This is a genomic window from Vibrio sp. ABG19, from assembly GCF_029962385.1.
In the GTDB taxonomy this organism is placed as follows: Bacteria; Pseudomonadota; Gammaproteobacteria; order Enterobacterales; family Vibrionaceae; genus Vibrio; species Vibrio ostreae.
In genome coordinates, this window is record NZ_CP071707.1 from 1093935 (window position 1) to 1151605 (window position 57671).

53 protein-coding genes and 2 pseudogenes (1 of these 55 only partly in view) are annotated in these 57671 nt (G+C 48.3%); 21 read left to right on the forward strand and 34 right to left on the reverse strand.

Features of this window, described 5'->3' with window-relative positions; genetic code table 11:
• Positions 1-526: 526 nt before the first annotated feature.
• From J0X00_RS04950 to J0X00_RS04995, 10 genes are all read right to left on the reverse strand, one after another.
• A complete protein-coding gene (locus tag J0X00_RS04950; RefSeq protein ID WP_282476502.1) occupies positions 527-1540 on the reverse strand; it encodes a DUF968 domain-containing protein in 1014 nt (337 codons plus the stop codon).
• Entirely contained in the window at positions 1534-1818 is a 285-nt protein-coding gene (locus J0X00_RS04955) for a DUF4406 domain-containing protein (protein WP_282476503.1), read from the reverse strand. Before J0X00_RS04955 ends, J0X00_RS04950 begins: the two co-directional genes overlap by 7 nt.
• A complete protein-coding gene (locus tag J0X00_RS04960) occupies positions 1815-2123 on the reverse strand; it encodes a hypothetical protein (protein ID WP_136484689.1) in 309 nt (102 codons plus the stop codon). Before J0X00_RS04960 ends, J0X00_RS04955 begins: the two co-directional genes overlap by 4 nt.
• A complete protein-coding gene (locus J0X00_RS04965; protein ID WP_282476504.1) occupies positions 2120-2815 on the reverse strand; it encodes a phage antirepressor KilAC domain-containing protein in 696 nt (231 codons plus the stop codon). The genes J0X00_RS04960 and J0X00_RS04965 overlap by 4 nt, the downstream gene beginning before the upstream one ends.
• A gap of 192 nt (positions 2816-3007) precedes the next feature.
• A complete protein-coding gene (locus J0X00_RS04970) occupies positions 3008-3976 on the reverse strand; it encodes a helix-turn-helix domain-containing protein (protein WP_282476505.1) in 969 nt (322 codons plus the stop codon).
• Positions 3967-4251 carry a hypothetical protein gene (locus J0X00_RS04975; RefSeq protein WP_282476506.1) on the reverse strand — a complete coding sequence of 95 codons (285 nt, stop codon included), beginning with the start codon at positions 4249-4251 and terminating at the stop codon, positions 3967-3969. The genes J0X00_RS04970 and J0X00_RS04975 overlap by 10 nt, the downstream gene beginning before the upstream one ends.
• On the reverse strand, positions 4251-4772 hold the full coding sequence (locus J0X00_RS04980; protein WP_282476507.1) for a DNA methyltransferase: 522 nt from the start codon (positions 4770-4772) through the stop codon (positions 4251-4253). Before J0X00_RS04980 ends, J0X00_RS04975 begins: the two co-directional genes overlap by 1 nt.
• Before the next feature lie 78 nt (positions 4773-4850).
• Positions 4851-5099 carry a hypothetical protein gene (locus tag J0X00_RS04985; RefSeq protein ID WP_282476508.1) on the reverse strand — a complete coding sequence of 83 codons (249 nt, stop codon included), beginning with the start codon at positions 5097-5099 and terminating at the stop codon, positions 4851-4853.
• Positions 5096-5548 (reverse strand): YmfL family putative regulatory protein, encoded by a 453-nt coding sequence (locus J0X00_RS04990; RefSeq protein ID WP_282476509.1) that lies wholly within the window; start codon positions 5546-5548, stop codon positions 5096-5098. The genes J0X00_RS04985 and J0X00_RS04990 overlap by 4 nt, the downstream gene beginning before the upstream one ends.
• Positions 5549-5567: 19 nt before the next feature.
• Positions 5568-5804, reverse strand: a complete 237-nt coding sequence (locus tag J0X00_RS04995) for a helix-turn-helix transcriptional regulator (RefSeq protein WP_282476510.1) — start codon at positions 5802-5804, stop codon at positions 5568-5570.
• 118 nt (positions 5805-5922) lie between these two features.
• Between J0X00_RS04995 and J0X00_RS05000 the strand changes: the two genes are divergently transcribed.
• From J0X00_RS05000 to J0X00_RS05050, 11 genes and pseudogenes are all read left to right on the forward strand, one after another.
• A complete protein-coding gene (locus J0X00_RS05000) occupies positions 5923-6645 on the forward strand; it encodes a helix-turn-helix transcriptional regulator (RefSeq protein WP_282476511.1) in 723 nt (240 codons plus the stop codon).
• 107 nt (positions 6646-6752) lie between these two features.
• Positions 6753-7418 (forward strand): hypothetical protein, encoded by a 666-nt coding sequence (locus J0X00_RS05005; protein WP_282476512.1) that lies wholly within the window; start codon positions 6753-6755, stop codon positions 7416-7418.
• Between the two features lie 769 nt (positions 7419-8187).
• Positions 8188-8331: a hypothetical protein gene (locus J0X00_RS05010; protein ID WP_282476513.1), complete on the forward strand. Its 144-nt coding sequence runs from the start codon at positions 8188-8190 to the stop codon at positions 8329-8331.
• A gap of 14 nt (positions 8332-8345) precedes the next feature.
• Positions 8346-8741 (forward strand): hypothetical protein, encoded by a 396-nt coding sequence (locus tag J0X00_RS05015; protein WP_282476514.1) that lies wholly within the window; start codon positions 8346-8348, stop codon positions 8739-8741.
• Between the two features lie 41 nt (positions 8742-8782).
• Positions 8783-9601 (forward strand): DUF2303 family protein, encoded by an 819-nt coding sequence (locus J0X00_RS05020; protein ID WP_282476515.1) that lies wholly within the window; start codon positions 8783-8785, stop codon positions 9599-9601.
• Between the two features lie 48 nt (positions 9602-9649).
• Positions 9650-9862, forward strand: a complete 213-nt coding sequence (locus J0X00_RS05025; RefSeq protein ID WP_282476516.1) for a hypothetical protein — start codon at positions 9650-9652, stop codon at positions 9860-9862.
• A 12-nt stretch (positions 9863-9874) separates the two neighbouring features.
• Positions 9875-10144 carry a hypothetical protein gene (locus J0X00_RS05030; RefSeq protein ID WP_282476517.1) on the forward strand — a complete coding sequence of 90 codons (270 nt, stop codon included), beginning with the start codon at positions 9875-9877 and terminating at the stop codon, positions 10142-10144.
• Positions 10145-10213: 69 nt separating this feature from the next.
• The gene (locus J0X00_RS05035; RefSeq protein ID WP_282476518.1) at positions 10214-11848 is read left to right on the forward strand and encodes a DNA cytosine methyltransferase; all 1635 of its coding nucleotides are present in this window, start codon (positions 10214-10216) and stop codon (positions 11846-11848) included.
• Positions 11849-11870: 22 nt separating this feature from the next.
• Positions 11871-12200: a hypothetical protein gene (locus J0X00_RS05040; protein WP_282476519.1), complete on the forward strand. Its 330-nt coding sequence runs from the start codon at positions 11871-11873 to the stop codon at positions 12198-12200.
• A 243-nt stretch (positions 12201-12443) separates the two neighbouring features.
• A complete protein-coding gene (locus J0X00_RS05045) occupies positions 12444-13670 on the forward strand; it encodes a site-specific integrase (protein WP_282476520.1) in 1227 nt (408 codons plus the stop codon).
• Positions 13671-13800: 130 nt separating this feature from the next.
• Positions 13801-13920, forward strand: a pseudogene (locus J0X00_RS05050) (IS256 family transposase); the annotation flags it as partial.
• A gap of 128 nt (positions 13921-14048) precedes the next feature.
• Here the strand turns inward: J0X00_RS05050 and J0X00_RS05055 are convergent.
• Together J0X00_RS05055 and J0X00_RS05060 are read right to left on the reverse strand one after the other, a co-directional pair.
• Positions 14049-15650, reverse strand: coding sequence for a TIR domain-containing anti-phage reverse transcriptase (locus J0X00_RS05055; RefSeq protein ID WP_282476521.1), 1602 nt, complete (start codon positions 15648-15650; stop codon positions 14049-14051).
• Between the two features lie 911 nt (positions 15651-16561).
• On the reverse strand, positions 16562-17218 hold the full coding sequence (locus tag J0X00_RS05060) for a hypothetical protein (RefSeq protein WP_282476522.1): 657 nt from the start codon (positions 17216-17218) through the stop codon (positions 16562-16564).
• Between the two features lie 416 nt (positions 17219-17634).
• Between J0X00_RS05060 and J0X00_RS05065 the strand changes: the two are divergent.
• Positions 17635-17916: pseudogene (locus tag J0X00_RS05065) on the forward strand (alkylphosphonate utilization protein); the annotation flags it as partial.
• 219 nt (positions 17917-18135) lie between these two features.
• Here J0X00_RS05065 and J0X00_RS05070 read toward each other — a convergent pair.
• Positions 18136-19872: a bifunctional UDP-sugar hydrolase/5'-nucleotidase gene (locus J0X00_RS05070; RefSeq protein WP_282476523.1), complete on the reverse strand. Its 1737-nt coding sequence runs from the start codon at positions 19870-19872 to the stop codon at positions 18136-18138.
• Between the two features lie 334 nt (positions 19873-20206).
• On the opposite strand from J0X00_RS05070, the gene J0X00_RS05075 reads away from it, so the two are divergent.
• Positions 20207-21838 carry an ATP-dependent endonuclease gene (locus J0X00_RS05075; RefSeq protein WP_136485736.1) on the forward strand — a complete coding sequence of 544 codons (1632 nt, stop codon included), beginning with the start codon at positions 20207-20209 and terminating at the stop codon, positions 21836-21838.
• 17 nt (positions 21839-21855) lie between these two features.
• On the opposite strand, the gene J0X00_RS05080 is transcribed toward J0X00_RS05075, so the two are convergent.
• On the reverse strand, positions 21856-22338 hold the full coding sequence (locus J0X00_RS05080) for a DUF1097 domain-containing protein (protein ID WP_282476524.1): 483 nt from the start codon (positions 22336-22338) through the stop codon (positions 21856-21858).
• Between the two features lie 204 nt (positions 22339-22542).
• On the reverse strand, positions 22543-23448 hold the full coding sequence (locus J0X00_RS05085; RefSeq protein ID WP_136485732.1) for a LysR substrate-binding domain-containing protein: 906 nt from the start codon (positions 23446-23448) through the stop codon (positions 22543-22545).
• 222 nt (positions 23449-23670) lie between these two features.
• Between J0X00_RS05085 and focA the strand changes: the two genes are divergently transcribed.
• Positions 23671-25158 (forward strand): formate transporter FocA, encoded by a 1488-nt coding sequence (focA, locus tag J0X00_RS05090; RefSeq protein ID WP_282476525.1) that lies wholly within the window; start codon positions 23671-23673, stop codon positions 25156-25158.
• A gap of 204 nt (positions 25159-25362) precedes the next feature.
• Here the strand turns inward: focA and J0X00_RS05095 are convergent, their stop codons facing one another.
• The gene (locus J0X00_RS05095) at positions 25363-25932 is read right to left on the reverse strand and encodes a YceI family protein (RefSeq protein WP_136485727.1); all 570 of its coding nucleotides are present in this window, start codon (positions 25930-25932) and stop codon (positions 25363-25365) included.
• Positions 25929-26468 carry a cytochrome b gene (locus J0X00_RS05100; protein WP_136485725.1) on the reverse strand — a complete coding sequence of 180 codons (540 nt, stop codon included), beginning with the start codon at positions 26466-26468 and terminating at the stop codon, positions 25929-25931. The genes J0X00_RS05095 and J0X00_RS05100 overlap by 4 nt, the downstream gene beginning before the upstream one ends.
• Before the next feature lie 583 nt (positions 26469-27051).
• Here J0X00_RS05100 and J0X00_RS05105 point away from each other — a divergent pair.
• The 3 genes from J0X00_RS05105 (at position 27052) to J0X00_RS05115 (ending at position 29702) form a co-directional block, all read left to right on the forward strand.
• Positions 27052-27687, forward strand: a complete 636-nt coding sequence (locus tag J0X00_RS05105; protein WP_136485723.1) for a hypothetical protein — start codon at positions 27052-27054, stop codon at positions 27685-27687.
• Positions 27688-27859: 172 nt separating this feature from the next.
• Complete coding sequence (locus tag J0X00_RS05110; RefSeq protein ID WP_282476526.1) at positions 27860-28648, forward strand: lipase; 789 nt, start codon at positions 27860-27862, stop codon at positions 28646-28648.
• Positions 28649-28907: 259 nt separating this feature from the next.
• Positions 28908-29702 (forward strand): EAL domain-containing protein, encoded by a 795-nt coding sequence (locus J0X00_RS05115; protein ID WP_282476527.1) that lies wholly within the window; start codon positions 28908-28910, stop codon positions 29700-29702.
• An 81-nt stretch (positions 29703-29783) separates the two neighbouring features.
• Here J0X00_RS05115 and J0X00_RS05120 read toward each other — a convergent pair whose 3' ends face one another.
• From J0X00_RS05120 to J0X00_RS05140, 5 genes are all read right to left on the reverse strand, one after another.
• The gene (locus J0X00_RS05120; RefSeq protein ID WP_282476528.1) at positions 29784-31613 is read right to left on the reverse strand and encodes a GGDEF domain-containing protein; all 1830 of its coding nucleotides are present in this window, start codon (positions 31611-31613) and stop codon (positions 29784-29786) included.
• A 403-nt stretch (positions 31614-32016) separates the two neighbouring features.
• Positions 32017-32343, reverse strand: coding sequence for a cupin domain-containing protein (locus J0X00_RS05125; RefSeq protein WP_206208409.1), 327 nt, complete (start codon positions 32341-32343; stop codon positions 32017-32019).
• Positions 32344-32587: 244 nt separating this feature from the next.
• Positions 32588-34897, reverse strand: coding sequence for an FdhF/YdeP family oxidoreductase (locus J0X00_RS05130; protein ID WP_218561947.1), 2310 nt, complete (start codon positions 34895-34897; stop codon positions 32588-32590).
• 13 nt (positions 34898-34910) lie between these two features.
• Positions 34911-35795, reverse strand: a complete 885-nt coding sequence (locus J0X00_RS05135) for a formate dehydrogenase accessory sulfurtransferase FdhD (RefSeq protein WP_282476529.1) — start codon at positions 35793-35795, stop codon at positions 34911-34913.
• A gap of 439 nt (positions 35796-36234) precedes the next feature.
• Complete coding sequence (locus J0X00_RS05140) at positions 36235-37371, reverse strand: hybrid-cluster NAD(P)-dependent oxidoreductase (RefSeq protein WP_322972677.1); 1137 nt, start codon at positions 37369-37371, stop codon at positions 36235-36237.
• A gap of 309 nt (positions 37372-37680) precedes the next feature.
• Here J0X00_RS05140 and J0X00_RS05145 point away from each other — a divergent pair, with 309 nt between their 5' ends.
• Both J0X00_RS05145 and J0X00_RS05150 read left to right on the forward strand, forming a co-directional pair.
• The gene (locus J0X00_RS05145) at positions 37681-38949 is read left to right on the forward strand and encodes an aromatic ring-hydroxylating dioxygenase subunit alpha (RefSeq protein WP_136485708.1); all 1269 of its coding nucleotides are present in this window, start codon (positions 37681-37683) and stop codon (positions 38947-38949) included.
• Between the two features lie 162 nt (positions 38950-39111).
• Positions 39112-40305: an ISL3 family transposase gene (locus tag J0X00_RS05150; RefSeq protein ID WP_282476530.1), complete on the forward strand. Its 1194-nt coding sequence runs from the start codon at positions 39112-39114 to the stop codon at positions 40303-40305.
• Positions 40306-40654: 349 nt separating this feature from the next.
• Here the strand turns inward: J0X00_RS05150 and J0X00_RS05155 are convergent, their stop codons facing one another.
• The 10 genes from J0X00_RS05155 to J0X00_RS05200 form a co-directional block, all read right to left on the reverse strand.
• A complete protein-coding gene (locus tag J0X00_RS05155) occupies positions 40655-40903 on the reverse strand; it encodes a hypothetical protein (protein WP_136485706.1) in 249 nt (82 codons plus the stop codon).
• Between the two features lie 65 nt (positions 40904-40968).
• Positions 40969-42570, reverse strand: coding sequence for a BCCT family transporter (locus J0X00_RS05160; RefSeq protein WP_136485704.1), 1602 nt, complete (start codon positions 42568-42570; stop codon positions 40969-40971).
• Between the two features lie 85 nt (positions 42571-42655).
• Positions 42656-43453, reverse strand: a complete 798-nt coding sequence (locus J0X00_RS05165; protein ID WP_282476531.1) for an electron transfer flavoprotein subunit beta — start codon at positions 43451-43453, stop codon at positions 42656-42658.
• Entirely contained in the window at positions 43443-44681 is a 1239-nt protein-coding gene (locus J0X00_RS05170; protein WP_136485700.1) for an electron transfer flavoprotein subunit alpha/FixB family protein, read from the reverse strand. Before J0X00_RS05170 ends, J0X00_RS05165 begins: the two co-directional genes overlap by 11 nt.
• Positions 44682-44690: 9 nt before the next feature.
• On the reverse strand, positions 44691-46676 hold the full coding sequence (locus J0X00_RS05175) for a (Fe-S)-binding protein (protein WP_282476532.1): 1986 nt from the start codon (positions 46674-46676) through the stop codon (positions 44691-44693).
• Positions 46677-46691: 15 nt separating this feature from the next.
• Positions 46692-48755 carry a dimethylglycine demethylation protein DgcA gene (gene dgcA / locus J0X00_RS05180; protein ID WP_282476533.1) on the reverse strand — a complete coding sequence of 688 codons (2064 nt, stop codon included), beginning with the start codon at positions 48753-48755 and terminating at the stop codon, positions 46692-46694.
• An 88-nt stretch (positions 48756-48843) separates the two neighbouring features.
• The gene (locus J0X00_RS05185) at positions 48844-49377 is read right to left on the reverse strand and encodes a DUF5943 domain-containing protein (protein WP_136485693.1); all 534 of its coding nucleotides are present in this window, start codon (positions 49375-49377) and stop codon (positions 48844-48846) included.
• Between the two features lie 55 nt (positions 49378-49432).
• Positions 49433-50410, reverse strand: a complete 978-nt coding sequence (locus J0X00_RS05190; protein ID WP_136485691.1) for a dipeptidase — start codon at positions 50408-50410, stop codon at positions 49433-49435.
• Between the two features lie 175 nt (positions 50411-50585).
• Positions 50586-51725, reverse strand: coding sequence for a GlxA family transcriptional regulator (locus J0X00_RS05195; protein ID WP_136485689.1), 1140 nt, complete (start codon positions 51723-51725; stop codon positions 50586-50588).
• 637 nt (positions 51726-52362) lie between these two features.
• Complete coding sequence (locus J0X00_RS05200) at positions 52363-52512, reverse strand: hypothetical protein (protein ID WP_282476534.1); 150 nt, start codon at positions 52510-52512, stop codon at positions 52363-52365.
• A gap of 356 nt (positions 52513-52868) precedes the next feature.
• On the opposite strand from J0X00_RS05200, the gene J0X00_RS05205 reads away from it, so the two are divergent.
• Together J0X00_RS05205 and J0X00_RS05210 are read left to right on the forward strand one after the other, a co-directional pair.
• Complete coding sequence (locus J0X00_RS05205) at positions 52869-54785, forward strand: Cache 3/Cache 2 fusion domain-containing protein (protein ID WP_282476535.1); 1917 nt, start codon at positions 52869-52871, stop codon at positions 54783-54785.
• A gap of 191 nt (positions 54786-54976) precedes the next feature.
• On the forward strand, positions 54977-55696 hold the full coding sequence (locus tag J0X00_RS05210) for a GntR family transcriptional regulator (RefSeq protein WP_136485683.1): 720 nt from the start codon (positions 54977-54979) through the stop codon (positions 55694-55696).
• A gap of 63 nt (positions 55697-55759) precedes the next feature.
• On the opposite strand, the gene J0X00_RS05215 is transcribed toward J0X00_RS05210, so the two are convergent.
• Together J0X00_RS05215 and J0X00_RS05220 are read right to left on the reverse strand one after the other, a co-directional pair.
• Positions 55760-56893, reverse strand: coding sequence for an amidohydrolase family protein (locus J0X00_RS05215; RefSeq protein WP_282476536.1), 1134 nt, complete (start codon positions 56891-56893; stop codon positions 55760-55762).
• 113 nt (positions 56894-57006) lie between these two features.
• Positions 57007-57671: the end of a branched-chain amino acid ABC transporter ATP-binding protein/permease gene (locus J0X00_RS05220; protein ID WP_282476537.1), read on the reverse strand. It continues 1819 nt past the right edge of the window; the window shows 665 of its 2484 coding nt (coding positions 1820-2484); its start codon lies beyond the right edge, outside the window; the stop codon is at positions 57007-57009.

Sequence of the window (57671 nt, forward strand, 5' to 3'; positions counted from 1 at the left end):
TATAATCACTTGTGCAAAGTTACACAGCCCAAAAACTCACCACAATAGAAAAAACAACAACAAATATACTTATTATTGCCAGAGAAATAGAATTGATAAAAATGCAAACTATCCTCTAAATCCGCAATAGTTTTCTAAAATCGTTCCAAACTACTAGTGAAAACCGTCCTTGCTCTTTCGACTACTCTTTATATTCAATGACTTTCCTGTAATTAGAATAATCTCTCCATTCTACAACCGCTCCGGCCGCATTAGTAAAAGAAACTCTTGTATCTGCGGCCATCATCGATCGCTTTTTTTGCTTACGGTAGCTTGTAGTAGTCAAAAGTATATCCAATTTCACAACATGACTATATGATACTACGTGCATCTAAAAATAAATATACTTGACTTCACATAACAGTTGTTACTTGAAGGCTCCCATTAAACAACGTCAGCCCTGATGATTGAATAGCCACCACTTATAGCTCTTCCCTGATTGAATAGTATTCTTAGGTATGTGCTGGCTTTATCGAATTCATATCCTTTAAATTAACGCCCCCAACTCCAATGCCCTCTTCATCGTCTGCTTCACATAAAACAACTGGCTACCATGCCGCGCTTCCCAACCTTTCGGGTCATCATGAAACCGGCGGTGTTCATCGGCTGCCAGCGGTATGGTGAACAGATCATGCGTTTTACCGCCCATCTTTCCTTCACCATGGCCTATCAGGTGGTGGGCCTCTACGCCTTCGATTTTGCCAGTGATCACACATGGTAGTGAGCGAACAAACTGCAGATACTTTTCACTGTGCCAGGTCAGTTCTTTGGGTCTGGCCATAAACATCGCTGGTGGCTCAGGGTCGATCGTCAGGCTTATGGCTTTTACTCGGCTATCGATTACGGCTTTGCCGTTGTCCGCAAATCGTTCATCACTCTCGCGGCGTGGTGACAGTTTAGTACCTGGCGTATTTCGTTTGGTACCAAGCAATTCGGAAATAACCGAATCCGGCAGGTGATCGTAAACATCATTGAGAATGCCCCACCAGCCAAGCTCTTGTAATGACACTGCCCGGCCCTGCTCCAGGCGCAGCTGCTGGCGCACTCGCTCCAGCGAAAACAACATCACGTTTCTTTCCGCCAGTTCGATGCATCGCTCACTTGGCATATCGCGGTACTGGTTATCGTGATGCCAGCACAGCCGAACGATGCCGTGGCCGCACTCCAGCACCGTCAGGTTCTGATCGCAATATTCGCCATCAGATAGCTGGCAATGAGGAATGCGCTCAACCCAGTGACGAAAATCACCCAACCGGCGCCGCACGGTTGGATCAGTAAAGAACTCGATCAATCGCGCATCACCAGCCAGAGAGTTCGAACTATCCGGAGATACCGGACGGCTGAGTTTTCCGCTTGGTACATTCACCAGCTCATCAGGCAGAGGCATGACCACCAGCCGGTTACCCTGACTCATTTTGGCCAGCTCACTGAGCAGTGTTTTGCCAGGTTTGAACATCATCAAACCAAGATCTGATTGCAGAAAAGGCTGTAACACTAGCATTGGTAAGTCACCGACAGCCCGATATCCATAGCTAGGTCATGCTCCATCAGCGCACCTTTCGAACTTTCCCATCCGCTGAGCATGTAAATGGAATCCGATACTTGCACCATCGGCAGACAAATCTGCATGTATTCGTGATGCTCTAAGCCGTCCGGCAGAATGGCAGGGTTCAGCACTGTAAACCCCTCGTCACGTAACTCATCCGCTTTGGCGTGAAACGCCGGCTTATTGAATTCTGGTAACCCGGTCATCGGGCCGGCAATATAAACTGTCTTCAACGAAGTGCCCTCTCTAATGTTTCTATGGCCTGACCTGATTTGATCATGTCGCCGGTAAAGCGCAGTACCGACCAGCCTTTCAATACCGCCGCATTGTATTTCTCACAGTCAGCCTGATAACCCTTGGCGCGGTTATGACGCCCATTGGCCCAGGTACCGCCCTCCACCTCAATAGCTAACCGCCGATCAGGGTATGCAAAATCAAACCGCCACTTGCGGGTTTCATGAAAACGGTATTCCGCTACAGGCATCGCCAGCTTCACCGCCCGTATATGGGTTAACAGCAACGCTTCCAACTGACTCATGACGCCACCGCCTTGAGGTGCCCGGTATCAATCAGCTTTTTGCGTAACCACATTTCACCCTTACCGGTGATCATCGCCGTATGGCTGATGCGCGTCCGTGAGTTGGTTTCGTAAGTGCCTTGCTTCACCGTGAAATACCCACGTTCAACGTATTCTTGATACGGCAGGTTGTAAGACGTGCCCCGGCTGATGAAAATCTTCTGCTCGCGCAGGATTCGAAATATGGTGACCGGCCCCAGTCCCACCGCTTTGGCAAAGTGACTGAGTAACACGCCCTTATCTGCGCCAGCGACCGCATCAGCAAACTCCGCCTTTGGTGCGGCCAGTGCCAGTTGCTGCGTTTTACTCTCCAGCTCTTTGGCCTGATTCGCGGCCAGTTGCAGGGCTTCCGCAAATGACGATGGCAATGTCGGGTTACTTTTCTCAAGCTCTTGCCACCTGTCGACCACAGCTGCGGTAAATTCCGGAGAGAGCCGGGCCACTACCACCAGTGAATCGCGTTTACTTAGCTCGAAGTAATCAAACCATTGGCCGCGGTACTCAAATTTTAGTGGCTCAATTTGAGCGGCTAAAACCTGACCATCAATCAACGCCCGAATCACCCGCAGAACGTTCTTATGATCTTTTCCGGTCAGTGACGCTATTTCGCGGCTGCTCATGGTCATTTCAGTATGGGTACTTAATCCAAACATGCTCATCCCTCTAACCAAATCTTGTGTGAATACCCGGTAGGCTCGCAGCTCTGCACGACAAACTTGTCCGCCGCTCTTTTGGCTTTGCGGAGTAATACCGCCAGCTCACACACATCCACGCCCAATTCAGTACAAACCCGTTCCGTGGTCCAAACGCGCTTGTGGCTATCCACCAACTGCACCAAGTCCCGTTCACTCGCCATCCAGCCTCCCCAGCTCGTTGATCAAGCATTCACGCTCGGCCATCAGCGATTTGATTTTCTTCTCCGATGACTTGGCCGCTTCCTGCGAAGCCGGTGATTTGCGTTGCTGGAACGAAATCAGCGCCGCGTTCTCGTTGTTGATGTCGATTTCAAGCTGATGGATCTGACGTTTGATAACCTCTCGTTCGTCATCGTTGGATGCCTGCTGTGATGGCGGGACCTGAGCGGCGTAGCCCTTGTCCTGCTCCTTGCAAAGCCATGAATGCACAAACCGCTTGATTCCAGAGAGCGTTTTCTGCCGAGTCGGGTTCGCCTGGCACCAGCCGATCATGTTGCGCAGTTGCTGGGCGATATCCACCGCCGGATACAGCTCTCGTAGCTCGAACAACTCCGATTGGGTCACCGCATGCACCTGGTGTTTTCCCTTGAGCGGGATTTTGAACAAAACAGGATCTTCCGGCTGGCTGGTTTCGAGCTGGCTCGGAACAAGATCTTTTCCTGATGGTTCTATTGGTGGATCTATTGATGGTTTATAGCCGGATTCCGACCTACCCCCAGCCGGGATCTGACCTACCCCCTCGGGTTGTTTCGTCTGTTCGAATTTCGAATGTTCGACTTTTGAACGGACGAAATTCGACTGTTCAAAATCCGTCTGTTCATCTGCTGTCTTTCTCAGCAGTAAAACCGGCAATTGATACTGATTATTCGATCGCACTAAACGCCCAGTGTCTGCCTTCTTGAATTGGTTCTTCTTGGCAATCCAACCACCCGCTTCCAGCTTCTTCAACGTCGCTTTTACGGTTGTTGGCGATACACCGCTCTTTCTGGCAATGGTATCGATGGACGGCCAGCACAGGCCTCTATCATCAGAATGATCCGCCAGGCAAAGCATCACCAACTTATCCGAGCCTTTAAACAACGGGATATCCCATACATAGCTCATCACTTTTACCGACATGACGCCTCCTTAAAGCCCAGTGCCAGGCGCCATAACTTCGGCATGGCATAAGGTCTGCGTACCGCGATAAATTGTGTTGTCGAGCTTTCATCGGTGTGCTGGACATTTTTCGCCACCGAACACCGGTTGCGCTCATGCAGCGGAGCAAATATCGCCTCTTCCAATGTCATACCACGCTTGTTCACGCGGTGGCTCAGCGTTGATTCACTGATCCCATACGCCGCGCCGATACTCTTCAGCCCTTTTAAGCCGTTGTATTCGTGTACCACTGACATTATTCCACCTCTTCTTTTTTCAACGTCCAGAACGCCGGGCGTTGAATGCGGTTGCCCCGATCCCAACAAACCCAGGCGTATTCGGAGTTATCACTGCCGCCATGAACGAACGATGGACGTGGCGTGAGAATGAGCAAATTGGTCCAGGGAAACTTGCGCCAGAAATCAGCGCGGGTCTTACTGCCAAGCATCGAGAGCCGCAGCAGAAAGCACATCGTGCCGTCATGCGCCAGATCACGGGTCATTGCCGTTGCGATAAACTCCAGCGCTAGGCTGAAGGGCGGATTGGTGATAATCACATCAGCACTCATGTCTTTGCCCGGGTTCAGGTAGTCGATGCCTTCCGCCAGCTCGGCGTATTTGATGACATGTCCTTCAGGCAACTCGTTTGTCACCCGGCCGTCACCGCGACAAGGCTCAGCAATCACATCCCCTTCGCGAAACTCAATGCAGTCCAGCAGCGCTTTTACACACCAGGAAGGCGTAGGATAAAAGTCCCGTTCAATCCGTTCCTTAGCCATACGTCCTCCCCTCATTGACCACCATGCACAAACCTTGCTGGTGGTTCTCTAATCGTGTACTTAGTGTTATTCTCTTCATCACTGCTTCTCCGAAGTGGTATGTGAAAATTCCTCGCAAGGTTTTTCACCCGGCTTTAGACCGTTGCCGCGGTTTAAAGCCAACTTATCCAATTTCTTCAGCTCGTTTTCACAGAGCGTTTTCAAATTCCGCACCTGGTCGTACTCAAAGCGATCGGTTTCCTGCCCCATGCTGGTGGCCACGCGACAAGAGTTTGAGGTCAACGCCCCCATTTGCTCGACGGTTATCCAAAAGGCTTGTGTTTTCATCTTGCCTCCGAATACAGCGCGTCCAACTTCAACATGAACGCTTCAAACGTGGCCTGATACTCTTGTTTAAGGCACGATATGACTCGCCTCTCTTGCTCATCAAACACACCATCGGCTTTCGCTTCTTCAATGGTTTTGTCCAACAGCCCTTTCACCGCATTGAGGTGAAGGTGACAATCAAACATATCCACGCTGTCGAGTTCCGCGAGGTTTGGCCGCCCGACTACCATGCTGTTCACACGGTGTGCAAAGTACTCAGCCACAAACGGCGTGTGTGTCAGGTCAGCCATTTCCACCAGCTCATCCACATTGAAGAAGCGAGATCCTTTCTTTTCGTATAAGTGGTTATTGAAGCTATCAACCGACATCCCCAGCACCGCCGCGACCGTTTCTTTGCCACCGGTGACGCCAGCGATCGTTTTGTTCACCATTTCTTTTTTGTTCACCATCTGCTCCTTGGTTTGGTGGTTAACGAACTAAATCTTTGGAGCTATTCTCTGACTGAGGTTCTGGAAACACGTCACCAAACGTACATTCAGCTCCTAATTGATTGAGCGCCTTGACTATCTTCCAACACATCTCGACGTTTATATTGCGAATGCCAGCTTCGTAATTGCCGATTGAGGACGGTGTTACTCCGACAGTTTTTGCCAGAAGTGCTTGGCTGACTTTCGCTTTGTTGCGGTACTCTGAAATTCTGTTCATGTAGTTTCCTCCAAGTGCAAAAGTACACGAAACGTGTTTTTATGTAAACACAAAAAGTGTGCATACAACCAACACGGAGCGTGTTAGTTTTATTCAATAGCGTGTTAATTTTTATGCCATGATGAAAAAAATCGAAGTAGGACTGAGACTTAAGCAACTCAGAGAAGCCAAAGGCTTTAGCCAGAGAGCCCTAGCCACTAAATGTGGATGGGGACCTTCGCGCATCAGTAACTACGAGTCAGGGATCAGAAGCATTAACTTGGATGATGCTGAAACGATCGCCAAGGCTTTGAGTATTCCTCCACAAACCTTATTGTTTGGCAGTGTGGAAAACTCAGACAAACCACCAGAGGGAAATGCCGAGATTCTTGGAAATATGCAAGTTTGGGATAGCAAGACTCCGATCGGTGAAGACGAGGTGGCTGTACCATTCTTATCAGATATCAAACTATCCGCAGGCAACGGGTTTGTGAATGATTTAGAAAGTGACTATGGATTTCGCCTACGTTTCGCTAAATCAACCTTACGTCGCCACAATGTTGCTCCTGAAAATGCTGTATGCGTGGCCGTACATGGTGACAGCATGGAGCCTGTTCTCCCAAGTGGTTCAACTGTCGGCATCGATTGTGGAAACAAATCACTAGTGGATGGAAAAATCTTTGCTGTGAACCATAATGGTGAGCTTTTTATCAAGAAGTTATACCGATTACCCGGCGGTGGCCTCAGAGTATATAGCTTCAACGAGTTAGAATATCCAGCTCGCGAATACACTGAAGAACAAGTGCTGGAACAAAAAATCACTATCGTCGGACGAGTGTTCTGGTACTCGGTAATGTTGTAATTAGATAGTATCCAGTATTCTTAAAAGAGGCTTTGCCCATAAATATTGCCGATTGTGCACTCTTATTGTATTGAAATTAAAAGCTATATTCAGGGAATGAAAAAACGATGAAAACAAAAGCAGTATCCTTAGCTCTTGCCGTGTTAGCTACTGGTTGTACGTCAGTCAAATACAATGGTTCGCCCGATGTTAATGTAAGAAGAGTAGATTACCCGCCGGTTGGCCAAGAGATTACAGCGTATATCGGTGACCATTTGGTAAGCAAAGGTACAATCGCTGAAATGAATGTACTGAAGGTTAATCAAATGATGGAAAGTTTGCTTTATGATATTCCACCAAAGACATATGTACAGATTGGTTACGATAAGACTCAGGCGTTCTATTCTCCATCCGGTGTAATAAAAGCAGCATTAGCCGATCCGTATAAAGCCTTATCTGTCGATAACGGAAACGATCAAGAAGTTTGTGTTATCAGTGTGTTTGGTAATAAATCGTGTATAGAAGGCTACGGAAAATTTTCAGTTACAAAAGAGGCATCTTCATTTCAAGACAGTTTTCAACAGACTTTAATATACAGCGGTAAGGTTGGTAACAAAGTTAACATTAGCTACCGTGAATTTAGTAATAATTCAGCCCGGCCAGCGTTTAACAACGAAGCAGAGTATGACTTGTCTGAATCAAATGTAATTGGATACAAAGGTGCACTACTAGAAGTCATCCAGGCAAATAACACCAGTATCACCTACAAGTTGATCAAGAACTTTCGCGATTAACCCAACGTCCCATTCCCAAATACCTTGTAAGCCGCCGTTTGGCGGTTTTTTTACATCTCGAGCAAATGAGTTCACATTTCGTGTTGACACCAAAAACACGTTTCGTGTACATTTTAAATACACGAAACGTGAACATTAAGTATTTGCTCTTTAACAAACTGAACCATGAACGACTACCCGGTAATCCGGTTAGGTCACTCCGAGTATTCCAGTGACGGAGGACAGAAATTCACTGACACAAATTCGGCTTTGGTAACAGAGCCAATTTGAAACGCCTTTGGTGGTCGGACAGTGGACTAAGGAATATGCCGACAAAGCCTAATGAAACTGCATCAGAGGCGTTTCAAATTTGATGGACGGTACTTTAGTGAGTGGCCGGATCGTTTCTTTTAACTCGGTGTGTTTCTAGATAGCCAGCCACTCAACTTAAGCATCTGCCTTGAGGCAAGCTCAACAAAGACGGTGTCGATGATATGAACGTAAGCCGCGCCTTTACCGGAAGATGAAGCCCGGGGGTTCTATCCCAACCCCGGGACGTAGACGGTCGTCAATATTCTATCGGAATGAGCCGGTTATCCAGTCCGGTGATCATTATGACCAGCGGAAAGACGCGAATCGTGCAAAGGCTGAAAAGTCCGAACACTTCAGGTGGCAGGTTTAACCTGTCATTTTGAGAGTGGCTTGTGCCGAGGTGACAGGCCATTCCCAAAATATGTTTACCACTGCAACACTTCGCCCAGTTCTCTGGGCTTCTTTTTGGAGATCTAAAATGCCAAATCTTGATCGTCAAGAACAGCAGAAATGGATTCACGCCAACGATGCCTGGGAGTCCAAACGCGCAAAAGAGGCCCGGCGGATGTGCGTGGTTTCAGTCATTACTTTTCTGTCTATCGCGCTTATCGCGTTCCATTAACCAGGGAGAACCCCATGTCAAAGCAAGAAGCAGGCAACCTCAGCCTAGAGGATCGCACCACCAACTTTCCCAAACTAATGCAAGAGCTGGACGGTGGGGTTATCTCCAACGTTGTTGGCCTTGCCATGTCCAACGTCGCCCGGGCGGTGTCTTACGCCGACAAACAAGGCAACGTAAAGATGGACCTGAAACTCAAGCCAATGGGTACTAATAACGAAATGGTCGAAATCACCGTCAATATGTCGGTGAAAGAGCCCAAAACCGGCTTTGGTACCAAGTCCGAAGACTTCCAGTACACCTCAATCGCCTACGTAGGCAAAGGCGGCAAGCTGACCTACGACCGACCTAAAGAAGACATTCACGGCCAGACCGCGATTGAAGATGGCATGCTGCGCGAAGTGCGCGGTTAACTCGCTCCCCTACTCATTTATTGCAAGAGAGAAAATACCAAATGGATAAATCAGCCATTCAACAAATCCAAGAATCCGCCAATGCTCCAGAGTTCCTGAAGCAGCTCGCTACTGCCGGATTTCCGGTCGCCGCATTGCCTGAATCGTTTTCACTGCATGACCTGGAAAAGTTCATGCCCAATCGCAACCAGTTCCGCGGAGTGATGCAGACAGCCAATATCGATGAGTTCGTGCGCTATCACGAAGAATACCAGCTTGAGGGCAACCAGTGCTTTATCGACGCTGAAAAAATGGCTGCGCTCACTATCTTTGACTTAGGTACCCAGTCACGCCCGGGGCACTGCAAACACCAGGCGAAACTGCTGCTTCGTAAAACATCAGCGTTCAATGCTCTGCTTAGCGTCAATGAGCAGCGCCAAGGCCAAAAGAAACTGGCTGAATGGGTGGAAGATTACGGTGATTTCATTCAAGTCTTTTCCACGACGGGTGAGCTCATTGAAAACTCGGTTGCATCCGCTGCGATTCGCAACATGAAGTTTGAAGCCAAAAGCGGCCGTGAATCGAATGTGGACGACTTTAGCCACCACCAGTCTGAATACGAGTCGATCGCGGTCCGGACGAAAGAAGAGTTTCCGATGCCGGCCGTATTCAAGTTCACGTGTGAACCTTACCTGGGCCTCGCTGCTCGCGTGTTCGAAATGCGCATGAGCACCATCGGGAATGAAACCCTGGTACTGCGTATCAAGAAACTGGAGCAGCATGAAGAAGAAATGGGCGAAGAGTTCCAGGCTAAGCTGCAGGAGACATTCAAAACCGAAGACATCGAAATTGAGCTCTTCATTGGCTCGTTCATTTACTAAGTGATCATCGCGCCCTCAACCGAGGGCGCATCTTGCGAGGAATTATCCATGGCGGCAACCATCGATACCCAATTCGGGAAAGTTACCACTTCGGCCCCCTACTTCAGCCACCAGCTCGCGTGTCAGGTACATAACCTGACTCTCGTTAAGCCGGAAAATGTAAACAACGGCTGGGGCATCAGCCGGGAATGTCCGGCGAATATCTCACTCACCCCTGAATTTCTCACCATGTTCGCCCGGGACGCGGCGGCGGTAATGTAAGGAAGCAGAGACATGAATCAGGACGATATAAAAACAGCGGTTGAAGGCGTTATGTCTTTACGCCCCAAAGGAAAGCCATCCAGAACACTCGATAACGCGAAACGAGCGGCAACTCTGCAGCGTATGAGTGAACTCGAGTTTCAGAAGGAACTGGAGATGATCATGAACGGAGAAATCCCGGACTACGGCGCCTACTTCTTCAAGAAGTTTGACCCAACCAAAGGCGGTTCAAAAAACGTCCGCTTCAACCCATACAGCGGCGACCGTAAACCTTCAGCCTGATACTAGGCTGGCTACATTACCCATTTCTACAAGGCGCAACCAGCGCCTTTTTTCTTGCGAGGAATTCACGTGCTTTTACCCAATGAGATTATCGTTGATAACTTTGCCGGCGGTGGCGGCGCTTCAACAGGCATGGAGCTAGGGCTTAACCGTCACGTCGATATTGCCATTAACCATGATCCTGATGCTATCGATATGCACAAGGTCAATCACCCCGAAACTGAACACTACTGCGAATCAGTTTGGGACGTAGACCCGGTTGAAGCATGCGCTGGGCGTCCTGTCGGCCTAGCCTGGTTTTCACCGGACTGTAAGCACTTTTCAAAAGCCAAAGGCAACCGACCAGTAGATAAAAATATCCGCGGTCTCGCATGGGTGGCCGTTCGTTGGGCATCAATGGTACCGCTTCGGGTTTTCATGCTTGAGAACGTCGAAGAGTTCATGACTTGGGGGCCACTGCTTGAAGTCGAGCCAGGTAAGTGGAAACCCGACCCAAAACGCACAGGGGAAACCTTCAATGCGTTTGTCTCCGCACTGACAACAGGCCTGAAAAAGGATCATCCTGCATGGGTTGAAATTAAAGCCGCACTTGGCGACCAGTTTCCCTACGAAAAGCTTGAACAGGGACTTGGATACAAAATAGAACACCGCGTTCTGAGTGCTTGTGATTTCGGGGTCCCTACTATCCGGAAACGTTTCTTTCTGATCGCACGAAAAGATAATGCTGCTATACGTTGGCCAAGCCCTACCCATGGTCCGATTGGTTCCGGGCGACAACCATATCGAACCGCTGCAGATATCATAGACTGGTCCATTCCGGTTAAGTCTATCTTTGGCCGTAAAAAACCACTGGCCGAAAAAACAATGCAGCGTATTGCAAAAGGGTTGGAGCGATTCGTACTAAATGCCAAAAGCCCGTTCATTGTCAGTGAAGAAAACCAGACACCCTTCATCACCGAATGTGCTAATGCTTCCAGCCAAAGAAACATGCCTGCAGATGAGCCACTGCGTACCATTTGTGCGCAGGTGAAAGGTGGTCATTTTGCTTTAGTGACCGCTTTCATGACTAAGTTTCGTTCAGGAAGCCTTGGGTACGGTATTGATAGCCCCGTCCACACTATTACATCAGGTGGAGAGCAAAAACGACCAGGAACTGCCAATACACAAGCACTTGTTACAGCTTTTATGGCTAAGCACTACAGCGGCGTAACAGGTTCAGATCTAAAAGATCCGTTACATACAGTAACAACGACCGATCATAACGCTTTGGTTACCAGTCATATGCTCAAAATGCGCGGTAGTAATATCGGCCATGGTACAGACGAACCGGTGCACACAATATCAGCCGGCGGGTTCCATATCGGTGAGGTTCGGGCGTTTCTGCTCAAGTACTACGGTACCAACTACGGGCATTCTCTCGATCAGCCAGTGCAAACCATTACGACAAAGCACCGTTTTGGCCTGGTTACCGTTCGGGGTGAGCAATACCAAGTGATCGATATAGGTATGCGGATGCTTGAACCCCACGAATTATTCGCGGCACACGACTTCCCTGAGCACTACCAAATTTCTCATACAAGCAACGGCCAAAAGCGTTCGAAAGCCAATCAGGTTGCGAGAGTGGGTAATTCTGTCCCACCAACCATGGCGCAGGTGCTTTGTGAAGCTAACTTCGGCAAGCAGCCAGCGGCTATGGTCGCTTAAACATACAACTGAAGGCACATTGATGAAAACAAGAAATGACCATTCTACCTCCACACCAGAACCTGCCGCTCAAGTGGTACCACTGGCGAACATGGAAGGATGTAAAACGTTGCACGCTTACGCCATCAAACTTGAACGTGAGCGCGATGAGTTGGCCAGCCAGCTAACCACCATTATCGACAGCAAAGAAGCCAACCAGGTAAAAGACTGGGCTATCTGTGGTATCTGCACCAATTCCCTAGAAGGGTCTGAAGGCCGCAGAACCAGAATGGCCGTATTCGAGACGCACTATTACCAACGCATCAACGGGGCGCGCAGTTACCTGGCATCAATACAGTTCGAAGCTCCATAAGCCTATCTCGTCAACCACCATTTTGCTTGCGATTTGGTGGTTAACCCATCCCTGACTACACGCTATATAGGTCGAAGAAATGAATAGATCTCAAATTGCTATTGTCACGCTCAAAAAGGCAGCTGAAGAAATTGGCCTGAGCACGAAGACATTGAGAGAAAAAGCTCTTGACGGTCAGTACCCATCCACCGTTATGAGAAAGGTTCACGGTACCTGGATGGTTGATATTGAGGAATGGAACAGATGGCATCGAACGCAGATGTGAAGCTACCGCCCGGCGTTGAAATCCACGGTAAATCACTACGAATCACATTTTCTCATGAAGGAAGGCGCAGGCGCGAATCACTCGGTCTGCCCCCGACGAAACAAAATATAAAATTCGCTCAGACAAAACGCGAAGCCATCAAATACGAAATGGCCTTAGGTACATTCTCTTACGCAAAACATTTCCCAGATTCACCTCATGCCACTGGTAAGCCAAATGCCCAAACAATGGCTGAGCTGTTAGACCGCTATCTGGCGACGAAAAAAACCGACCTAAGAACATCTACATACAAAAAGTATGTTTCGATGCTAAACATAATCGTTGATCTATACGGAAAAAACCGCAGTTGCAAAACATTGGCGCCACACAGTGTTTCAGAGCTCAGAAGCCTGATCATCCAAGGCCGAACATCTCAAACCGTGAACACTTACATCCGTTCAATGAACAGTTTTTTGAAATGGCTAAACGCAATGGACTATGTAGACCGTGACTTTTCAAAGTACATGCCATATATGAAGGTGCCCGAACGAGATATAAATCCATTCACTATGGAAGAGATCGCTTTGGCGCTTAAGCATTGCTTTCAGCCGCAGCACAAAAACATAATAACTCTGCTTGTTTACTCGGGCCTACGTAGTGGGGAACTGTGTGGCTTAGCATGGGAAGATATTGACTTTGAAAGCCGCACAATGCGAATACGCCGTTCGACCTATGAGGCACGAGGTCTCAAAACCACTAAGACAGACAAGGAACGGACGGTTGACCTTCTGCCACCAGCATATGAGGCATTGCAAGAGCAAAAGAAACTCACCTGGTTCAACAGCCCTAAAGAGTATCCTGTGGAGCTATCAGATAAATCCACTCGTTTAGATAGGATCCGATTTGTATTTAGCCCCCATGTAATTACAGGACTGAATTCGATACGACCCTACGATTACCTCGGTAAAACGAGTACTAATAAAATGTGGAAGAATATCTGTATTCGAGCCGGCATCCCCTATCGTAATGTCTATCAGCTACGACACACCTATGCTTCCTGGATGCTCTCACATGCAAACGTAAACATCGCATACCTTGCGGAACAAATGGGCCATGCTAATTTCACCATGATTGCAACTATCTACGGCAAATGGATGGATAACCCTAACAAACGTGAATCAGACAAGGCTTGGGAAGCAATGAGTAAAGTGGTGTCCGCTTTGTAACGTAATCTATGTGTACACTGTCCAAAGGTCAGTTCAAACATCTTTGGACAGATATTTGCTAGATCTGATGCTATACAGCGTTTATAACAGATCGTGTATAAATCAGTACATCTAATTACATAAGGCCCACTATGCTGGGATATTGAATGCTTCTAAGAAATGGACTATGCCAATACAGAATTGGAATATGACATTGTCTCAACTGGCGATTCATTTTGAAGGTCGCTTGGATGACGTCTTAGATATTTAGCCAAAATTAGCTGACACAGAATTCTGAACGCCCTCCAATAAAGTACCCCACGTAAAACCAGCAAAGCACGCCGAACTTCGTACCAAAAGCGCCAAGTGTTACGGGTTACCTCGATTACCTTGTTAGCACTATGAACGCTGAAGTAACTTTTCTACTTTATCAGCAATTTCCTCAATGTTATCTTCAAAATTCACAAATAACTTATCATTTAACAGTGGAATTTCTTTCAACAGTACCTCACCTTCTCCAACCATTAAAGGTAATAATTTTGTTTCTTTTGAGTTAATTTCTGCTGCAAGAACTGTATTCAGTTCTTTCATCGGCCATGATTTCTTAACAGACTCGTCCGATACGATAGCGATAACATACTTAGACTTTTTCAATGCTGTGTTGATTTTTGCAACTAAAGAGTCGCCCCAATCGATAGCAAAGCAATCAATAAATCCATTGATTCCTCTCTTGGCTAAGGCCTCGTACAGTGGTAAAGCCACCTCGGCTTTGTCCTCACTAGCATGACAAATAAATACATCATACATATCAAATACACCTTTTAGTTTTCTTATGAATTCTGGCGGCTTACTATCTAAATCAAGGACTTGCTCACATAATCTTAAATAAGGGGAGTGTTCTTCGCCTTTAACCATACGTATAAAACTTAAATGCCCATACACTGCTCTCTTGAAAATAGAACCATCGAGCCCATCAAGCTTTATTTTAGCATCTGACAAATGATAACGTTGCTTTATAAAACGAATCTCAGCTTGAACTAGTCCCTTTCTCCAATCATTTATCATTGCTCTAGTTTTTCGAATAAACTTCCTATTTACATTGACCCCTTCATTTACCACTAAACCTGTAACTTCTTGCCTTTGAGATTTATGTTGTAAACGAGTTTTGTTATGACTGATTTCGAAGCCACTATCTTTTATCGTTTGTTCAAGCAAACGACCAACTTTATGTATTTCTCTCGCGTTTTCATCAAGTTCCCGCTCAACCAAAACACTTGGAAAAGGCTTGTTGCTAGAAAACGTTAAATCATCGGCATAACGTGTATATGTTAAATGGAACTTTTTAGCTATTTGAACCAATTTTTTGTCTAATGAGGTTGCAGCTAGGTTAGACAAAACTGGAGAGGTGCTAGCTCCTTGGGGTAATCGACCATTATGAGTGCAAAGTTGGGCTAAAACTGTAGCAGCAGGGATGCCCATATTAAATGGGGTATTTCGAAAGATACCTTGTACTCGGCCAAAATTTACAGAGTGGAAAAAGTCTTGAAGATCGACATTAAGTACGTAATTTTTCTTTTTATGCTGGGCAGCATTAGTAATTATGCCTTTACCATCACCAACAAAACCATGAACAGGTTTCTTCACACGGTAGTGTGCTTCAATCAACGGCTTAACTTTATCCTGTAAAATTTTAATCGATGATTTGGGACTATCAATAAGACGAGGCTTCCCTGACTTTTTCTTTATCGTAAACGAGTTATAGTTTTGCTTTTGATAATACAGAATGTGTAATAGTTGACCAACAGGAACTTCCAATATATTAGCGACATCATTATCTGTTTGTAGACCAACAAAATGAGTTTTTACTACTTCTAAGTCTCTTGTAAGAGTTGGTGATAGTCTGGGGTTTTTCCAACTATGTGACTTTTTACTTGAAATTTTTTCAGGTTCGAAAGACTTTAGCTTAAAGAGTAAACTGCTTAATGGCTTAGGCTTGATCATTTTAACTCTCAAGTTTGAATTAATGGTTCCAACCCAATCACTTTGCGCCTGCTGACAAATCGAGCGAATCGATATCGTCAGATAAAGTAGAGTTCAGGGAGCATATGTCACCCTGAGTTCCAAGTCCGAAGCAGTAACAACTTCAGACATTTTGGGTTGAAACCTTCGATATACTACACGATGCACTTAAACTTTGGTAGTAAATTTGAGATAGTGCTAAAACTAATAACACTGACGCAGTTTACCGTGTCCATGTGCTTTTCTTGTAAAAACTCTCAGGATAAGGATGGGTTATGATCCCTCATTCTCATAGGACGACTCATATCATACTCACAATTTTCACGTGCATTGTGTGCACAATCTATCAGCAATCGAAGCCTTTCAGGATTCTCCACAACTGCACTCCAATTAGATACTGAGACTTTGCTATTAGCTTTTAACAAATTGTCTATAATTCGAGAAGGCAGATGAGGGTACCGCCTTTCGTACTCTTCCCTACTACTAATTGATGTCCAACTTGAGATATTTGGGTACATCGTTTCCTTGATTTCAGCAAATGGGGATGTAACGAAATTTGACTCGCATTCAGGAGCATGCAATACAACAACGCCAGATCGCCCAAAATTTTTACCGTTGTACATGCTTGAATATACTTCCCAGTCCACATGCTTTCGATACTTCGTCTCTCTACCCACCAGCAGCAAAACGACTGTTGAGCCGCTCAAGTAATTTCGTCTTATAGATTGACGTATAACTTGGGGATCCAAATTTTCATCAATGTCGCCGGTGTTGACTGAACAATCGATAAAAATATTGTTTTGCTCGTTAATACGTAGCAGCTCCTCCTTAAGATAACCTTCGTTTCTGTGGTGGTAGCTAATAAACACCCGTCGCATAATTTCCCCTGACAATCAATCTAAACCCGAAACCAACTGATACATTTTTTCCCGGTATCCAATTAGTCGCTTATTTACTTCAAGCATATCCTTACCAAGCTCATCTAAGTGCGGATAACTTTTCTGTATGTCTTGTGGAGAAAGGTCGCTGTTGTCAGTTTTCTCTAATTGCCTTTCGTACCATCTTCGATATCTAGCTTGCCACTTCGTAAGATGAGGACGCAGACCGATATTCAATACATCAATGGATATTCTAATTATCTTCTCCGTGTCCTTTCTTTGAAATTTTGAAACAGGTACATCTTTAATCAGATCTCTAGTCACTGAAAAGAAGCTGTACCATGAGTTGTATATTTCAAAAATCACGTCGTCTTCTAAATCTATTGGAATACCTATTTTTCGGGTGCTTAACTCAACCCAGATCTGATATGCAATTTGTTTATCAGTAAGGTTTGGCTTCAGTTTGATTTTTTGGTTGCCTATGCCAAATTCAGCTTCATCTATCTCGAATGAGCGAAAAAAACCAAATCGTGTTACTAATTTAGTAATAAGGAATGCCAGAATAAGGAAAACGAAAAAATAGGTCACGTAAGGTGCTATTTCAAACGTGATTCCTAGATCAGAATCCAAGACCAGCTTAACAAGATCTTTGCTTACATCGTTTTCCTGCATTGGTCAGTGATTCTCCTCACGTCAGTGTAAATTTCAACAGTGTCTTTTCATCAGACATTGTTTATAAAATATTTTCTTAAATACAGAAATTACAGAAGGAACATACTGCGCTAACAGTCTTTATAATCCCAGTATTCACAAATTGCAGAAGGCAGAACATAGCTGCCTAGTCGCAAATGCTCAACTAATCTCATAGTCCGCTATTACGGAAAGTTGGTCAAGAACAGCCTAGAGAAAAGTGGTCAAGGATCTCGGACTAAACGGTTTTGGAGCTAAAAATGAGTCACATTACTTCATAGGCAGAGGTGACGTTAGCCATTTCGTCAAGTTAACACTATTCGCCCCAATCTAGCCCCAAATATTCTACGTATAACACTAACCATCTGTTTATAGGGTGGAAATAGACTCAGATACATAACTTGCTGGAAATGATGTACCTGGACGAGGAAACTCAGAAGTGGGCAGAAATCGGCCTGGACGACGACGCTGAAAAACCGCGTGACGTGAACGGCGTTGAACTGAAAAAAGGTGACGACGTAACGGTAATCAAAGACCTGCCGGTGAAAGGCTCTTCTATGGTGATCAAACAAGGCACTGTTGTTCGTGGCATTAGCCTGAGCGACGATCCTAAGCACGTTTCAGGCAAGGTCAACGGCCAGTCAATGTTCATCATTGCCGAGTACTGCCGTAAGAAATAAGTCTGTAACGTCCGGTGTCCGAAAGCAAAAAGGAGCGCAATCGCACTCCTTTTTCTTATATCCCGGCCAACGGCAGTACGTAGACAAGTACGGACCACACGCCAACCCAGGCTGCCACGACCGCGGCATCAAACCAATCTTTACCCCACATCCTTTCCTCCGGTACGTTGTCGACCTGGAAACAGAGTCCTTATAAGCTGGAGCAAAGAGTGTGCCACATTAGCGGGAGCTGCTGGTCAACGCCGCCTGCGAATGGTGACTGAGTAGATCAGGGTAGTCAGTCAGGACTTCAATAAAGGCATCGGCCATCGACACATTGGTCACTATCCCTTCATCTTTCATGTTCAGCAAAGCGTCATAGCCCTCTTTGCCTTTCATGGTATAAGCGGACGACGTTCCACAATAATATTGATGAGCTTCAACAGTTTGCCATTCGCTGCCCAACAAAATTTTAAGCTGGCTGATGCGCTCGCCTTTCGGTTTTTCCGCATCGTAATCAAACTTGAGATGACAGGTATAAGGATAGCTGCCGGAGCCGGTTCCTTCGACGCCGTTGTTAATCGCATTGTTGATCGCCCCTTCCAGCGTATCGGCAATGGTTTGCCCGCTGACGTGATAGACCCCGATAGGAACGGCAAACGGCAACAGCTTCCCGGCAATATCTGCCACCGTGACCTTGCCGGGCAGAATTGAAGTACGTACACCTCCGGCATTATGGATAGCAAACTGAACCGGATGGCCACGGTTTTTCATCGCATGCACAAAGGATTGCGCCACCAGGGGTGCCAGCTGGCTGGGGCCCTCATCATCAGGAATGCGTACATGGCGGCGCGTGTGTGATGCTTGCGCTACCACCTGATTCTGCAACTCGCGTACGCGGGGAATGTATTTGTTGAGCAGAATGCCCTGCACCTCTGGATCTTTTTTACATACCACCACGTTGGGATGGTTGTTGACCCATTCGCAGGCTTCAAGGTGCGCTGAATCACTGCCAGCTTCATTCATACTCGCATCCAGGAACAGACGACGGCCCAACAACAGCTCATTACGCCCCTGAAAACTGACCACCTTACCCTGCTCATCAAAATCGATATGACAGTGACCAAGCGACAGCGCATGTAAACCAGCCTGAACCACGTAGGTCTCATTGATATGCTGACCATACGCCTCTTCACGAGATAATCCCAGCGCACTAAAGTCACCCTGTAACACATGACTGTGGCCACCTACAATCAGGCTGATGCCATCGACCTTTGCCGCCAGTTCTTTATCGGCCTGATAGCCCAGATGGCTGACCAGGATAATTTTATTGATGCCAGCACGGTGAATTTCATCAATGGTGTTACGCGCAGTCTCTAAGGCATCAACAAACGGAGTATCACTGTCCGGGTTGGCGATATCGGCCATTTTATCCAGCGACAATCCAAACAGTGCAACCTGGGAGTCTCCGGCAGGCTTAGTAATCCAGTTCGCGCAACGGCGTGCAGTATCGTACGCTTTTACTTTGCGGTTCTCAGACAGACGATGGGCCTTGTTGGCTCGCTCTGCCGATAAATCCCAGTTACCGGCCAGCAACGGAAAGTTGATTCGCTCGGCAAATTGCGCGACCGGTTCGTTGCCCATATCCAATTCATGATTGCCGAGGGTCATCGCGTCAATGTTCAGAGCATTGAGCATGTCGGCGTTGGCTTTGCCTTTGAATAGGGAAAAATAGAGCGTACCCTGAAAACAGTCGCCGGCATGGACAAACAAAAAGCTACGTTGCATGCGCTTAGCATCCTCCCGCAACTGATGAATTCGGGTCGCAATGCGGGCAAAACCGCCCGCACTGACGAAAGGCATCATTTTATTACCCTGGATATCCAGAGTCAGCTGCAGAGAGGTTGGTTCGAAGTAAGAATGGGTATCGTTGATGTGAGCCAGAGTGACGGACGTTATCTCTTTTGTTTTATTCATATCATTTTTATCTCTTTTTTCTCTCTTTCATCCTAGCCATGTGATCATGACAGAAACGTGACTTTTATGAAATGGCTTTGAAAAGAAACTTACCCACTTAGACGTACATCACATTTAACGCGTATAAAGTAATGTGAACAGGGAAGAAATCAGGCAGAGGACTACAACCATCGATAGGTTTTAGGCAACAAAAACAGAAAATTTTTATTCTGCTTCAAGCATTTATTTAACTATTGCAACGAGTTTGTGAAGTATCCATCGGCCGAAACACGCTTTTTCCTTTATTCTTTAACAAAAGAACTCAACACGAACATCTAGCAAGGAAGTTGAGCCTATGCATTTAGAGCGAATTGAAGTATCAGGTTTTCGTGGCATTCGTCGTTTATCGCTCACATTCGATGACCTTACCACTTTGATCGGTGAAAATACCTGGGGTAAATCGTCGCTGCTCGACGCACTTGCGGTGATGATGCCAGCCAATGGCGAACCATATAAGTTCGAATTGCAGGACTTTCACGTCGACTATTCTATCTCGCACCCGCAGACCCAGGACATCCAGATCATTCTCAGTTTTATCGCCTCGGACCGCAAGGAGCCTAAAGCAGGCCGTTACCGCAGTCTCAAACCGGTGTGGCGCGAAGATGAGGAGGGCCAGAGCCGGATTATCTATCGCATCAGCGGCTCACGGGTGCAATATAATATTACCACTGACTACGCATTCCTCGATTTGGATGGCAATCCTATCGCGATTCATCATCCGGAAAACCTCGCTAAAGAATTGATGACCTTACATCCTGTTATCCGCCTGCGCGATTCCCGTCAGTTTGAGCGTCCGTTTGATAACAAGCACGATGTAAACTCCCGGGTGGAAAAGCGTATCAATAATACTTGCCGGCGTTTGATGGCGATTCCCGGTCATGTCAATAAAGGCGAAATGCGCAGTAGCCTCAATGCGATGCACGCTCTGGTAGAGCACTATTTCTCCTTCAAAGATCAGGGGCGCAAAAATCCGCGCCGAGAGCGGGAAAGCCTGGTTTACGGCACACCAACCAATGAAAAAAATCTGACTCAAATTGTCGATGAAACCAAAAACCGCCAGACTCGTTTGCTGCTACTGGGTTTATTGAACGCCTATTTGCAGGCCAAGGGGCCGCATCAGCTGCGGCGTTTTGCGCGTCCGATTCTGATCATTGAAGATCCTGAGGGCCGTCTGCACCCGACACACCTCGCCCGCGCGTGGAGCTTACTGGCCCTGCTGCCAATGCAGAAGATCCTCACCACTAACAGTGGCGACCTGCTCGGCTCGGTACCGCTGCATTCGATTCGCCGCCTGGTAAGAAAGTCCGACCGCACCGTCGCCACCAGCATGCCGGTCAAAGGTTTAGGCCAGGATGAACTGCGCCGCATCGGCTTTCACATTCGTTTCCATCGCTCCGGCGCATTATTTGCCCGTTGCTGGCTGCTGGTCGAAGGTGAAACTGAAGTGTGGTTATTCAGCGAACTGGCGCGCCAATGCGGCTATAACCTGGCGGCAGAAGGTGTGCAGATTATTGAGTTTGCTCAGTCGGGGCTGAAATCTTTAATCAAGGTGGCCAAAGCCTTTGGTATCGAATGGCACGTCGTCACTGATGGCGATGCCGCCGGTAAAAAGTACGCGGCAACGGTTCAGGGGATGTTGGGCCATGACCAGGAACGTCATCGCCTCACCGAATTACCGGATCGGGATATTGAGCATTTTCTCTATGCTCACGGTTTCGAATTCTTTTTTAAAGACATGGTGAAAATCCCCCATGACCATCCGATTCCGGCCAAGAAAGTCGTTACCAGAGTACTGAAAAAACATGCCAAGCCTGATCTGGCGCTGGCTATTGTCTCCCACTGTGAGGAGAACGGCGTGGATTGTATTCCCGTGTTACTGCGCTGGACCTTAAAACGGGTTATTACCATGGCAAACGGGAATACATAACGTAAAGCAAAACAGCCTCAGGCTGACTGACGAGTCGAGTGCGCTGATGCGTATTGCGAGCGGCGGTGCAACCAGACACCGCTGCTTTTCATTAGATAGCCGAAGACGCCACCGAGCAGCAGTGAGGGAATCACAATTTTCCATTCACCATGAGCTGCAAATGTTGCTGCCGAACCGATAAATGTTCCGGGGATGTATGCCAGCCACTGCTTTTTGGCCTGAATACACATAAAGAATGCGATCAGCGCAGTGACAGCGTAACTCAAAACATCAAGGCTCAGAAAGTCTGACGCATAGATGATCACCATCGCCCAGAACACACCACTAAGATTAGTCACCAGGCTCTCAGCCAAACCACGTAAACCTTCCTTTGGGGAAGCAAAGTAACTGGTACAACCCAGAAAGCCTGCCCAGGACAGTAGTCCAAGTGATACGGCGAGCCAGCCCCAAATGCCCGATAAGATTCCTGTGGTCAGTGAAATGGTAAATAAAGTACTCATAGTATCCTCTGAGAAATCACATCACGCTGTGTGTGACATCGTTAATCAAGCCAGAATACTAAGAGCTAAACGCCTTGGACAAAAGAGACATTTGTCACACTTATAATGCAACAATAAATTATTTCATTATTTTTGTGTGACGCAATCGATATACCATCAGAAAAAGTTAACGTCCGGTGTCACTCTCGGCTCTCATCTCATCGGTTACATCACCAAAGGACGCCCTTTCATCATTCGCAACCCTTCTCGTCTGATGCAGTCAGCCAGAGGATTCTCCGCCCTATCCGCCCGCCATACAAAGGACAAGGTTCTCTCCATTTTCAGCTCAGGCACATTCAGTGCGACCAGGTGACCGCTTTCAATGTGTTTTTCAACATCCAGATACGGCAAACAACTGAGATACGAGCCCTGAGCCACCAGAGATCTCAGCACTGGTACATGTTCATACTCACGCCATACATTGAGCTCTGTCATCAGATTATGTACACAACTGTCAAACGTTCGCCGGGTGCCGGAACCGGGTTCCCTTAACACCCACTTGGCCTGCTCAAGCTGCGCCAGACTCACTTCAGAGTGTTTGGCATAAGGATGATGCGCAGCCGCAACAACGATCAGATGGTCCCGGCACCACACTTCCTGTTGGATACGGTTGTCATCACAACGTCCCTCGATGATGCCCAGATCGTACTGATAATCAAGAACACCACTGATCACTGCCTGGGTTCTTCGTACCCCGAGTTCGATCCGAATCTCAGGAAAATCACTATCAATAATACTGATGAGATCGGGGACTAAATGTTCAGCCGGAGTCTGACTGGCCCCGAGGCGAATCACGCCACTCAACAAATGCTGATCATAAAACCCCATTTCAATCCGCTGTGCGTCTTGCAGCAGCGTCTTGGCTTTAGGTCTGAGCCACATTCCCCAGTGGGTCAGCGCCATCTGTTTCCCTTGACGTTCAAAGAGCGGACGCCCGAGCATTTTTTCAAGCTGAGCCAACGACATACTGGTTGCAGATTGCGTCAGCGCAAGCTTATCGGCCGCCATACTGACACTGCCGAAGTCGGCCACCGCATCAAATACTGCTAATTGTTTTAATGAGTACCGCATTGATATTCCTATCTCTCTAAATGGCTTTCCAGTCATGAGCAAACAGTTTCATTTCACTGATGCGATCACTATATCAGCGCAATTTATAAGGGCATTGAGAATTATCAATTTTACCTAATCTAGCCTGAGCCTTACTCTCCCCACTATTGCACACTCCGTGTGTGGTTTATTGGCACGGTAACTTAGGTTGCCGCTAAATATTGATTGTATTAGGGAGCTAAGATGTCGACTGCATATTCCGATAACCAAAACTATTTTTCGCCATACGAAATGATGGCTGAGGCAGAAAAATTCGCACTAAGTAAAGCCAAAAAGACCAGTGGTATGACGCTGAGCCTGGCGATGATGGCCGGCGCGTTCATCGGCCTGGCCTTTCTGTTTTACATTACCGTCACCACCGGCAGTGAGGGTGCAGGTTGGGGACTGAGCCGGCTGGCCGGCGGAGTCGCCTTCAGTATGGGCCTGATTCTTATTGTGATTTGCGGTGGTGAATTATTTACCAGCTCAGTGTTGTCGAGTATCTCCTGGGCCAACAAGCAAATAAGTTTCGGAAAAATGCTTTCTATCTGGGGCAAGGTTTATATCGGTAACTTTATCGGTGCTTCTTTCCTGCTACTGCTGGTCAGCGCTGCCGGACTTTATCAAATGGACCATGGTCAATGGGGGCTGAATGCGCTCAATATCGCTCAGCACAAATTGCACCATACCCTATTGGAAGCCTTTGCTCTTGGTGTGCTTTGTAACTTATTAGTGTGTCTCGCTATCTGGCTGACATTCAGCTCCGCGAATGCGATGACCAAAGCCGTGATGACAATCATGCCGGTTGCCATGTTTGTCTCCAGTGGCTTTGAACACTGTGTCGCTAACATGTTTATGATTCCACTTGGCATCACCATCCATGCTTTTGCACCAGACAGTTTCTGGCAGCATCTGGGCGTCGACTCAGCGCAATATGCGGATCTGAATATTAGCAACTTCATCAGCGCTAACCTGATCCCGGTGACTCTGGGCAATATTGTCGGCGGTGCAGTGTTAGTCGGCTTGTCTAACTGGTTTATCTATCGCCGCCCTCATTCTGCTCCCACTCCTATCGCTACTATCACGAACACCACCATACTCGCGTCAGCTAAGGCCATTACTATGAAACATAAAACTACCATTAAAGAGATGATGAACGTCAAACCAGTCACACTGACAACTGACGTTACAACACCTGCTGCTATTGAAACGTTAGTCAGACACAATTTGAACAGCGCGCCGGTGCTGGATCAACATGGCCGCTTGGTTGGCGTGATTTCAGCCCATGACATCATGGTCGACCTTTGGTGTCAGGATTATCTACCAAGCGCAGAGCAGACCGTGGTGGATTTGATGACTCGCGATGTGATTGCTATTGATGTTCACGACAAACTGGTTGATGTGGTTGAGTTCTTCTGTATCGATAAACAGCAGCTCTTCCCGACAACCAATATGGGCATTGCAACCCAGTTTAATTCACTGTCGGTCGAAGAACGCGCCAAAAGCATGAAAGTCAGTAAACCCCATATGTTGCCAGTACTGGAAAACGGTCAGTTTGTCGGTATTCTGGAGCGCAACGATGTGCTCGCAGCGCTGCGTCCGGTCTACAGTGAAACATTCGCACTTGAAGATAAACATAATCACCCCCGCAAAGATGACCTTAACGAACAGCAAACGTTAGCACGCGCCTAATAGACTGCGCATCGTTACTAAACTAATAGCTGATAGCCAGCTTAAGTTTTTTTGATGAGTGTGAAATTACACAAAAAAGCCCCGTCAGGGGCTTTATCTTACATTTGCGTTAGTCTTTATTTCACGTCAGTCGCCTTTACTTCACGTCACTCGCTTTGAAATACGCGTAAATCACCTTAATGGCAACTCTGAGTGAGCAGACGATTACTGCTTCACACCTTCGATGTAAAGTTGCATGTCCGCGTATGTGGTTGGTCCCATCTCGGCGATGTTGAAGTCTTTCAACTCAAGACGAGTCGTACCGGCAAAACCAGCACGCTCACCACCCCAAGGGTCTTGACCCGCACCGATGAATTCAGCATCGATAGTGATTGGTTTGGTTTGACCATGCAGAGTCAGGTCACCGGTTACAGCCAGTTTGCCGTCACCTTTATCAACCACTTTGGTACTGGTGAATGTCGCTGTTGAGTATTTTGATGCATCAATGAAATCTGCGCTGCGAATGTGCTTGTCACGCTCTGCGTGGTTAGAATCCAAGCTGGTCGTATCGACTGTTACCGACACTTTTGATGCTTCAACGTTGGCGGGATCGTAAGAGAATTCGCCACTGAATGTGTTGAAACGCCCCATAGTAAAGCTGTAACCCAGGTGGCTGACTTTGAAGTTGATTGACGCGTGAGCGCCTTTCGTGTCAATCACGTAGTCCGCTGCGCTTGCACCGAATGGTAGTGCCATAGCCAGTGCCAGGCCAGATGCCAATAACGTCTTTTTCATTTTGATGCTCCTATCATTTTGCGTAGCGTATTATCTTTATTGATAAAATGGTGCTTCAATGCTGCCAGTGCGTGTAGTACCGCTACCCCGATCAGCGTCCAAGCTGCATAAACATGGATTAACCCGGCCAAATCTGACTGCCCGTCGAACAGGGCGCCAGCACCAGGAACCGAGAACCAGTTGAATACGTCAATACCGCGTCCGTCTTCAGTCGAAATAAGGTACCCGGAGACAAAGAGAACGATTAAGTCCAGATAAATAAAGCCATGCGCCAATTTTGCTGACACTTTTTCCCAGGCTGCACCGTCTATTTTTGGTGACAGCGTCACTGCTTTCCAGACAATACGGAACATAGTCAGGGCCGCCAGTAAGATACCTACCGATTTGTGCAGATGTGGGGCTTCCTGATACCACGTACTGTAGTAAGACAGGTCCACCATCCAGATCCCCACCGCAAACATCCCTATCACGACGATAGCAGACAGCCAGTGAATTATCTGTAAGGTTCGGTTGTAATGGGTTACTTCAGTACTCATTTCGTCTCTCTTTACTGGTAATCAGAATAAAATAGCCCAATCAGTGAACTACAACATATTCGCAACAGAGTATTTCTGAATATTAGGCTCACGAATAGACAGGTACTTTGATGTAGTCGTTCAATTTATTTGAAGTAAAAGGGCCATCGCACCACACCATGAAATCACTTTTTATTTCAAAATGATAGACTTAATTCATTGCCGCTGATTTTTTCATCGCCTCGCCATCATTCGTATCATGTGTCTTTACTTTGATGAAACCAGGTTGGTTATTTGTAACAAACTCTGACAAACAATGATAATGTGAAACTCTGTGTGCACATTTTTCGTTATGACGTGAGCGTCTTTATCAGGCGTCAGTATGATTTAAGGGAGCTGACCTTACGACACCAGAGTTGGCTTTTGGATGGCTCACTCATGGCACATAGCCCATCTGGAATAACAACGAGTCGGTCAATTATCAATCAAACGCTTTACAGCACAATGGATAAAGCGGCAAAAGATCAAGAAGTGATGGATTGTCACTATTGACTATACGGAACTGTGGTAGTCTAGCTGTGCTTTCGTAAAGGAGAACAACTACTTGTTACTGGACATTCTTACCCAAAGTGTCAATGAGTTCCAGACAGACTGTTTAAAGCTGTGTGAAAAGCACTACCCGACGATTCACAATCAGGGAATGAGTGAGCATCATCTGGGACTGGCCTTCGCGCGAAGGCTGGCACGCACCCTGACCGAATTCGGTCACCAGTGTGATTATGCGCCGATTGAGTCTGTACTCCAGACCGACCAGCCACATCACTACCGCATCAGCAGCGACGCAGGCACGGTCTGGGTTCTGACTCATCACATGGTCAGCGCAGGAAAAACCTGTCGTGACAAACTCATGCACGACATCATTCAGTGGAAACAGGAGTATGCTTTCGCCATTCAGCCAAATGATCTGCTGTTGCTGTTGACCGACCATTGGATAAGCCGCAGCCATCGCAGCCGGGAACTGCTGCACTGGTGGACGGGTCAACTGCCCGATGAAATAGACGAGTACAGCGCGCAGGGCATTACTTTATATGAGAGCGAATCACAACTGACCCAGGCTTTAGATCACCATTTCAATATCAGCCCCTGTTACGTAAAGTTTGGTCATCCTCTCAAGCGCTCAAATAACCAGCAACTGGTGAGAAAATATATCCAGCTATATGCAGTGCTCCAATGGGCGTAACCGTGCGTTACGTCCTCAGGTGCCACGATTAGTATCCGTGTTTCTGTTAGCATTCTGTTTACTGTGAAGTCAGGTTTGCCCGTGAGACCGCCGCCCCGGAGGTGGCATCTTTCACACAAGTTTCACACTTGTCACGCATAGTGAGTCGAACTGTCATTATCGCCGAAGCAAAGTGAAAAGCCTCAAGCGCTATCAATATGAACGCTACGCCGTTCTGTGTAACCTTGCCTATCCACGGGTGTTCAAACAGACCAATTATGGGTTTGATCCGAACGGACAACGGATCATTTACAACCGGCACGGTAAAATCATGATGCGAGTGCTGTGGAGTAAGCGGGATGAAGAAGCGATTGTCGTCATCAAAGGTTCTCACTCTGTCGCAGACTGGTTACTTAACCTGGCCATGTGGAAAAAACACACCCGCCATTTAGGGCTCAACTATCCGATCCATGCCGGTTTTCATTATTTGATGTGTCAGGAAAGCCAGCCTGGCTATAACAAGGATAAACTCGGTCTGTCGGTATTTGAGCGTCTGCTCAGCTATGTGGTCCCGCTGATAGAGCAAGGCAAACGGATAACCATAACCGGCCACTCTTCCGGTGGCGCCATCGGATGCGTTCTGGCGGATATGCTGGAAACCCGCTATCCGCTCTCGATCAAACGCATCGTCACCTTTGGTCAGCCCGCTATCGGCGGCTACCGTTTCTATCAACGCTATCAATTGGCCAATCGTACCTACCGGGTTTGCTGCGACCTCGATATTGTCACTTTTTTACCGCCGATTCCTTTGTACTACTGGCACGTCGGCAAGATGTTGTGGCTGCATAACGGCAAAATTTACGAAAACACCCCGACCTTTATCCGCCTCGGCCGTTCGCTGGTGTCGTGGTTAATCCGCCCGTTCTCATACCATTTAATGAGCCGTTATATCCGCAATAAAGATTTCTTCGACGAGCGGTAATTTCTTCGACAAACAGTGATTTCTTTGACAAGCAGTAATTTCTTTGACAAACAGTAGCTATCTTGCGCTCCTGTCGTTTCATCAATTTATGTGTCATTTTCATAAAAATGCAACTAAGCAACTGTTTAATGATGAGTTATTAAACATTAACTGTTCAAAAGCAGTGAACGACACTCACAAACTAAACAACCGCCTGAGCCCTCCCTATGCTAGGCAAAACGAAGCGTGCGTGAGTAAGTAAGGATTCAAAAACAGCAGTATGATTAGCCCTAGCGATGCGCCACTTAAACAATACCTGTCCTACTGCGAAGACGGCCACTACATTGCGCATTATCGTCACATCACTTTACAAAGCGTCTTTCAGCCGATTGTGACCCGTCATAATCTGGTTATCGGGGTCGAAGCTCTGCTACGAATCTACCTGCCCGATGGCTCTGCTCTCAGACCGGATCTGTTTTTCCACTCTGAACGCGTTTCACTGGCTGATAAATTGAACATCGAATATCTGAGCCGCATGTTGCACCTCCACAACTTCGCTATATCGTCACACCGATCGGGCAAATTATTTTTGAATACCTTACCACTCAGCGGCTCATCCATTCAGCAACAGCAGCATCACAAAGATCTGACGCACAAGGTAAAGGGATTAGGACTGAGCCCCTCGCAGATAGTGATGGAATTCATTGAAGTCGATTCGGACAACGAGCAGCGTTTACAAACTACCGCTCAATGGCTGTCGAATCTCGGATATCAGATAGCGATCGATGACTTTGGTTGTAATGCATCAACAGCCGAACGCGTGGAGCTGCTCAACCCGGACATTATCAAACTGGATAGGCAGTTACTGGTCGATTATATGGCGGGCATACAGTCGCCACTGCTGAGTGCCGTGCAAACCGCCCGGAACCATCATGCCATCGTCATAGCGGAAGGCATTGAAACAGAGCAACAATTTCAGGCAATGACTGCACTTGCTCTCTGTGGCTATCAGGGGTATTACCTTGGCCTGCCGGAAGCAATCAATCAGCGTATTGCACTTGCTGTTGGCCAGTAGGCTCCGTAATACCTTGACACACGACCGTCACTAAGTAAGTGAACAAAGCCAGCTGAAACACAAAAAATGCCTGAGCAGAAATCAGGCGTTTTGCTCAGGTAAAACCATTCCCTCGCCATCGTTATCGTTATCGCTAATTAGCTGAATATCATTTTTGCTGCGATGCTTAACCTGATACATCGCCATATCGGCATTTCGCAGAGCAGACGAAAACTGATGATTAGCGATTTGACAGTAATAAATACCAATACTGGCTTTAACCTGGACTTCCACATCAGGCGCCACAAAAACCGGCCGGGCCATCGATTCCAGGAGCTGCCGACCTTTAACCTGCAGTGCGGCAAGTGATTCAATCTCGTCTCCGTCAATCATAACCACAAACTCATCGCCGCCAAGACGCCCCAGACACGCCGTGGTCCCGAGCAGGCTTTGCATCCGCTGCGCTATTTCGCGCAGCAGTATATCGCCAGCCTGGTGCCCGAACTGGTCATTGACCGGCTTGAATTCATCCAAATCAATCAGCATAACGGCAATGGTATGGCCGGGGCGGTTAAAGCGCAGTTTCATCTGGTCAAAACAGCGATCCAGGCCCCGTCGGTTGAGTACACCGGTCAGGCTGTCTCGGGTCACAAACACTTCCAGTTGCCGTTTCGCCTGCTCCAGTTCTGTAGTGCGTTCCACGACCCGGGTCTCCAGCACTTTTTCTTGCTCAGTAAGGGTTTTCAGTAGTTCAGCTTGCGCGCGCTCTTTTTGTCGTTTCATATCGTTAAATTTTGCGGCCAAGGCAAAAGAGAGCAACAGCATCTCAACCACAGAGCCAATCTGCATACTAAACACAGTGAAAAAGTTAGATGGGATCAAACCGGTATTGCGAATAGAAAGTAAGGACGTTCCCACCAGCAGCAGACTCCAGGCCAGCACAAATAACCGGGCCGCCGGAACATGCAAACGCACCGCAGCAACACCGGCAGACAATAGCGTGATGGTCGTTAGTACCGCCTGTACAGACATGATTTCAATCGCAGTCTGGCTGTTAACCAGCATGGTGGCACACACACATCCCCCCCACAACACTGTCACCGCTTGCAACAGCTTATCCCAACGTGGAGCATAGCTGTCCAGACTGAGAAAGCGACGTGCAAACATGACAGCCAGGGTCGCGGAAATACTGAAACCGGTTGGCAGCACTTTATCTGCTGCTTCCGCGGCTTGCGGCCACAGCAACAAATTGGCAATGCCATTCATGCTCGCAGCAGCTAGTGCAAAGGTCAGGACAAAACTGGCGTAAAGCAGAAAGATACGCTGTCGCATTCCGAAAAATAACAGCAGGTTGTAACAGCCAAGCGCAACCAAGGCTCCATAGTAGAGCGACAACAATATCAGATTGAGATTACTGGATCTGGCGTAAGCCTGCTGATCAACCAGTTCGACGCCCATTGCCAACGCTGCGTTGCCTTTACCGCGCATATAGATAGTGACGTTTTGTTGCGGAGTAAAGATAATCGGAAAAGCCGGTTTGCGATCCGCCAAAGGCCATTGGTCAATAGGCACATAACGTCCGGCATGGAAAGACTGCACTTTGCCGTTCGTCACGTAATAAGCATCGACATTGTTTAAATAGGCATGCTGAAACTCAAACACCCAGTTTTCTTGTCGGCTTAACTCCGATTGAACCTCTAGTTTGATCCATACTGCTCCGGTGAGATAACCAAAATTCATTTCCTGAGTATCCCTGGTATCGATAAACTGTTGCGGTATCTGGCGAATCTGATCAATTGAAAGCAGCCCTGAGGCATCGTAAAAATATTGCGCTTTACCACTCAGGTTTATCGATCTGGCACTGCTGTCCTGTAACACTAAATGAGAGTGAGCAAACAGAGGTGTGCAGACGAGCAACAGCAGGCAGGTCATTAATCTGACCAGTAACTTGCCAGGCTGCGAACACGCGTTAATGCCCTGTTGGTGGTGGACAGAGTCCGGGTACCAAAGGGTTGATAATGCTGTGTAAAAAGTTTGATGCGGTAATAAAGCGATCACGGCTTATGGTCCAGATCTAACGAGTTATATGAGTTATGAGGCATCATTATATCGGCTCATACGATAAAACCGATATGATTTTATTGGCTACCTTCGCTATTTCGCATCTTTTAAGCACACTTTCACCGCCAATTAGTGAATTTTAGTCGCATAACATACTATAAACAGATTCCCTCGGCATTCCAGCCCCAACGGTTACTCTGGCATGAAAATCATAGTACGCATTGCGTGACAATGTCACTTAATCCGTATCACGCTCTACCAAACCGGTAAAGATTCACGACTCGACGGCCAGATAAAATACCGCCAGCCATACAGTGATTTCATCGGGGTCAGTATAAGCGACCCGATGACGAACATGAGCAGGAATATTGATGTAATCACCGGCACTTAACTCCTGCATACCACCATTTTCAAATTCGAGCCTGGCATGTCCGGACAGGACGATCACCCATTCATCTGCATCCTGATCGTACCAGCCTTGCGTGGGTGAAGTGTGGCCGTGAGAAACAATACGCTCAATACGCATATTTTGCCCGCGGCATAAGTTGGTAAATTGCTCTTCAGGTAGTTGGTCGGGAATATCTGCAAAAATGTTCATCAAGATCTCCAGATGCGGACTTCGAGTAGAAACCTTACTGAAAAGGCTGGCATTTACTCAGCATATACCCAAACTACCTGGAGTTACAGGTGGCGGTAAATGAGTGAATCCTCATGAGCATGATAGACGATGTGAATGCGGTGATTGGGGTGAACGAATGGAGCCAACACCGCTGCAGCTTCCAGTAGGAAGGGGGTCGCAGGAAAAAATAAAACCCACGGTGAAGTGGGTTTTATCATCTGACGATTTACTGTGCGGTGGCCAGTAACGGCGCGACTTTGGTTGGTGTTATCAGCACTGCGATTGATTTTGAGGTCGGGGTATCACTGAAATCCCCCTTACTGTCGAGCGGAATCAACGCATTCGCTTCAGGGAAATAAGCCGCGACGTTACCTTGCGGAATGTTGTAAGCAACAATCTTGAAGCCAAAAATTTCCCGTTTGGTGTTGTCAGTCCACAAGGTTTGAACATCAACCAAGTCACCGGCTTTAAAGCCCTGTTGTTCAATGTCTTTCTCATTCATAAAGATAATATTACGTTCACCATATACGCCACGGTAACGGTCATTCATACCATACACTGTCGTGTTGTACTGATCGTGTGAACGCATGGTCTGCAACACGAATACCGGCTTCTTAGTCATTGCCGCCGTGTTTAACGGAACAATCGACTGCGGCAACGCATTGGTGCTGATTTGAGCTTTGCCACTCGGCGTTTTCCAGTTATGGTCACGAGCCGAGTTACCGAGATAGAACCCTCCCGGGCCTTCAATGCGCTGGTTGAAGTCTTGGAAGCCGGGAATAACACGCTCAATCAGATCACGGATATTGTCGTAATTGTCCGCCATCGACTGCCAGTTTACCGGATTATTTTCACCCAGCGTAGCCTTAGCGATACCGGCGATGATCGCAGGCTCAGATCGCATCTGTTCGCCGGCCATATCCACACGACCTGATGATGCATGCACCATAGAGAACGAGTCCTCAACGGTCACTTTCTGCGGGCCAGCGGCTTGCATGTCGATATCCGTGCGGCCAAGACAAGGCAGAATCAGAGAGTCTTTACCCGGATTAACGTGGCTGCGGTTAAGCTTGGTGGCAATATTTACCGTCAAATTGCTGTTACGCATCGCTTCGGCCACTCGGTCGGTGTCAGGAGCGGCAGCAACCAGGTTACCTCCCAGCCCAATAAAGACCTTGCTGTCACCACGATGTAATGCCTGCAAAGCATTAACAACATTGTGACCATGCTCTTTCGGTGGTACAAAGCCGAACACTTTTTCGATATTCTCCAGCAGCAACGCAGGTGGTTTCTCGTTAATCCCCACAGTGCGGTCACCCTGAACATTCGAGTGGCCGCGCACCGGACACAAACCTGCCCCGTTCTCGCCTAAATGACCAAACAGCAGTTGCAGATTCACCAACTCCTGAATGGTCGCAACCGAATGCTTATGCTGGGTAACCCCCATGGCCCAGGTCACGATAACGCGCTTGGCTCCCTGATAAATATCAGCCGCCGCTTCGAGATCGTTCTGGGTCAGACCGGATTGCTCCAGGATCGTCTCCCATGGAGTCGCTTTTACCATTTCAAGATAAGCATCCATCCCTTCGGTATGCTGAGCGATGAAATCGAGATCAAACAAGGACTCGCCGCGGGTCTGGGCCTGTTCATGACGGGCCAGCAGGATCTTGACCAAACCGCGAACCACGGCCATATCACCGCCCAATTTAGGCATAAAATAGTGGCTGGTGGTCGGCGTTGAACCGTTACTCAGCATTTCAAACGGACTTTGCGGATTGGTAAAACGCTCCAGGCCACGCTCTTTGAGATTATTGAATGCCACCACGCGAGCGCCACGCTTATACGCAGCGGCCAGGGTTTCCAGCATACGCGGGTGGTTCGTTCCCGGATTTTGACCAAACAGGAAGATCGCATCGGCTTTTTCAAAGTCATCAATGGTTACGGTCCCTTTACCGATACCTATGGTGCGTGACAAAGCAACACCGGTCGCTTCATGACACATGTTGGAACAGTCCGGGAAATTATTGGTACCGAAACGTCGGGCAAATAACTGGTATAAGAAGGCGGCTTCGTTACTGGCACGACCTGAAGTGTAGAACTCAGCCTGGTTTGGGTCATCCAGGCTGTTGAGATGGCGGGCAATTAACTCAAACGCTTCATCCCAACTGACAGGTTCATAGTGATCGGTCTGCGCATTGTAGCGCATCGGCTCTGCCAGACGCCCCTGATATTCGAGGAAATAATCGCTCTGTTTATTGAGCCAGCTCACTGAATATTGCTGGAAGAAATCAGCGCCGACACGGCGAGAAGTCGCTTCCCAGTTGACCGCCTTAGCTCCGTTTTCACAGAAACGAAAGCGGCCCGGTTCATGTTTTTCTCCCCAGGCACATCCGGGACAGTCGAATCCGTGATCCTGGTTAGTCTTGAGCAAGTTAGAGATGTTTTTTGCGACGTTATTACTTTTAAACAGATGTTGCGCAGTACTTTTCAAAGCGCCCCATCCGCCGGCTGATCCTGTGTATTGTTTAATGCTCATAGTATTCTTCTCACTATTTCACTGACCGCAACCGGGTATGCCCGTGGTAAATATTGAACCGGTGGCGTTTGGTAAAGCCGATAAGTGTCATATCAAATTGGCGCGCCATATCAACCGCTAAACGTGACGGTGCGCCCACTGCCACTACCACAGCGATGCCCGCTATGGCAGCCTTTTGCATGAGTTCAAAGCTGACCCGACCACTCAAAACCAGAATCCCCTGCGGCTGCAACAGCTGTTGATGCATCAGTCTGCCGATCAGTTTATCCACCGCATTATGTCTGCCGACATCTTCAGCGACAGCAATCAGCTTACCGTCAGCGAAGTAACCGGCACCATGCACCGCGCCTGTTGCCGCAAATAAAGGCTGCTGAGCAGACAGTAGTTCCGGCATGGCGCTAACCGTGGCAACATCAAGCCATTCAACGCTGTTGTCTACGCTGATTTCTCTTTGCAGACTGAGCGCCCGCATTGAAGTTACCCCGCAAACACCACAACTCGACTGGCTGATATAACGCCGGGTCTGATTATCCATCGCGTGAGCCTGAGCATGATCCAGCGTCACTAACCAGTGATTTTCAGCATTACACGCCTCATCATCGGCCAGCTCGATCGCCAGAATCTGATCAAAATGCATAATCACCTGCTGTGAGTACAGCAAACCACGGATTAAATGAGCGTCGTCACCCGGCGTGCGCATAGTGACACTCCACTCTTCACTATGCCGTTTTTTCGAGTCAGGATCCTGCCACTGCAAACTGATCTGCAATGGTTCTTCGATAGCAAGAGGATCGTGTTCGATGTGCAGTCCGGTTTCATGATCGAAACGCTGGCGATAAACACGACTTATTCCATCCGACGATGTGCGACGAGATGAATTGGCAGTTTTTTCCGGCATGATTCTAATTACTGGTCAACGTCCTTTAACCATAGTCCGTACGTAACCATAGTCCGTAGGTAACCATAGTCCTCAGGTAACTATAGTCCGCAGGTTGCTGTCGATAAACTCTAAACACGAATCCCCGGACAAAACAATCAGGTATTCATACCCGTGGACTAATGGTTAATGGACTAATGGTTAAGAGCGAGAACTGTATATGACACAGATAGCGGAAATTACTCTTCACCCTAAATCGGGTCAAGTCACCCATATTCTGCGATCATGTTGTTTTATATTAATATTTCACGTTATTTTAGCTATATCGGTGCAGATTGCGTCACATTAGCACTAAGTATGCAATAAAAGTCATAATTATAAATTAACATTTCATTATTGAAACACCCAGCTACATTGCTGCAACCGGGTGTTTATCATGACTCAGTGTCTATGACTTTGCTTAGTATTCAACAACAACGTTGTCGTTTGGAATACTACAGCAAGACAAGATGTATCCGTCTTCGACATCCTCATCGGTGATACCACCGTTGTGAGCCATTTCGACGCTACCGCTGACCTTTTTAACTTTACAGGTACCACAGATACCCATACCACACGCTTTCGGGATAGTAAGACCCGCTTTAGCGGCAGCTGCATGAACCGTTTCACCCGGGGCGATTTGTACACATTTGTCGCTATTAGTAAACACGACTTCAATCATGTCACTTGGCAGAATAGCATCCGCCTCTTCAGCCGCCATTTCTGCATCGTGAACAACCTGCTCTTCGACTGCCTCAGGAGTTGGACCGAACGCTTCTTCATGGTAGCGATCCATGTCAAAACCCAGGTTTTCCAGCATGCTCTTGACCGCTCTCATGTACGGTGTCGGACCACAACAGAACACTTCGCGCTCCATAAAATCCGGAGCCATCATCTTCAGTTTTGCTTCATCAAGATAACCGCGGTAACCCGACCAGTTTTGGCCAGATTCCAGACGCTCACAAATCAAATGCAAATGGAAGTTAGAGATACGAGATGACATGAACTCCAGTTCACGATGGAAGATCAGGTCACGTGGAGTACGTGCACTGTGTACGAAAGCAACATCAACATCGGTATTGGTGTCGTAAGCCCAGCGAGCCATCGACATCAAAGGGGTAATACCAACACCACCAGATAGAAGCAGAACTTTTTCTGACGGGAAATCAATACTGTTAAACGCACCAACCGGACCATGCACTGCAAGCTCAGTGCCCACATCCATGTTGTCATGAATCCAGTTTGAAACGAAACCACCTGGAACACGTTTTACTGTGATTGAGAAGCTGTAAGGTACGGATGGCGAACTGGAGATCGTATAAGAGCGGAAGATTTGCTCTCCGCCAATCTCTAATTCCAGCGTCACGAACTGACCTGGTTTGAAGAAGAACATAATTGGCTGTTCAGCCATGAAACAGAAGGTTTTAGTATCCCACGTCTCCTGAATCGTCTTTACACACCTGACGACGTGTCGGCCGTTGCTCCAAGTCTGTGTCGTAACGGGTATAAAAGCGCCATTGGTGGCGAGTGCATTATTCGTAGTAGTCATGTCCGGCATCTCCGCAACGGTTTGAATAGTTATTATCCCTCCTTGGGGTTGGCTGTATTGTTTAGCCATAACGTAATAGGCAGTTATCCGTTTACGACACTGGGTTGTCTAAAAAAGTCACCAATTTCGGCTTTTTTTCAGGCTTGTCTCAAACAGCATCATTTAATGTCGTGAATAGACTATTGCTGGTTTTTACATTGATGCAGGATACGGTCAGACACATACTCGCTCCCTGTTGTTTTGGGCTGGAGTTGGGTCATTAGCAAGGAAGCCCTACTCGGGCGTATTACCCACAATTCCGAGAAGAAGACAGTAGCAATGACACAAAACGACTTATTAAATATCAGCTACGCGAACCTGGACATGGCTCGCACTGAAATGACCAAGCTACTGAGTGACCGTAAACCGGATTACTCACTCCCACGTCCGTTGTATAACGACCCGTTCTTGTTCCGTATTGATGTTGAAGAAATCTTCCACAAAGAGTGGCTGTTTGTCGGTATGACAAGCGAAATTCCAGGAAAAGGCGATTACTTCACCGTTGAAATTGCTCAAAGCCCAGTTCTGATTGTGCGTGATGCTGATGGTTCAGTAAACGCCTTCCATAACTCGTGTCGTCACCGTGGTTCTCGTATCTGTACAGAACACCGCGGCAAAGTTGCCAACTTGGTATGTCCTTACCACCAATGGACTTACAATACCAAAGGTAACCTTCTGTACGCAGGTACAGAAATGGGCGACGACTTTAACATCGGCGACCACAAACTGCGTTCAGTTCACTGTAAAACCGCAGGCGGCTTCATCTTCGTTTGTCTGGGCGAAAACGCTCCGGATTCAGACTTCGATGAATTCCTGGCAACGCTTGACGAATACATGGCTCCTTACGACGTTGAGAACACCAAACTGGCTGTTGAGTCTAACATGTATGAAAAAGCGAACTGGAAACTGGTTCTCGAGAATAATCGCGAATGTTACCACTGTGCCGGTAGCCACCCTGAGCTGCTGAACACACTGCTGGAGTGGGATGACACGACTGACCCACGAGCATCTCAAGAGTTCCTTGACTACTGTGCCCGCATGGCTAAAGAGTGGGATGACGAAAACATTCCGCACGAGCATAAAAACTTTGGTAAACGCAACCGTTTGGTCCGTATGCCACTGAAAGAAGGCACTCAAGTCATGACCATCGACGGCTCTCAGGGTAGTGCTAAGACCCTGGGTCGTATCCAGAACCGTCACCTTGGTTCACTGCGTATTCTGCACCTTCCTAACTCATGGAACCACATGCAGAGCGACCACTTCATCGTATTCCGCGTACTGCCTATCTCTGCTCAGGAATCTATGGTTACCACCAAATGGTTCGTGCATAAAGATGCAGTAGAAGGCGTGGATTACGATCCAGAGCGTCTGCGCCAGGTTTGGGATGCAACCAATGACCAGGACCGTATTCTGGGCGAAGAAAACCAACGTGGTATCAACTCTCTGAGTTACCAGCCAGGTCCTTACTCGAAAACTTACGAGTTTGGCGTTATCGACTTCCTGAACTGGTATTCAGACCGCATCCTGACCAACCTGGATGGCAAATAAACCTAGCTTGTCAGGATAATATTGAGGCCTCGCTATGCGAGGCCTTGTTTTATCTGCAGCTTTTTAAAGGTTCATCGCGGATTAGCGGGAACTTAAAACAAAAACGGTAGTAAGTGATAAGGTTACATCGCCAAACACAACCTTACACAAACTACCGTTTTCATGCCGAATCATACTTTCCTATCATCGTTCTGGGAAGGCTTTCATGTCGTAAAGTCTGTACAAACGTCTTCTCTCATCACGATTACTCTCCAACCCAGCACAACTGCTCGATGTTCATGTGGGCAACATGTTCAAGCCATACATGATTATCAGTGGCGCACGATTAAGGAAGCGATGATTCTCGGCGTACCCGTCGAGCTATCCCTACAAACAAGGCGTATCAAGTGCCCTGACTGCGGTATCAAAACCGAATCTATTTCTTGGCTTGAACCTTTTGCTCGCCTGACTAACCGCTTAAGAAGTTACATTGAGCAGTTGTTGCCTCTTCTTCCTATCAAACATATTGCCCAGATGACGGGGGTTCATTGGCATACGATTAAGGCGATAGATAAGCGTCGGCTGCAACATGTGGTGCCAGAGGTTAACTGGGCAGAGCTGAGACAACTGGTCATGGATGAGTTTGCTCTCTTCAAGGGACATCGTTATGCCACTGTTATCGCGGATGCTAAGACGCATCAAGTGCTTTGGATAGGCGTCGGACGCAGCCGAAAAGATATCCGTCCCTTCTTTGAATTACTCGGTGAGCATAGCCAGAACATAGAAGCGGTTGCAATGGATATGAATACGGCTTTCGACTTTGAAGTGCAGCAACATTGTCCTAACGCCCGCATTGTGTACGACTTATTCCACGTGGTCGCCAAATTTGGCCGGGAAGTGATGGATAGAGTCAGAGTTGACCAAGCTAATCAACTCAAACAGGACAAGAAAACGCGCCAATGGGTGAAACGTTCACGCTGGGTTCTCCTCAAAAACAGAGCTAATTTAGACGGTAAGCAGGAGAGCTATCTGAGTGAGATACTGAGCATAAACAAGGACTTAATGGTGACGTATTTACTTGGCTCTCAGCTTAAAGAGTTATGGAGGTGTCAGTCGGAAAGAGAAGCGGAAGACTTATGGGACGTATGGTGGGAGCAAGTTCAAGAAAGCGGGATCAAGCCGCTTATGGACTTCGCGAGAAAGCTCAAACCGTATCTTCATGGCATCGTTGCTTCTGCAAGCTACCCACTCAATACCTGTACGCTCGAAGGGATAAACAACAAGATAAAGTTAATCAAACGAATGGGCTACAGTTACCGAGATATCGATTACTTTTTTTTAAAGATAAAAGCGGCTTTCCCCGGAAAGCCGCGATGAACCTTTTTAAAGCCCGCCAAAATCAGCAGCACAGACACCCAACTATATGCCCCAGCTCTGTTCCCTCAGCGCTATTTACTCAAGGTTATCACTGGATAAAAAACAGTTGTGGCGTGTTTTACAAGGTCACGGTTGATAAGGAAATGGGATGAGGGGAAAGCACGACATAAAGCGACGTGGCAGAAAACAGGTATGAGCGCAAAGTCTCGAAAACCGTCACGTAACCAACAGGCAGAAGTGAACGGCGAACGTTAGTCACTAAAAAGCCACGCTCTCAGACAAGAACGTGGCTTAACTTTCCGTACAGCGTCTATTCGCTGGCAATAGTGTATTAGCAAGCAAAAAGGTATTAGCTGGCCATCGGCAATTTACGACTCCAAAGGATAATGTTCTCGACGTCAGGCAACAGGATGCCATCTTCTTCAATATCGTCGATCGTTTGCCAAAATTCGCGTGAGTCTTTTTCACTGGCTTCATTCAGCCATTGCTCAATACGGGAAGTAACGTACTCAAAGTCACGTCGTTCATCTGTGGTAATTCCTAGTCTGGTCATCACCAACATAAAATCATCCATATCGATCAGTTCTGCATACATCATTGATTTTTCTCTCCCTGGTGAATCAAAAGCTGGCCTTGCGGCCAGCCTAATTAAGTTATAGCAGTTTAGTACAGGTGTTTTTCTGTACACAGGCCACGGTACAAGCTCCAGCACATAATGATCAGTACGACAGTAAACGGTAACCCTGTTGTGATAGCGCCGGCCTGCAATGCCGTTAACGCCTCAGAACCGCCACCCAGCAACAGTGCTATTGCAATCACCCCTTCCAGAGATGCCCACAACACTCGCTGCGCAACCGGTACATCGGTTTTACCGCCAGCGGTAATACTGTCGATGACTAATGAGCCTGAGTCAGATGAGGTCACGAAGAACAACAGAACCAATACAATCGCCATTACTGATAATAACGTTGTTAACGGTAAGTTATCAAACATCTGGAACATAGCTTGTGACACATCTGAAATACCATTCGACAGTTCACCGACTCCATGAGTCACCTGGTCGAGTGCAGCCCCCCCCATCACGCCCATCCAGATAACGGTCAACAGGGTTGGGACCAGCAGTACCGCAGTAATGAACTCACGCACAGTACGACCTTTAGACACGCGGGCAATGAACATACCGACAAATGGTGACCATGAAACCCACCAAGCCCAGTAGAACACCGTCCAGCCATGGAACCAGGTATCATCTTCACGACCAATCCAGTTCGATAGCGGCAGGAAGTTATCTGCGTAACCGGTGACGATAGTGCCGATAGTGTCGCCGATAGCCAGTGTCGGGCCGATCGCGATCAGCAGAGCAATCAAAGCAACCGCAAGTAACATATTCATGTTACTCAGGATTTTGATGCCACCGTCCAATCCGCGTGATACCGAAATAATGGCTATCAGGGTAACCACAACGATGAAGCCTATCTGGAGTTCAATACTGTTTTCGGTCCCCATCAGGTAGCTCAGACCGCCAGCGGCTTGCTGCGCACCCAGGCCCAATGATGTCGCCAGACCGAAAATCGTCGCCAGAACCGCCAGGATATCGATAAAGTTACCGATAGGTCCCCAGCAACGCTCACCCAGAATTGGGTAAAATACCGAGCGGATGGTTAAAGGCAGCCCTTTGTTATAAGCAAAAAACGCCAAAGCCAGACCGACTACAGCGTAAATCGCCCAAGGATGCAGACCCCAGTGGTACATAGTTGCACTCAGAGCCAGCTCTTTACCCTGCTCTGTCAGTGGTGCGGCGTTCAGCGGCGTACCATACCAATCGGTGTAGTAAGCAACCGGTTCCGCCACACTCCAGAACATCAGGCCAATACCCATACCGGCAGCAAACAGCATGCTGAACCAGGAAAGTGTAGAAAACTCCGGACGAGCATCCACACCACCGATACGGATTTTGCCGACAGGTAAAACCAGTAGTGCCAGACAAAACACGACAAACAGGTTACAACCAACCATGAACAACCAGTCAAAGTTCTCGATTGACCAGTTGCGTGCCACAGTCAGCACGTCTTTTGCGCCTTCCGGGAAAGCAAGTGTCAGAATAATGAACAGCAAAATTAATCCGACACTGATACCAAACACCGGGTTGTGAATATCCATTCCCCAGATCTTCACATTGTCCTGGCCCGCGCAGTAGTCAGTGTCATATTTGACACGCGACACACTAGCGCGGCCCTTAGGTGCAGAGCCTGCTATTGTTTTCATTCGATCCCTCTTTGAATTTAATCAATCTTCTAAACACGCCCAAAGGCCAATTCATTCGGTACTTCCTGTGACCGCGAATGAACCGTTATTTTTGGCGTATAACACCTTCTTCTAACAGTAGGTCGAAGACCGCCTTCGCCATTTCACTGACAGGCTGATCTTTCATAACCTGACCGCCTGAAGAGGCCGCTTTTGCAGTCGCCGCTTTAAAGCGGTCCGCTGCTGTTTTTGCTTTTACGACTTTCATTCGTTTAGCTTTAGGTTTAGCGGTAGTTTCCTCCCAACTGATTCGCTCTTCATCAATCGTGTTTGCAGTGCTGTTGCTGACATCGATTTCTGCACGACGGGCAATACCAAATGCACTTTGTCGTGGCGCTTTAGCGGCAACATCCACTGTTGCAACAAAAGGTAACGTCACTTTAAGCGCACGGCGCTGACCTCGCGGCAGTGCCTGCAGCACTTCCGCGATTCCGTCTTCAACTTTGATGATTTCCGCAATGCCGGTTACAACCGGACACTGCAGACGCTGAGCCAGAATGAAAGGCAACAAACCGGATGATTCACCACTTTCAGCGCGCGTTCCTGTCAACAGGATGTCGGGCATGTTGTCGGTAAAATATTCGGTCAGAGTATCAATGGCATCAGCGTTAGATTCCTGAGCAAGTACGCGGATTTGGCTTAGGCCCATGCCGCTGTAGTAACCCAGCGCGGGATCGCGCGGGTCACCAGCATGGATGACTTCCAGTTTGCTGTTCGCCAGATTCATCGCCAGCTCAACAGCTCTCGAGTCAGTCATGGCCCGACGTGCGCGACCGGAATCAGGATGCGCACCAATCGAAACCAGAGTGCTGATATTTAATGATTCAGAAGTTCTAAGCTGCATCCTTCAGCTCCTCCTTTTGGTAGTTCTCCATCAGCGTGATCAGTTCTGCCAGCAGTTCGTTACTGTCGACAATCACGCTCAAGTCAGCGCGTTTGACCATGTCACAGCCAGAGTCTGTGTTGACCGCAATCACTTTTTCACAGCCACCGATACCCTGCAGGTGCTGTACTGCACCGCTGATACCTACCGCGACATACACACGGGCAGTCACCCAGCTACCGGTTGCACCAACCTGACGGCTACGTGGCATAAAGCCATCATCGACCGCCACGCGGCTGGCGCCTTCTGTTGCACCGAGCACTTCGGCTGCTTTATGGAACTGCTCCCAATCGTGGATACCGTTACCCGCCGACAGAATGAATTCCGCTTCGCCCAGAGGAACCGCCTGCGGATCGACCGCGATCGGACCAAGGTCTTCGATTTGCGCCTTGAGCTTAAGATCAGCGCTGAATTCCACAGCCTGAGCTTCGTGACGCGTTTCGTCGATTTGAGCCGCACACTCTTCAGCTAGGAGCAGAAGGCGTGGTGTTTTACGTTTAATATCGCGACGGCCACCGGCTGCACGGCAAACACTTTCTTCACTGTTGACCTGCCACGCCTGAGTAGCCGGACGTTCGTGAATCAGTGCGGCAAGGCGCGCGCCCAGTTCAAAACCGCCGGCAATGCTGTCGGGGAACAACCAATGTTTTGGCGCAAACTGACCATCAATCTGAGCCAGTACATCAGCCTTCAGCTCCGGACAGTAAGCGTCGAAACGTTCATCATCCAGATGCAGAAGACGATCAGCACCCGCCGTGTCGAACTGAGTCTCACGATGTGAGCCCAGGACAACCGCCATCACTGCGCCATTACCACCATGTTGTTTCACCAACTGGTGCGCCTGTCCCAGAACATCACGATCATGACTCGAGAGACGACCACCAGCCATATCCGGCACCACCAGAACGTAAAAGTCCGGGTTAGCCACCTGATGCAGTGGCAGCTCAACCTCTTGAGCAGCGCCTTTACTGCGAGCGCCCATAGCTGACACATTAGTGCCGTTCAGGCGGTCAATACGTTTGATGCCATTCGGGCCGATAAATCCTACCCGGTGCGGGTAGCGGCGAATCAGGCCGCTCGGTCCGCGTTCTTCGGTCGGTAAAGTAATGTAACTGTCGTGCTGGGGATGCAGTCGGTTGCGCATAATCCATTCTGCACGACGGTCACGTCGGACAATAAATTCACTCATGCTGATCTCCTACACGGTTTCTGCAACAGCGTCAGGTGTCCAGACCTGGGCAGCGTTATCGCTGGATCCGGCCTCACCTTCAAGCAATGCTTCGGCAACAATCTCGGCGATATCTTTCACTTCAGGGCGTGGTTCAACCACACCTTCCAGCATCGCTGTACATTGCTGACAACCCACAGCCACCAACTCAGCACCGGTTTCACGAATGTCATCCATACGCATATCTGCGATACGGCGTTCGCCCGGAATATCGGTGATTGGAGCCGCACCACCACCGCCACAACAACGTGAGCGGAATCCGGAACGTTCCATTTCAGCCAGTTCGATTCCCAACTGCTTGAGCAGTGATCGAGGAGAATCGTATTCACCGTTGTAACGGCCCAGATAACAAGGATCGTGGTACGTCACTTTGCCACCCTGATGGGCACGCAATTGGATCAGTCCTTTTTCTGCTAACTGGTTAATGAACGTTGTATGGTGCCAAACCTGGTAGTGAGGCTTCTCGCCTTCAGGGTACAGATCCGGATACTCATTCTTCAGTACGTGGAACGCATGAGGGTCTGTGGTCACAATGCAGTTGAACTCATATTTGCTCAACGTTTCAATGTTACGGCGAGCAAGACGCTGGAAGGTCGCATCATCACCAAGACGGCGCGCCACATCACCACAGTCGAGCTCTTCGTCACCCAGAATCGCGACATCGATGTTGGCAGCTTTCAGAACTTTGACGAACGCTTTCAGAATGCGTTGGCTACGCATGTCAAACGCACCATCGGAGACCCAGAACAGCACATCCGCGCGTTTCACGTCTGCCATCAGGTTAAGCTCTTGGTCAGCAGCCCAGTGTGAACGGCGCTGCGGCGCATAGCCATTCGGGTTATCGGTATAGATAAGGTTTTCCAGTACCTCGACACCCTTCTCTGGCGTTTGGCCTTTTTCCAGCGTCAGGAAGCGACGCATATCAACGATGGCATCAACGTGTTCGATCATCATCGGACACTCTTCCACACAGGCACGACAAGTGGTACATGACCACAGTGTTTCGGCATTCACCAGACCATTAACGATCGGGTTGTGCGCGCCACCCTGAGCACAGCCAACTTCTTTACCCGGGTACGGGCTACCGGCGTACTTTTTATCGCTACCGCCGGCCAGGCCCACCACCATATCCTGGATCAGTTTTTTCGGGTTCAGGGGTTGTCCCGCTGCAAACGCAGGGCACATTGCTTCACATTTACCGCACTGTACACAGGCATCAAAGCCAAGCAGCTGATTCCATTTAAAGTCAGATGGCTTCTCTACACCGAGTTTTTCAGCATCGAGATCAACCAGCTTCAGACCCGTTGAACGGCCGCCGCCAAAACGCTCCGGACGACGGTGGAATGCCAGGTGAAGCGCACCAGCGAAAGCGTGCTTCATCGGACCACCCCAACCCATACCAAAGAACATTTCACCCAGACCCCAGATGATGCCGGCGATCAGAATCACCGCCAGTGCCACACCACCAAACGCTTCAGGCAGAATGCCAGAAACCGGCAGAGTCACCAGGAAAAAGCTGATCGCAAAAGCAAACAGGCTTTTTGGCAGACGCATCCAAGGACCTTTCGACAGACGCGAAGGCGGATTCAGGCGGCGACGCCATACAAACGCCGCTCCAGTCAGCATCAGCGCCAGCGAACCCAGCAACACCCAAGACAGAATCTGAGGTGCCAGGCCGAAGACGTGAACAGCAAAGATTAAAACAACGGAGAGCACGAAGCCGCCGGCGGTGGCAACGTGCGTGTTTGACATAGTTTTGTCACGGGCAACAACGTGGTGCAGATCCACCAGGTAGCGTTTTGGCATCGCTTTTAAGCCAGCGATGATCGCCACTGGCTCTTTCTGTCCCTGACGCCATAGCTGCACCCGACGTAGCATCCCTATAACCGCCAGGACACTGGCGGCTGAGACTAAAACCGGAAGTAACAACTCCAGATTAAGGAACTCCAGGTTCATGGGCACCTCCTCAGATCAGAGATCTTTGCACAAACGCAATGCGTCGTAGATGGCTGCGTGTACGTTGCGCTGAGAAACGCAATCGCCCAGACGCCACAGGATCATGCCATCGTTCGATTCAGACAGAACTGGCTGAGGCTTGGCAGCAAACAGCGTTTCGTTGTCGATCTGACCTTTGTTGACAGATTCTGCTTTCAGTTCGTAGTACAGTGCTTCGTTCGGACGAACACCGTTCTCGACCACGATCTGATCTACTACGCGCTCTTCTTTCTGACCGGTATATTCGTTTTCCAGGACAGCCACCAGGTTGTCGCCTTCACGGTAAACTTTTTCCAGTAGTAAGTCAGAGGTCATGATGACTTCTTTCTCATACAGGCTACGGTAGTAAGTCGGGAACGTTGTACCACCGATACCGACACCTGGTTTGATGTCGTCAGTGACGATTTCAACCATCGCGCCTTTCGACGTCAGGTAATCAGCGGCAGACATACCGGAGAATTCACAAATCGTGTCGTAAATCAGGACGTTTTTACCGGGTTCAACCGTACCGTTCAGTACGTCCCAGGAAGAAACAACCAGACCTTCATCCGCGCCCCACTCTGGATTCTGTTCGATAAACGGCGTACCGCCGGTCGCCAGAATACAAACGTCAGGCTTAAGCTCACGAATTGAATCTGCGCTTGCTGCAGTATTTAGGATCACTTCCACACCCAGACGATCCAGTTCCATCGCCAGCCAACGAGTAATACCCGCCATCTGGTCACGTTGTGGGGCTTTGGCTGCAATACTTACCTGACCACCCAGCTCACTGGCTTTTTCAATCAGAGTCACTTTATGGCCACGTTCTGCCGCAACACGCGCCGCTTCCAGGCCACCAGGGCCACCACCGACAACCACGACATTACGTACCGGACCAGTTGTCTTTTCGATGATGTGAGGCAGCCCCATGTATTCACGTGAAGTTGCCGCATTCTGGATACACAGAACATCAAGCCCCATGTACTGACGGTCGATACAGTAGTTCGCACCAACACACTGACGGATTTGGTCAGTCTGATTCAGTTTGATCTTAGCGATGATGTGAGGATCGGCGATGTGTGCACGAGTCATACCGACGAAATCGACATAACCATTTTCCAGGATACGTTTAGCCTGGTTTGGATCTTTAATGTTCTGAGCGTGGATAACCGGCACTGAAACCACTTCTTTGATACCTGCAGCCAGGTGCAGGAATGGTTCTGGCGGATAGCTCATGTTCGGAATAACGTTGGCCAGTGTGTTGTGAGTATCACAACCTGAACCTACTACGCCGAAGTAGTCGATAAGACCTGTTGCGTCATAATAAGCCGCGATTTGCTTCATGTCTTCGTGCGCCAGACCGTCCGGATGGAATTCGTCACCGGTAATACGCATACCAACAACAAAGTCCGGGCCAACAGCTTCACGCACTGCTTTCAGTACTTCCATACCAAAACGCATGCGGTTTTCAAACGTGCCACCCCATTGGTCAGTACGTTTATTTACACGAGGAGACCAGAACTGGTCAATCATGTGCTGGTGCACTGCTGACAGTTCTACACCGTCCAGGCCACCTTCTTTTGCACGTACGGCTGCTTTCGCGAAATCACCGATAACGCGCCAGATTTCTTCTTCTTCAATCGTTTTACAAGTTGCGCGGTGAACCGGCTCACGAATGCCAGACGGGGACATCAGGCTTGGCCAGTTTTCACCATCCCATCGAGAACGACGTCCCATGTGGGTAATCTGAATCATGATCTTACCGCCGTGCTTGTGCACAGCATCAGCAAGATTCTGGAAGTGCGGGATAATACGGTCGGTAGAAAGGTTAACCGAACTCCACCAGCTTTGTGGGCTGTCGATTGAGACCACACTTGAGCCGCCACAAATACAAAGACCACAGCCACCTTTGGCTTTTTCTTCGTAATATTTAACGTAACGGTCGGTCGTCATACCACCATCAGTGGCATAAACTTCTGCGTGAGCGGTACTAACGATACGGTTACGAATCGTCAGCTTATTGATTTTTAATGGTTGGAACAGAATATCGAACTGGGACATGCTTCACCTCTGTACCAGTCATACTCCCCTAGAGAGTATGACTGTCTTCCTTGACTGTGCTTTTACTAATCGTTGTAATTGTAATGTGTTACGCCACTGGCGTTGTTTCAAACATACCAAAGTCACAGCCTTCTTCTGCCGCACTCTGTGTTTGAACTGCTTTGGTCTTAACGTCGTAGCCAAGACTTTGCGCAATTTGATCCATTGCGCCAGCGAACCAACCAGTGAACATATAGTCAACCTTGCGGTTTACTTTGCCGTACTGATATACAAATGCTGAGTTGTCGAGACGAACTTTTGCAACACCTGCGGCGATATCCAGCTCTTCCGTAGTGAAGATACCCCAACCGCGCTGAGACAGACGTTTCATGTAGTGAGCGAAGATCTCTTCACCAACCAGGCCATGCTCTTCAGCTTCTTTTTCACACCAGTAGTAAGCTGATTTGTAACCGGCTTTATACAGAATCTCTGCGTAGCGGTCCGGACCCAGCTCTTCTTCGATCGCCATGTGGTTATTGACAAAGAAATGGCGAGGAACATATAGCATCGGCAGAGCGTCGGTGGTCCAAACGCCGGTTTCGTCGTCGACCAGGATTGGCATTTCAGGTGCATGTACACTCATTTCAAATACTCCGTTATTTTAAAATTTGATCAGTTATCGATTGTAGTGTGTGAGCTTATTCGCCCCACACGTCACCTAAGACGCGAAGCCAGTTCTCGCCCATGATTTTACGAACCTGAGTTTCAGAGAAGCCGTGTCGTAACAGTGCATCTGTCAGGTTAGGGAACTCACCCAACGTACGGATGCCTTCCGGGTTGATGATCTTGCCAAAGTTCGTCAACCGGCGTGCATAGCCTTTATCGTGAGTAAGCCATTCAAAAAACGGCTGGCCATGACCTTGAGTAAAATCGGTCCCGATACCGATTTGGTCTTCGCCAACCAAATTAAATATGTAGTCGATTGCTTCGACGTAATCTTCGATCGTTGAGTTGATGCCGTTCTTTAGGAAAGGGGCAAACATAGTGACGCCAACAAAGCCGCCGTGATCGGCAATGAATTTCAATTCTTCATCGGATTTGTTGCGTGGATGATCTTTCAGTCCGCTTGGCAGACAGTGGGAGTAACAAACTGGTTTTTTCGACGCTTCAATCACTTCACGTGACGTTTTTTCACCGACGTGTGACAGGTCACACATGATGCCGACGCGGTTCATTTCTGCCACGATCTCATGGCCAAAGCCAGACAAGCCGCCATCGCGCTCGTAACAACCGGTACCGACCAGGTTCTGGGTGTTGTAACACATCTGTACCACACCGACGCCAAGGTCTTTAAATACTTGTACATAGCCTAATTGGTCTTCGAACGCGTGCGCGTTCTGGAACCCCATCATGATGCCGGTTTTACCTTCCTGCTTTGCACGGCGGATATCGCTGGTCGTTTTCACTTTCGTCACGATGTCGTTGTTAGCTTCGATCAGATTGTTCATTTCAACGATGTTATTTACAGTGTTCTGGAAACCTTCCCACACTGAGACCGTGCAGTTAGCAGCGGTCAGTCCGCCTTTACGCATATCTTCAAAAAGCTCGCGATCCCATTTAGCAATCACGAGTCCGTCAATGACGATAGCGTCATCATGCAGTTCCTTTGCGTTCATCTTCTCACCTGGTTATTTGTTCTATGGGCGTATGCTCAGAATAGGTATTCCGGTCATTGAGTAGTGTTCTGAAAACGTCACTCCAAACACCTTTTGCGTAACTGTGTACGTCGTTTTTTGATAAAAAAAAAGCCGCTGCGAGAGAAGCAGCGGCTGAGGAGAATTTGGAGGTTTATTAGACCATTACAGACCCATACGTAGGTTCATATTGTGCCTCATACAGCGAGCGTGACGACTGCAGATCTGACGCTGCCAGAGCGGCAAGATCTGCCTGGGTTGGATCATCTTCCAACTCGGCACTCAACAGGGTTGTATTCAGCTCATTATCGTAATGGCCTAAGCGCTCTGCACGCGGAGAAATGCCGATGTGAATACGATAACACTTACTGAAATGCGGAGAAGATACAAAGCCACATGCGGTCGCGATGTCGATAATCGACATCGAGGTCTGGCGCAGTAACTGACGTGCTCGGAACAAGCGCAGCTTCAGGTAATATTTTGACGGCGGGCATTGCAGATATTTCTGGAACAGGCGCTCTAACTGACGACGCGACAAACCGACGTACATAGCCAGCTCATCCAATTCGATAGTTTCTTCAATGTTTGCTTCCATCAAAGTAATCGCTTCGACCAGCTTCGGCTGAGCAGTGCCCAGCACGTGACGCAGAGGTACACGCTGGAAATCATTTTCGCCACGAATTCTGTCGCAAATGAACATTTCAGAAATGCTCGCCGCTAACTCATGACCGTAGTCCCGTTTGATCATGTTGATCATCATGTCCAGTGGTACAGAACCTCCGGTACACGTCATACGATCGCGGTCAATCACGAACAGATGGTTTGAACATACAACTCGTGGGTAGGCTTCCTGTAACGCCGCAATACACTCCCAGTGTGCCGCACATTCGTATCCATCCAAAACGCCTGCTTCCGCCAACAGGTAAGGACCAGTACACAGGCCACCCAAACGCAATTGCTTACGTGCCAGAGATTGCACCCAGTTCACCTGACGTCGAGTGAAACTGCGGGTAATGTTTACCCCCCCTACTACGATCAAGGTATCCAGCTTGGGCGCTGAACTCATTGATGCATCGGGAGTAATCTTGATACCGTCACTGGCAGAAACCGGCTCGCCGTCTTCCGTGATGGTATACCAGTCGTACAGCTCTTTACCACTAAGCTGGTTAGCCATTCTTAGTGGTTCAACCGCTGAAGCCAGCGCGAGCATAGTGAAGTTATTCAGCAGTAAAAAACCGATTCGGCCGACTTCTTTCTGCGCGTATCCTTGTCTGAGCGAGTTTTGTAAAACCGACATTGCGCACTCCAATTATATCTAATCATCGTTGTGGAGATTTTAACACTTTGCTAACTGTCCTATTTAGCAGTAACAAAGTAGCAACAACCGTACCCAAAAATAAATCTTCTATGAACTAAACAACCGACCTTGTCGCAAACTGCTAAGTTATCTGTAGAAAATGTCGCTTATTTTTGTGACTTTGCCTTTTAAAATTTATTTTTCTTATACGATGATAAATAACTCACGTTTAAAACAGTGCAGACACCCTGCACTGCATTGGTTCACAAGCACTAAGAGAGGGAAACCAAACTGGTGATTGTTGAAAAGATGTTAACACTTTGTGCTGTAATCGCAAGATTAAAAAAGCGTCGTTTTTAGCTATTTTTGTGATTGTGAGTTAGCGCAAACATTGTATACAAAAGATGCAAAAAAAAGGGAACCAGATGGTTCCCGAATTGAGTGAAGAAAGAGTGAGTGGATCACTTCACAAGTGGTGCTACGACAATACAGAAAGCCCGTTAATCTGTACCGTTTGCACCGTTAAGGACAAATTGAGAGGGTGCTGAGCGTTTCCGCTGGTGAGAGGCACATGACAGGCTCAGCGGGCTGCCACACACCTTGTTGCTTAGTAAAATACTGCTTGGTTAAATACGACTTAGTTAAATACGACCTTGCTCGACTGGCCGCCTTTGCGGTCAGCAGTATAAAAGCCGATGATTAACTCGTCCTTGTTGAACATGATGTTAGCCAGCCTCGGTGAGTGCATGCTGTTTGCTAACGCCTCGACGGGGTCGATTTGCGACATATGGGAAACTTTTTCTCTTTTTATAGATATTTCACCGTCCTCAGTCAGCGATGACTCTTCCAGTTCAACGACACAACAATTACCACCTCCCACTCTTTCAATATGAGCTATAACAGAAAGGCAGCAACTCAATAACAATGAAGATGCATCGTCGATAACACTCCAACACTAATGATACATAAATCACTGTTAATGGTAGTTAATTTGATTTAGATCAATTTATACCACAAAATGTACAACTGAGAGGCGGTGTAAAGAGTCCACAACAATAGTGCTGCCTGTTTTTCTGAACCAATCCGTTTACCAATCTGATAATCATCGACGGATACCAGAACCTCACTTTTTAAGGTATTTATATGAGCATTAACCGTAAATTCATTTTGACCATTACCGTTTTAATATGCTTGATCGCTTTGGTTTTGGTTGGTTATGAGATCCAAACCAGCATTAATCAGGTGAACGAACAGGCCAGCCGACAAAAAGAGCAAGCGATTCAGGAGACGACTCGCTTACTGAACACCACCAATGACATCATGATGCAGCGGGTCGAGAGCAGCATGAAGTTACTCAAGGAGCGCAGCAAACTGTTGGGCCCTGCACAATTGCAAGGACAAGAAGCAGTCGCAGGTCAAAACGCACCGGCGCTCTACTTTGGTGACACTAAACAATCGAACAATTACGATCTTGTCGACAGGCTTACCGGTATTATGGGCGGAACGGCAACGCTGTTTGCGCGCAGTGGTAACGACTTTATTCGAGTGTCCACCAACGTCAAAAAAGACAATCAACGCGCCGTAGGCACTTTACTGTCACGCAATGGTAAGGCGATGGCGGCGATCACCAGCGGTCAAAGCTATTACGGCATGGTTGATATCCTCGGCCACCCTTATATTTCTGCCTACGAGCCAATCATTGAGGATAATCAGACCCTTGGCATCTGGTATGTGGGATACCCCGCTAACATGAGCATTGTCACTGACTCCATTGCACAGTCGCGCATTCTCAATCAGGGATTCGTCGCGTTATACGACGGTACAGGCCAATTGCGTATGCATTCTGACAACCTCAGTGACGCCCAAATCAAAGCCGCGCTCGACCAGCCTGATGATTGGGTGATTACACGTTCAGACTATGCACCGTGGAACTATCAGATCGTAACCGCTTACCCGAAAGCTGAAATCTCAGCCATGATCTGGAAAATTTCCATCCAGGGAGCCGCGACTGTATTGGTGATCAGTTTAGTCATGATAGGGTTTATTACTCTGCTGGTAAGACGCATCGTGGGCAGACCGTTAGCCGTTTATGTTGATGCAATTCATAACCTGGCGGATGGCGAAGGTGATCTCACGCAACGTTTCGACCTGCGTGGTAATGATGAACTCGCCACCATGGCTAAGGGTTTTAATAAGTTGTTGGATCGCATCCATACCACAATCAAACAGTCAAAAAGCGCTGCAGAAGCTGTCAATCAGTCTGCCGCTCAGTTGATGGCTATCGCAACCCAATCTTATGCAGCGTCAGAAGCGCAGAATAAGGATACCGAACAGGTTGCTGCAGCATCGCATGAAATGAGCCTTTCGGCGCAAGATATTGCGAAAAATACCACCAATGCGGAACACAACGCTAACCAGGCGAATCAAGACGTGAGTCGCGTCGGTGAGACTTTGACTCAGACCATTAACAGTATCCAGCATCAGGCCGATACGATTCAAAAATCCACTGCGGTGGTAGGAGAACTGGTTGATGCGAGCCACAGCATTGGCAACGTGCTGGGAGTGATTAATGACATCGCTGATCAAACCAACCTGCTGGCACTGAATGCCGCTATTGAAGCAGCTCGAGCTGGCGAACAGGGACGCGGCTTTGCCGTAGTCGCTGATGAGGTCCGTTTACTGGCGAGCAGAACCCAGAAATCAACAGAAGAAATCCGCGCGATGGTGGCGCGTTTGCAGACCAGCGGTGAAGAAGCCTCAGAGCAGATGACATTGAGCAGCCACATCGCCGCAGATAATGTCCAGCAGGCACAGATTGCTGATGATGTCCTGAAAACAGTGCTTGCATCAGTGGCCAACATTTCGCAGCTTAATGCCGAAATCGCCAGTGCTGTGGAACAACAGCGGTATGTCGCAGAAGATGTGAGTAAAAACATCAATCAGATCCGTGAAGCCAGTGATCAGAATCTAAACCTGAACAGCGAAACTCAACAAGCCTGTCAGACGCTTAAGCAACTGGCCGATAATCTGCACCATCAGCTCTCGCTGTACCGGGTGTAGGTAACATCAGTACAACTCTCCAAGCGACCACATATGGTCGCTTTTTTTATGGTCGAACTTTGTTCAATACCTCATGCGCCAGGCCAGGCGCTATATTGCCGCGCTTTCATCTGTCCCTTTGTTGTTGTCTCACTGAGTCTATCAAGGGTAAACTGAGTGCTAGCAATAAGAAATATAAGGTTTTCTCAGCAATGGTTACGCCGCGCCCAACCGCATCGACGCATAAACAACAAGAAGTACAACGCATTATGGCCGCCCTTTCGGCCGCAATAGCCCAGCACAAACTTAAACCGGGTCAGCGTCTGGTCGAAGCGCAGATCGTTACTGCTCTGCAAGCCAACCGTAACCATGTGCAGACAGCTCTGCAGCGTCTTGCGCTGCAGCACATTGTCACCATCGAACCCAATCGCGGCGCGATGGTTTCTCAACCGACGGCACAAGAAGCGCGCGAAGTTTTTGCTGCCAGACGGGTAATCGAACGCGGTATTGTTGAAGATATTACGGCGCAGAAAATGGCCGAACACTGGCCGCAAATTGAGGCGCACATGCAAGCTGAACAAGCCGCGGTGCAGACCAACGACCGCCGCGCCATTGTCGGTGCCTTGTGTGATTTTCACCGCCTGCTGGCTAACCTGTGCGGGAATCGTGTCCTGATGGAGATGTTTGATAATTTGATGGTACGCAGTTCACTGATTGTTGCGCTTTATCAGCGGAACGATGTTCCGGCGTGTCAGCACAATGAACACCAGCAGCTTATTGATGCATTAAAAGCTGGTAATCAATCACAGGCTGTCGCTGTTATGCTGGCGCACCTTGATCATCTGGAAGCGGAATTGGTGTTGAGCCCGGGTAATGACCAAGAACTTGACCTTGGTGACGCACTCAGCCAAGCGCCTGTAACGCCAGATTAAGCAGCCGATAAAGAGAAACAGCGGGGAAAATGCTATGCCCCGCTGTTTCTCCTCCCTACACATTTAAAGCGGATGATGTAAGTTCACCTGCGGCCTAGTAAACGTTATCCGGCCGCGTTTGATCGCCATAACGGGTGCTTGTACAGTTGCGACCACATCCGCTTGACTGAGCGCGTCAAAAAAGACCGCATCGGCCACCTTACCGACTCCGATCCCGTAGTGTTGCAGTTTCATCAGCTTTGCCGAATCCCCTGAAATCCATTCAAAACACTGACTCAGCTCCGCGGGTGTCGCCAACTGAGCGACATTGGCATACAGATTCGCCTGCCTGACCTGAGAAGCATCACCGTAAGGCGTAAACGGGTTCTCAACGTTATTGGTCGAAATGGAACAGCACACGCCCTGCTTACTCAGCGGCAACAGCGGTGCAACACCACGCGGCACCAAATGGTCAAACTCGCGTCCGTTGAGAAATAAATCGGTGCTCGGCAACGCCGTTAACCGGACGCCTGCTTGTGCCATTTCCTGCGCCAGCTCTTGTAACTCAGCCGGTTTGACTGCCGACAGCTTAGTCACATGGCCCACCGTTACCCGGCCCTGGTAACCAAATTCACGCGTCATTTCCATCACATATGGTAGTGTCATGGTTGAACTGTCGAGATCAAAATCGAGATGAAAATCGAGATCGACATCATACTGAGTGGCCAGGCTAAACAGCGTTCTGACTTGCTGCTCAGGATCACTGTCGGTATAGGGGCAACCACCGAGCAAATCGGCGCCCTGCTCCAGCGCCTGCACCAGCAACTCGTAAGTCCCCGGATTATTATGCAGCCCCTCCTGAGGAAATACACACAGCTCGAGGCTCAGCGCCCAGGCATAATCCTGTTTGAGCTGCTTTATAGCCTCGAACCCGGTGAGACCGACGACAGGGTCTATCTCGACATGGGTCCGCATATAGCTGGTGCCCTGGGTGATGGCCTTTTCCAGTACCCGTTTACCTCGCTGGTACACATCCTGGTAGGTAAAGCTTTTCTTCAGCTGTGATGTCTGTTCAATCGCTTCTTGCAGTGTGCCGTGCTGCAGCCGGCAACGTGACACCGTACACGCTTTATCGAGATGAACATGAGTTTCGACCAGGCCTGGCAGCATGAGTTGCCCTTGGGCATCAATCACAGTTGCTGCACTAAATGAGGTCATATCTGTCTCGTTTTGCGGCTGAAAAGCGGTGAAATATCCCTCACGGATAAACGCGCAGCTAAGCGTTGACTGCCCTTCTAAACGACAATTTATCACTACGGTATCTGCTTGCATTAACTTGCTCCCATATAGGCTTTTTCTAACTCCGAATCGGCTAATAATTGTTGTGCCGTACCTGCCTGCACTATCTTGCCGGTTTCGAGTACATAAGCCCGATCAGCAACCTGCAGCGCAAGATTGGCCATTTGATCGACGAGCAGTATGGTCACGCCGTCGTCTCTGAGCTGTGCCAAGGCATCATAGAGCTCAGCAATCATCGAAGGGGCAAGGCCAAGCGACGGTTCATCCAGTAACAGGATGCGTGGTTTGGCCATTAACGCCCGTCCGACCGCGACCATTTGCTGCTCTCCGCCAGACAGCAGTCCGGCCTGACTCTCTATCCGATCGCGCAGGCGCGGAAAGCGCTGTAAAATCGCTTCAATTTCGTTTACCTCATCGACATCATCCTGACGTGAATACGCGCCGAGCAGCAGGTTGTCTCTGACAGACAGATCACCGAATAGCTGACGCCCTTCGGGAACCAAAGCCAGGCCACGTTCGGCAATCTGATCAGCATTCATGTGATGGATGTAGCTGTCATCAAGGCCAATCGTCCCGCTGGCGGGCTTCTTAAGCCCCGCCAGGCAGCGCAGGATGCTGCTTTTCCCGGCACCATTGGCCCCTAAAATGGCGACACATTCGCCCGGATTAACCTCAATATCAACCTCATGCACCACAG

What these genes read in the sequence shown, in the direction of transcription:
- J0X00_RS05045 (WP_282476520.1), top strand. Translation starts at nt 12,444, where the DNA reads ATGGCATCGAACGCAGATGTGAAGCTACCGCCCGGCGTTGAAATCCAC.
- J0X00_RS04965 (WP_282476504.1), bottom strand. Translation starts at nt 2,815, where the DNA reads ATGTTTGGATTAAGTACCCATACTGAAATGACCATGAGCAGCCGCGAA.
- J0X00_RS05200 (WP_282476534.1), bottom strand. Translation starts at nt 52,512, where the DNA reads ATGTCGCAAATCGACCCCGTCGAGGCGTTAGCAAACAGCATGCACTCA.
- J0X00_RS05070 (WP_282476523.1), bottom strand. Translation starts at nt 19,872, where the DNA reads ATGAATAAAACAAAAGAGATAACGTCCGTCACTCTGGCTCACATCAAC.
- J0X00_RS05100 (WP_136485725.1), bottom strand. Translation starts at nt 26,468, where the DNA reads ATGAGTACTGAAGTAACCCATTACAACCGAACCTTACAGATAATTCAC.
- J0X00_RS05075 (WP_136485736.1), top strand. Translation starts at nt 20,207, where the DNA reads ATGCATTTAGAGCGAATTGAAGTATCAGGTTTTCGTGGCATTCGTCGT.
- J0X00_RS05000 (WP_282476511.1), top strand. Translation starts at nt 5,923, where the DNA reads ATGATGAAAAAAATCGAAGTAGGACTGAGACTTAAGCAACTCAGAGAA.
- J0X00_RS05010 (WP_282476513.1), top strand. Translation starts at nt 8,188, where the DNA reads ATGCCAAATCTTGATCGTCAAGAACAGCAGAAATGGATTCACGCCAAC.
- J0X00_RS05130 (WP_218561947.1), bottom strand. Translation starts at nt 34,897, where the DNA reads ATGAGCATTAAACAATACACAGGATCAGCCGGCGGATGGGGCGCTTTG.
- J0X00_RS04980 (WP_282476507.1), bottom strand. Translation starts at nt 4,772, where the DNA reads ATGGCTAAGGAACGGATTGAACGGGACTTTTATCCTACGCCTTCCTGG.
- J0X00_RS05165 (WP_282476531.1), bottom strand. Translation starts at nt 43,453, where the DNA reads ATGCAGCTTAGAACTTCTGAATCATTAAATATCAGCACTCTGGTTTCG.
- J0X00_RS05175 (WP_282476532.1), bottom strand. Translation starts at nt 46,676, where the DNA reads ATGAACCTGGAGTTCCTTAATCTGGAGTTGTTACTTCCGGTTTTAGTC.
- J0X00_RS05170 (WP_136485700.1), bottom strand. Translation starts at nt 44,681, where the DNA reads ATGAGTGAATTTATTGTCCGACGTGACCGTCGTGCAGAATGGATTATG.
- J0X00_RS05215 (WP_282476536.1), bottom strand. Translation starts at nt 56,893, where the DNA reads ATGACCTCATTTAGTGCAGCAACTGTGATTGATGCCCAAGGGCAACTC.
- J0X00_RS04950 (WP_282476502.1), bottom strand. Translation starts at nt 1,540, where the DNA reads ATGCTAGTGTTACAGCCTTTTCTGCAATCAGATCTTGGTTTGATGATG.
- J0X00_RS05055 (WP_282476521.1), bottom strand. Translation starts at nt 15,650, where the DNA reads ATGATCAAGCCTAAGCCATTAAGCAGTTTACTCTTTAAGCTAAAGTCT.
- J0X00_RS05190 (WP_136485691.1), bottom strand. Translation starts at nt 50,410, where the DNA reads ATGAACGCAAAGGAACTGCATGATGACGCTATCGTCATTGACGGACTC.
- J0X00_RS05005 (WP_282476512.1), top strand. Translation starts at nt 6,753, where the DNA reads ATGAAAACAAAAGCAGTATCCTTAGCTCTTGCCGTGTTAGCTACTGGT.
- J0X00_RS05015 (WP_282476514.1), top strand. Translation starts at nt 8,346, where the DNA reads ATGTCAAAGCAAGAAGCAGGCAACCTCAGCCTAGAGGATCGCACCACC.
- J0X00_RS05210 (WP_136485683.1), top strand. Translation starts at nt 54,977, where the DNA reads ATGGTTACGCCGCGCCCAACCGCATCGACGCATAAACAACAAGAAGTA.
- J0X00_RS04970 (WP_282476505.1), bottom strand. Translation starts at nt 3,976, where the DNA reads ATGTCGGTAAAAGTGATGAGCTATGTATGGGATATCCCGTTGTTTAAA.
- dgcA (WP_282476533.1), bottom strand. Translation starts at nt 48,755, where the DNA reads ATGTCCCAGTTCGATATTCTGTTCCAACCATTAAAAATCAATAAGCTG.
- J0X00_RS05140 (WP_322972677.1), bottom strand. Translation starts at nt 37,371, where the DNA reads ATGCCGGACATGACTACTACGAATAATGCACTCGCCACCAATGGCGCT.
- J0X00_RS05185 (WP_136485693.1), bottom strand. Translation starts at nt 49,377, where the DNA reads ATGAGTGTACATGCACCTGAAATGCCAATCCTGGTCGACGACGAAACC.
- J0X00_RS05040 (WP_282476519.1), top strand. Translation starts at nt 11,871, where the DNA reads ATGAAAACAAGAAATGACCATTCTACCTCCACACCAGAACCTGCCGCT.
- J0X00_RS05025 (WP_282476516.1), top strand. Translation starts at nt 9,650, where the DNA reads ATGGCGGCAACCATCGATACCCAATTCGGGAAAGTTACCACTTCGGCC.
- J0X00_RS05080 (WP_282476524.1), bottom strand. Translation starts at nt 22,338, where the DNA reads ATGAGTACTTTATTTACCATTTCACTGACCACAGGAATCTTATCGGGC.
- J0X00_RS05115 (WP_282476527.1), top strand. Translation starts at nt 28,908, where the DNA reads ATGATTAGCCCTAGCGATGCGCCACTTAAACAATACCTGTCCTACTGC.
- J0X00_RS05095 (WP_136485727.1), bottom strand. Translation starts at nt 25,932, where the DNA reads ATGAAAAAGACGTTATTGGCATCTGGCCTGGCACTGGCTATGGCACTA.
- J0X00_RS05030 (WP_282476517.1), top strand. Translation starts at nt 9,875, where the DNA reads ATGAATCAGGACGATATAAAAACAGCGGTTGAAGGCGTTATGTCTTTA.
- J0X00_RS05205 (WP_282476535.1), top strand. Translation starts at nt 52,869, where the DNA reads ATGAGCATTAACCGTAAATTCATTTTGACCATTACCGTTTTAATATGC.
- J0X00_RS04985 (WP_282476508.1), bottom strand. Translation starts at nt 5,099, where the DNA reads ATGAAAACACAAGCCTTTTGGATAACCGTCGAGCAAATGGGGGCGTTG.
- J0X00_RS05145 (WP_136485708.1), top strand. Translation starts at nt 37,681, where the DNA reads ATGACACAAAACGACTTATTAAATATCAGCTACGCGAACCTGGACATG.
- J0X00_RS05120 (WP_282476528.1), bottom strand. Translation starts at nt 31,613, where the DNA reads ATGACCTGCCTGCTGTTGCTCGTCTGCACACCTCTGTTTGCTCACTCT.
- J0X00_RS05060 (WP_282476522.1), bottom strand. Translation starts at nt 17,218, where the DNA reads ATGCAGGAAAACGATGTAAGCAAAGATCTTGTTAAGCTGGTCTTGGAT.
- J0X00_RS04975 (WP_282476506.1), bottom strand. Translation starts at nt 4,251, where the DNA reads ATGTCAGTGGTACACGAATACAACGGCTTAAAAGGGCTGAAGAGTATC.
- J0X00_RS04995 (WP_282476510.1), bottom strand. Translation starts at nt 5,804, where the DNA reads ATGAACAGAATTTCAGAGTACCGCAACAAAGCGAAAGTCAGCCAAGCA.
- J0X00_RS05150 (WP_282476530.1), top strand. Translation starts at nt 39,112, where the DNA reads ATGCCGAATCATACTTTCCTATCATCGTTCTGGGAAGGCTTTCATGTC.
- J0X00_RS04960 (WP_136484689.1), bottom strand. Translation starts at nt 2,123, where the DNA reads ATGAGTCAGTTGGAAGCGTTGCTGTTAACCCATATACGGGCGGTGAAG.
- J0X00_RS05160 (WP_136485704.1), bottom strand. Translation starts at nt 42,570, where the DNA reads ATGAAAACAATAGCAGGCTCTGCACCTAAGGGCCGCGCTAGTGTGTCG.
- J0X00_RS05135 (WP_282476529.1), bottom strand. Translation starts at nt 35,795, where the DNA reads ATGCCGGAAAAAACTGCCAATTCATCTCGTCGCACATCGTCGGATGGA.
- focA (WP_282476525.1), top strand. Translation starts at nt 23,671, where the DNA reads ATGTCGACTGCATATTCCGATAACCAAAACTATTTTTCGCCATACGAA.
- J0X00_RS05195 (WP_136485689.1), bottom strand. Translation starts at nt 51,725, where the DNA reads ATGTCGGTTTTACAAAACTCGCTCAGACAAGGATACGCGCAGAAAGAA.
- J0X00_RS04990 (WP_282476509.1), bottom strand. Translation starts at nt 5,548, where the DNA reads ATGGTGAACAAAAAAGAAATGGTGAACAAAACGATCGCTGGCGTCACC.
- J0X00_RS05085 (WP_136485732.1), bottom strand. Translation starts at nt 23,448, where the DNA reads ATGCGGTACTCATTAAAACAATTAGCAGTATTTGATGCGGTGGCCGAC.
- J0X00_RS05155 (WP_136485706.1), bottom strand. Translation starts at nt 40,903, where the DNA reads ATGATGTATGCAGAACTGATCGATATGGATGATTTTATGTTGGTGATG.
- J0X00_RS05020 (WP_282476515.1), top strand. Translation starts at nt 8,783, where the DNA reads ATGGATAAATCAGCCATTCAACAAATCCAAGAATCCGCCAATGCTCCA.